The organism is Streptomyces sp. NPDC050988 (assembly GCF_044456225.1).
Taxonomy (GTDB): Bacteria; Actinomycetota; Actinomycetes; order Streptomycetales; family Streptomycetaceae; genus Streptomyces.
Genome location: NZ_JBITFQ010000003.1, coordinates 113,593 through 170,001 on the forward strand (window position 1 = coordinate 113,593; position 56,409 = coordinate 170,001).

Consider the following 56,409-nt stretch of genomic DNA (forward strand, 5'->3'; position numbering starts at 1 on the left):
GGGTCCCCGTAGCGGTTCTGCCGCTGCGCGCTCTCCACCCGCCAGTGCCGGGACGTCGCCGGGTTCGTCCGGCGGGCGGCCTGCGACTCCGACAACAGCGGCGTACGCACCATGCGGACCGCGTTGCCGTACGGGTCGTGGCGCGGGTCGTCCTCCGCCTGGGCGTTCTCCTCCACCAGGCGGTTGAACGGGCCGTCGACCGCGGCGTCCAGGCGCAGGCCGAAGTAGTGCTGGTGCGTGGGCGTCTGGACGTTGCGCGAGACCACCCGGCCGTGCCGCACCTCCTCCCCCTCCTCGATACCGGAGGCGGACAGCATGCCGGTGAGCTTGATCTCCAGCTCGATCCTGCCGTCCTGGTAGAGCGACCAGTAGAAGCCGTAGTCGTAGTTGGCAACCGTCTGGAAGCTGGAGATGATCAGCCGCCGGGAGCGGCGCACCTCGCTCACCCCGCGGCGCAGGTCGTTGTGCTTCCAGAGGATGCCGTCGTCCTCCTCGTGCATACAGATCGCCTGGTCGATCTCCTGGGCGGCGCCGTCGCCCGCGAGGTAGGCCGCGTCGAAGTAATGGATGACGCCCAGGCAGTCGCAGCCGAGCGCGAGCGAGTTGGTCAGCGGTCCTGCGCCGTACTCGCCCCAGTCGAAGAAGTTCTTGCGGAACTGTGTGGAGCTCGGGTCGAGGTAGGGGACGTACATCTCGTTGCAGGCGGCCCGCTTGAGCACCGAACGCCCCAGGAAGCCGAGGTCGTACAGGACCAGGCCCTCGCGGTGGGTGAAGCCGACCCGGAACTCCCAGCCCTGCCAGCTGACTTGACGCCCGTCGACGGTGAAGCTGGGCCCCTCGGGCTGCACCACCTCCAGCGGCTTGAGCCCTTCACGGTCCGGGCCGAACCCGCCGGCCGACAGCGGTCCCGGCTCCTCGGAGACCGGGACGACGCCGTGGTCCTCGACCTCCAGCACCTCCATCGTCGCCATGTCGATGAGGGGGATGACGCCCTGTACGGGGCGCACATAGGCGTTGTCGTCCTCCTGCACCCGGTGCCAGACCGAACCCCAGGTGATCCTGCGGTCCTTGTACTTCTCCGGCACGAAGCCGCCGATGGACTCGGCGTCGATGACCGTCAGCGACACGTCGTGGATGCCTCGCCGGGCCAGTGCCTCGCGGAACAGCGGGCTCGCCCGGCAGGCCTGAGCCGCCGCGCGTGCCTCCGTCGAGGTGATGCCCGGCCGCCGTATGTCCACCGGCCGCCACTCCAGGCAGCGCGGCTCCGCGCCGAGTTGCACGTCGATCTCCCAGGCGCCGGGCAGGTCGTGGTCCATCGCCACCAGGCCCACCCGCACCTCTCCCGCCGCCTGCCGGCCGGCCACCACCTCACGGGCGAAGCGTTCGTCCAGTACCGCGCCCCAGAACCTGGTCCGCTCCCCCAGCCGGCCGTCGGCCCGCGCCACGGCGACGGCCGCGTCGATCTCCGCGGGAGACAGCGGGTCGAGAGGATGGGTGCGCTCACGCCGGGCATGGACACGGGTACTGACGCTTCCGGGCGGGTTGTGCATGATGTGCGCTCCGCTCATGTGCACGGGCCACAGGCCTTGGATCCTGCAACCGTTAGAATGGATACATAAAGCTGTTCGGGGTCTGTCAGGACTTCGGTCCCGGCCCTCCCCCGCCCCGGCCACCGCCGGCCATCGCCTCTGCTTTTGCCTCTGCCCTTGCCTTCGCCTTTGCCGACCAGACGGAGACCTCATGGACACCGCCCCGCTCCCCGACGCGGACTCGCCCGCAGGAAAGGGCAAGGCGCTCGTCGACGACACGGCGGCCGCGATCCGCGCGCGGATCCTCTCCGGCGAGATCCCCATCGGGGCACAGCTGCGCCAGGTCGAGCTCGCGGAGCTGCTCGGCGTGAGCCGCACCCCCGTCCGGGAGGCGCTGCGGCAGCTCCAGGCGGGCGGCCTCATCGAGGTACTGCCCAACCGCGGCGCCGTGGTCCGCGTCCCCGCCCCCTGGGAGGTCCGCGAGGCCTATGAGATCCGCGCCGAGCTCGAAGGGCTCGCCTGCGTCCGGGCGGTCCACGCGGTCACCCCCGACGTACTGCGGGAACTGCGCGAGGCCAACGAGACGGTACGCGCGGTCAGCAGCGGGGTACGCGACGCCGGCGGCGGTCCGGCGCCCGGCGCGGGTTCCTCGCCCGCCACCTCCCCGAACGCCTCTCCCTCCACCTCCGCCAACGACTGCTTCCACACCCTGATCCACACCGTCGCCGGCAACAGGCGGCTCGCCCGCGCCATCAAGGACGTCAACGAGGCGTTCCCGCGCAACGTCTCCGCCCTCGTCCTCCAGGACAACCCCCGCCATCGCGAGGACAACATCCGCGAACACGAGCGGATCGTCGAGGCTCTCGCCGCGGAGGACGCGGAGTGGGCACGCAGTGAGATGAAGGCCCATGTGATCAGTGCGGGCGAGCAGTTGGCCCGCTGGTACGAACAGCGGTCGGCCACCGTCTTCCGCGGCTGACCGGCTGTCGGTGCGGGTGCAGGCGCGGGTGCCGGGGGTCATGCTCCGGCTCCCGGTCCGGGCCGGCCGGTGATGCCCAGCGCGGCCGGAGACAGGAAGTCCAGGTCCGGTCTCTCCTTGCCCTCCGCCAGGTCCGCGAGCGCGGCGCCCAGCGCGGGCCCGAACTTGAAGCCGTGGCCCGAACAGGCCGCGGCCATCAACACCCGGTCCTCGCCCGGGAGTCGGCCGACGGCGAACCGGTTCTTCGGCGCCATCGTGTAGCGGCAGGTGATCGCCTCCTCCACCGGCCCGTCGGCCGCCGGAAGGAACCGCGAGGCCAGACCGAGGAGCCGGTCCCGCTCGGCCTCGGTGACCGGCCCGGCGGGCACCGACGGGTCCTCCGGCGGCCCGTGGTCCAGGCCGATCTTGACGCCGGCTCCGCCGAAGGCCGGGATGCCGTACAGCAGGCCGACATCCGGTACGTCGACGGAGAACGCGCCCAGCAGCGGGGGCTCCAGCAGGTGCCGCCGAGAGGAGCCGAGGTGCAGGTTCACGATCCGCACCACGCTCAGCGGCCGGGCGAAGGCGGGCAGCAGTTCGCCGGTCCAGGGGCCCGCGCACACGACCAACCGGCCCGCGTGCAGGACGCCTTGGGCCGTGTCGACGCGTACGCCCTCGCCGTCGCGGCGCCAGCGGAGCACCGCACAGCCGTCCCGCCGGTCCACGCCGTGCGCGCGGCCGAGCGCCGCGAGCGCGGTGAGCGAGGCCTGGGCGTCGATGACGCCGGCGGCCGGATCGTGGACCGCGGAGAAGCCCTCGCACAGGCGCAGCCCGGGAAAGAGTTCCGCGGCCCGGGCGTGGTCCACGTTCTCGCAGCCGGGGCCGCGCAGTGTGGCGGGGGCTCCGGTCGCCCTGGCGTACAGGCCTCCGGTGGTCGTCACCAGCCGCTGCCCGGAGGCGAGTTCGAGTTCCTGCCAGGCGTTGTAGGCGGTGTCGACGAGGCCGTCCCAGAGCTCGGCGGGATAGGCCCGCCGGATCATCCGCGTTCTGCCGTGCGAGGAGCCCTCGGTGTGGCCCGAGGGGAACCGGTCGAGGTGGATCACGCTCGCTCCGCGAGCCGCCAACTGCCAGGCGGCGGACGAGCCGTGGATGCCGGCCCCGACGACGATCACGTCGGCCTGGTCGCCGGCGGATCCGGTCGGCCGGGAGGAGGGGGCGGGCCGCGGGCCGACGGAAGCGGGCTCGGGAACGGTGGTTGTACTCGTCGCGGATCCGGGATCGGGCTCGGGGCCGGTGGACCTTGGCGTCGGGGACGCGGGCTCGGGACCGGCGGACCTTGGCGTCGGGGACGCGGGCTCGGGAACAGTGGCTGTACCCGTCGCGGACTCGGGTTCGGGGCCGCTGGACGTTGGTGCCGGGGATCCGGGCTCGGGAACGGTCAACGTCGGCGTCGGCGTCGGCGTCGGGGATCCGGGCTCGGGACCGGCGGACCTTGGCGTCGGGGACGCGGGCTCGGGAGCAGTGGACGTTGACGTCGGGGATCCCGGAGTCACCCCCGACGGCAACCCGGAAGCCGTACGCGACACGGTCTCGACGTTCGCGACCCGCGCTCCCCGGCGGCGCCGTTCGCGTGCGGTCAGCGCGGCGACGAGCGCGTCCACGTCGTCCGCACTGTTGTAGACGTGCAGCGAGGCCCGGGCGACCCGTTCCAGACCGCGCCGGCCCAGGTCCCACTGGCCGTGCGAGGCGGGCACGGTCGTCAGTCTGAATCCCGTCGCGCGCAGGTCCCGTACGGTCTGGCGCGGGTCCTCGTCCTCGCGCAGGAAGGTCACGATTCCCGAGGCCGCCGCCGTCGGATCGGTCCGACGGATCCCCGGTACGCCCGAGAGTCCGGCCCGCAGCCGTTCGGCCAGCTCCGTCACATGGTCGCGGATCAGCGCGACACCGAGGTCGAGTGCCTCGTCCAGGGCCGTGCCCAGGCCCAGTCGCAGGGCGTGGGAGGACTCCCATGTCTCGTAGCGCCGGGCCCCCGGGACCACCTCGTAGCGGTAGGCCGACGACCATTCGGCACCGCGTACGTCCGGGGCTGCGGGCCTGGTTCTGGCCCGCAGCCCCGGGTCGACGTACAGCAGGCCCGTGCCGCGCGGCCCGCGCAGGAACTTGCGGCCGGTGGCGACGACGATGGCGCAGCGCATCTCCTCGACGTCGACCGGGAGTTGGCCGAGCGACTGCGTCGCGTCCAGCAGCAGCGGGACCCCCGCGCGGGCGGCCAGCGCGCCCACGGCGGCCACCGGCTCCACCAGCCCGGAGGACGTGGGGACATGAGCGAGGGTCACGAGCGCCGCCGGCTCGCGCAGGGCCGTCTCCAGTGCGCCGAGGTCGACCTGCCCGCTCGCGTCGGTCGGCAGTACCTCCAGCACGATGCCGTGCGAGTCCTGCATCTCCAGCAGGTGCAGGGCCGAGCTGACGTAGGTCGAGGAGGATGCCAGGACCCGGTCGCCCGCCTTGAGCCGCAGGGCTCCCAGCGCCCGCTGCCAGGCGGTGGAGGCGCTGTCCACCAGGGCGATGTCCTGCGGCGCGGCACCGATCAGCCGGGCGGCCGACTGATACACCCGCTCCGTGCGGTCGGCCAGCGCCTCGGCCGCCTCGTAACCGCCGAGCAGCGACTCCAGGTGCAGGTGGTCGGTGACGGCGGCCAGCGTCGCCGCGCTGGGCAGCGCCGCCCCGGCGGCGTTCATGTGGCGGGCGTGGCGCATGCCGGGCGTGTCGGCGCGCAGTGCCGCGACGTCGAGCGTCGGACTTCGAGGCGTCGGCGGCGGGCCCGGAACCGCAGTATCGGTACTCATAGGGCGACGACCACCGCCTTGCGCTCGCAGTAGGAGTACAGGGCGTCGTCGCCCAGGTCCCGGCCCAGGCCCGAGTCGCCGAGTCCGCCGAAGGGCAGCGCCGGGTCGAAGATGTTGTAGGTGTTGATCCACACCGTTCCGGCGCGCAGCCGCGCGGCCATGCGGTGGGCGCGGGAGAGGTCCCTGGTCCAGACTCCGGCGGCGAGCCCGTAGGCGGTGTCGTTGCCGATGGCGACGGCTTCGTCGTCGTCCTCGAAGGGGATCACTCCCAGCACGGGGCCGAAGATCTCCTCGCGGGCGATCCGCATGGTGTTGGTGACGTCCGTGAACAGCGCCGGTTCGACGAAGTAGCCCGGCCGGTCCGGCACTTGGCCGCCGGTGACCAGTTTCGCGCCCTCGGCGACACCGGCCTCGACGTACGACAGGACCTGGGTGCGCTGTTCCTCCGAGACCAGGGGGCCGACGGTGATCCCGCCGTCCAGGCCGTTGCCGACGGGGACCTTGCGCACCGCGGCGGCCAGGCGCTCCTCCATCTCCGCCAGGACGGAGCGCTGGACCAGCAGCCTGCTGCCGGCCGTGCACATCTGCCCGGAGTGGCCGAAGGAGGCCCGCATGGCGGTGACGACGGCGGCGTCCAGGTCGGCGTCGGCGAAGACGATGTTGGGGCTCTTGCCGCCGAGTTCCAGGGTGAGGCGCTTGACGGTGGGGGCGGCGGCGCCCATCACCAGCCTGCCGACCTCGGTGGAGCCGGTGAAGGACACCTTGGCCACACCCGGGTGCGCGGTGAGCGCGGCACCCACCTCGCCGTCGCCGGTGAGTACGTTGAGCACTCCTGCCGGCAGGCCCGCCTCTTCGCACAGGGCGGCGACGCGGAGCATGGTCAGCGGGGTCTGTTCGGCGGGCTTGACCACGACGGTGCAACCCGCGGCGAGTGCGGGGGCCAGCTTGAAGCAGCCGGTCATGATGGGGAAGTTCCACGGCAGGATCAGCGCGGCCACCCCGACGGGCTCGGGCGCCGTGTACACGTGGTGTCCCGGGTCCAGGGGTACGACCGTGCCGGTCAGCCGGGCGGGGGCGCCCGCGAAGTGACGGAAGGTCCTGGCGCTCATCGCGGTGTCGGCCCGCGAGCGTTCGACGGGTTTGCCGTTGTCGCGGGTCTCCAGCACCGCCAGTTCCTCGGCGTGCTCCTCGATCAGCTCGGCGATCCGGTTCAGCACCCGGCTCCGCTCAGCGACCGGCAGACCGCGCCAACGGCCGTCCTCGTGCGCCCGGGCGGCCGCGGCGACGGCGTCGTCGACATCCTGGGGCGTGGCCTGTGCGACCCGGCTCAGGACGGTTTCCGAGGCGGGATCGACGACGGGGAACGTCCGGCGGTCGCCGGGGGCGATCCACCGGCCGTCGACGAGGAAGGGTTCCAGCGGCGCGGGTTGGGCCTTGAACGTGGTCATGGCGTCTTCCGTGAGGTGTGGGCCGGCCGTGGGGGCCGGGGTGCGGTCAGACGAGGTCGAAGTACTCGCGTTGCTCCCAGTCCGAGACATGCGCCAGATAGCGCGCGAACTCCGCGCGTTTGATCGTGGTGAACCAGGAGACGACGTCCTGCCCGAGCGCCTTGGCGAAGACCGGGTCCACGTCGAGCGCGTTCAGCGCCTGGCCGAGCGAGCCGGGCAGACCGCGGGCTCCGGCGTCGTACGGGTCGGTGGTCGGCGGGCCGGGGTCGAGCCGCCGAGCCATCCCGTCCATCCCGCTGACCACCTGCGAGGCGATGTAGAGATACGGGTTCGCCGCCGGCTCGCCGGATCGGTTCTCCAGCCGGGCGCCTCCCTCACCCCGGGTACCGACGACCCGCACCATGGCGCCCTTGTTGTCGATGCCCCACACCACGCGGTCGGGGGCCAGGGACATCGGCAGGTACCGCTTGTAGCCGTTGACGGTGGGCGTGGTGAAGACCGTGGCGGCGGGCGCGTGTTCCAGCAGCCCGGCGAGGTAGTGCCGGCCGACCGGGGACAGCGGCTCCCCCGGCGCGGAGCCGGATACCGAGCCGGGCTCCGAGCCGCGCGCCGGATCGAGCGCCGGATCGAGCGCCGGGTCGGGCACCGGGTCGGGCACCGGGTCGAAGGCGGCCTCACCGGTCGCCCGGTGGCGCAGTGACTGGTGCAGGTGCCAGCCGCTCGACGCGGTCTCGGCCATGGCGGGACGGGACATGAACGTCGCGTGGTAGCCGTTCCTGCGGCAGATCTGCCGCACCGCCGCACGAGCCAGCAGCGCGTCGTCCGCGGCCTGCGCCGCGTCCCGCGCGTCCAGGGTCAGCTCCAGCTGGCTGGGCCCGAACTCCAACTCCAGGGAACGCAACGGCAGATCGAGTCCGGTGAGCCCGCGGTACAGCAGATCCACCAGGTCGTCGAGCCGGTCCAATCCCTCCTCGTGCAGCAACTGCGAGCCGCTGCTCAGCTGTGCCACCTCCGGTGCCGGGCCGGGTGCGCCCGGCCGTCCCGGCGCCACCGGTACGGACCCTTCCGAGGCGGGACGGTATACGTGGAACTCCAGCTCCACACCCACCGTGAGGTCATACCCCGCGTTCGCCAGCGCGGCCAGCCTGCCGCGCAGCAGACCACGCGAGCAGAACGCCGCGGGGGTGCCGTCGGGGTGGTAGAGGTCGCACAGGATCCAGCCGGTCCGCTCGGCCCACGGCAGTACCCGGAACGTCGTCATGTCCGGTACCAGCACGATGTCGCCGACCCCGGCGAAGCGACCGTCGGCCAAGCCGCCGCCCGAGAAGACGGGGAAGACGGTCCGGCCGGAGGTGTCCTTCAGCAGCAGGGAGGACGGCGCGGTGACTCCCGAGCGCAGTGCGCCGGGCACCGCCTCCCTGGTCAGGGTCTTGCCTCGCAGCACGCCGTGCTGGTCGGCGAAGGAGAACCGCACCTTGTCCAGGCCGAGTTCGTCGATCACCCGGCGGACCTGTCCGGCGGCCACGTGCTGCCGCTCGTCCCACAGTCCGTGCCGCTCGACGAAGCCGCCGGTTCCGGCGGAGGCCAGCGGGCGGGCGCCGGGTCCGTCGCCGCCGTGCGCCCGCGGCCGCTCGTCAGCGCTGCGCACTGTGCACCTCCCGTCCGGCCCACGGCGACCGCGCGCGCCGCTCCGACTCCCGTTGCCGCCAGGCCTCTTCCCAGCCATCCGTGGGCGTGATGGTGTCGATGGCCAGGGGCCCGGTCAGCTCCTCGGCCGCCTCGTCGTCGAGCGGCAGCCCAGGAACAGGATTGCCGCTCTCGAAGGAGGCGATCGCCTTCAGCAGCAGCCTGCGGTTGGCGGTCACGGCACGGTCGGAGACACCGAGCCGCTCGACGGTCCGGTCCTGGACGGGGCCCATGCTCTCCACCGCCCACTGGTCATGGACGTTGATGTCCAACCCCATGCCGGTGTACGTGAGTTCCCGCTGCTCCTTGGGATCGAAGCCCCAGTCGTTCGAGCGGTTGCGCAGCGGCCGGTAGTCGGGGAGCGAGACCTCCGCGAGGCGCTGCGCCAGCAGTGTCTCCTTGTCGGTGACCTCCTCGAAGTCGTAGAGGATCATGAACCAGTAGTGGTTCTCGTCATCGATCGGGACGTGCCACTGGCAGAAGACCTTGCCGTTGCCGAAGGGCACCACAAAGGCATTGGGGAACACCAGGTTGGTGATCCGTACGTGCCTGACGTCCTCGGTGAGTTCGCGCGACGCGAAGACCCGCAGGCCGTGCTCGGCGAGCTCCACCTCGATGTCCGGCCGGAAGTTGTCGCCGACCAGTTCGGAGAGCTTCTTCCCGGTGCCCTCCACCTCCTCGCTGAACTGCTGCCCGTACACCTCGCGCCGGTCCTCGCCGACGAAGCGGTGCAGGAAGGAGACATGGCTCGGGTCGATCCCGCCCTCCACGCCCTGCAGCCAGTTGCACTCCCACCAGCCCTTGAAGGCGAAGGTGTACTCCTCGGGAGCACGGAAGCAGTCGTACGCCGGGAAGGGCGGCGGGTCTCCGGTGCCGAGGTAGGCGAAGACGATGCCGTTGCGCTCCACGCAGGGGTAGCTCGGTATACGCACCTTGGCGGCGAAGCTGCTGTGCTCGGGTTCCGCGGGCTGCTCCAGACAGCGGCCGTCCGGGCCGTACAGCCACCCGTGGTAGAGGCATCGCAGTCCGCCGTTCTCCCGGCGTCCATAGGAGAGGTCGACGCCCCGGTGGGCGCAGTACCGGCCGACCAGACCCCACGGTCCGGGGCCGGCCCCGGCTGAGTTCTGAGGGCGTCCCGTCTCGTCACCGTCCGGTACAGGGAGGTCCGATGCTGGGCCGTCGGACGCGGGGGCGTCGGATGCGGGGCCGTCGTCCCGCCGGAAGAGGACCAGGTCCTCGCTCATGATCCGGATCGCCTTGACCGGTCGTTCGCCGGACATTTCCGAGACGAGGGCGACGGGCTGCCAGTAGGCACGCATGAGCTGCCCGAGGGGGGTGCCCGGGCCGGTGCGCGTAACGCGCTCGTTGTCCTCGCGTCTCAGCATCGCTACCTCATGCATCCGATTCAGTATTACTTGGATCCAATTTGTGGATCCAATCCTTGCACATCGAGATCCAGAGCAACAGGGCCGAATTCCCCAGGGCCGCGGTGCGACCTCCCCCAACCGCGGCCCTCCTCCCCCAACTCCACGCCGGTGAAGGGGACTTCATGCGGGCGCACTCCCCCGCGCCGCCATGGCCGTCAGGGCAGGCCGAGCATGACGGCCATGGCGGTGACCATGAGCCCGCCGCCCACCTCTCCCAGCAGGAACGCGCTCCTGCCCGGAGGATGTGCGGCGGTCCGGGGTGGCCACGCCTGCCGGACGAGTGCCACACCCGCCCGGGCCACGCTCCAGCACGCGACGCGGAACGACACCTGCCACAGCGCGAGTTCGGCCGACGTGAGGCCGATGGAACCGTCCCCGCCGTCACACGTGCAGGACGACGCCCTCGCAGACACGGACAAACCTGAGCGATACATGTTTCGCGCCCAACCGACTCCCGTTTCCCACCAGTAACGGCTCTCGTCGGCAACGGGACGGATCGTCAGGAGCCGGCACGGTGCGGCTGCGGCGTCCTCATGGTGGTCGCACGCATCTCCCCACCCAGAACTATGGTGTCCCACCACATGTGCCGTGGACATGCGCCTTTCTAGGTTGTGCCGACACGTACACGTCCCCGCAACTGTCCGGAAGTGGTGCACATGGCCTCCGCAGCAACCGCTCCCCCATCTCCCGCCAGCCTCAAGCGCATCGTCGCCGCGAGCCTCATCGGCACCACCATCGAGTGGTACGACTTCTTCCTGTACGGATCCGCCGCCGCGCTCGTCTTCAACAAGCTGTTCTTCCCGGGCTCCGACCCGCTCGTCGGCACGCTGCTGTCGTTCCTGACGTACGCGGTGGGATTCGCCGCGCGGCCGCTCGGGGCGCTCGTGTTCGGGCACTACGGCGACCGGCTCGGGCGTAAGAAGCTGCTGGTCCTGAGCCTGCTGCTGATGGGCGGGGCGACCTTCGCGATCGGGCTGCTGCCCACCCACGCGACCGTCGGTACGGCGGCGCCGGTGCTGCTGACCGTGCTGCGCCTGGTGCAGGGCTTCGCGCTCGGTGGGGAGTGGGGCGGCGCGGTGCTGCTCGTGTCGGAGCACGGGGACGCGCGGCGGCGCGGGTTCTGGGCCTCGTGGCCGCAGACCGGGGCCCCCGCCGGGCAGCTGCTGGCGACGGGCGTCCTGTCGCTGCTGACGGCCGTGCTGTCGGACGCCGCCTTCACTTCATGGGGCTGGCGCATCCCCTTCCTACTGTCGGGCGTGCTGGTGATCGTCGGTTTGTGGATTCGTCTGTCTGTCGACGAATCACCTGTCTTCAAGGCGGCCCTCGCACAGGCCGAGGCGCGCAAGGCGACCCAGGATGGTGCCGCCGAGAAGCTGCCGCTGGTCTCCGTGCTGCGCCACCACTGGCGGGACGTCCTGATCGCCATGGGCGCACGCATGGCGGAGAACATCAGCTACTACGTGATCACCGCCTTCATCCTCGTGTACGCCACCACCTCGGCCGGTCTGTCCAAGCAGACCGCGCTGAACGCGGTGCTCATAGCCTCCGCCGTCCACTTCGCGGTCATCCCGCTGTGGGGCGCGCTGTCCGACCGCGTGGGCCGTCGGCCGGTGTACCTGCTCGGCGCGGCCGGTATCGGTCTGTGGATGTTCCCGTTCTTCTCGCTCATCGACACCGGGACCTTCGGGAACCTGATCCTCGCCGTGACCGTGGGCCTGGTCCTGCACGGGGCGATGTACGCACCGCAGGCCGCCTTCTTCTCGGAGATGTTCGCGACGCGCATGCGCTACTCCGGCGCTTCGATCGGCGCCCAGTTCGCGTCGGTCGCCGCGGGCGCGCCCGCACCGCTCATCGCGACGGCGCTCCTCGCGGACTACGACAGCTCCACGCCGATCTCCCTGTACGTGATCGGGGCGGTCGTACTGACGCTGATCGCGGTGGGTGTGGCGAAGGAGACCCGGCACCGCGACCTCGCGGACGTGGCGGGCGAGGCCGGCCCCGGCACGGAGGCCGCGAAGGCGTCCGCCCGCACCGCTGACGCCCGTGCGGTCTGACTCGTCCGGTCTGAGTCGGTGGCCCCGGACCGACCCCCGTGCGCCCGCGCGTACGGGGGTCACCCGCTCGTACGGGGGTCAGTGCTGGCCGGTGAACGTCAACCGGTGCAGCCGCAGGGCGAGTTGGATCTCCAGCGTACGGGCGGGGCTCTGCCAGTCGGATCCGAGCAGGCGGCCCACCCGCTCCAGGCGCTGCGCGACCGTGTTGACGTGGACGTGCAGCTCGTCCTTGGTACGCGCGGGGCTCATGCCGCAGGCGAAGTACGCGTCGAGGGTGTGCAGGAGATCGGTGCCGCGCTTCTCGTCGTACGTGACGACCTGGCCGATGGTGCGCTCGACGAAGCCGGAGATGTCCCTGCTCCCGGCGAGCAGCAGCCCCAGGAAGCCGAAGTCCTCCGCGGCGGCGCCGTCGCCGGTGCGGCCGAGCAGCCGCAGCGCTTCGAGGCATCGCTGACCTTCGGTGTAGGCCTCGGCCACCGTGTCGGGGCGGGCAGCGAGGTCCTGGACCGGTGCCGAGGCGCCGACGGTGACCGCTTCGTGCACGGCGGTGCCCAGCTCCTTGGCCGTGCGGCGGGCCAGCTCCGTCGCGGTGTCACCGGGGCGCAGGGGCAGCAGCAGGACGGTGCCACCGTCGCGTGCGGCGGCCAGTCCGTGCCGGGTGGCGGCGAGGTGGGAGGCGGCGGACCACAGTCTGCGGCGGGCCGCGGCCTCGTGGTCCGCGTCGGCGGCCGTGGCGTCCAGGCGGGAGGCCAGGACCACGTGGGTGGCGTCCAGGTCGGCGTCCAGCCTGGCGGCGCGCTCGCGCAGCAGCCGGGGATCGCGGTCCCGCGCGTCGAGCAGATCGTCCAGCAGCTCACCGCGGACGCGCTGTTCGGCCTCGGAGGCCGAGCGCCGGGCGAGCAGCAGGAGCGAGGTGACCATGGCCGCCCGCTCCAGAGTGCGCTGGTCGACGGGGTCGAGCCCCGGATGGCCGCGCAGCACCAGCGCGCCGAGCAGCTCGCCGCCGGCGGTCACGGCCGCCACCCAGTCGTGCCCGTGCCGGACCGCGTGCCCCTCGGCCCGTGACACCTCCAGGGCGTCACCGGGTGCGGTGCCCGCGTCGGCGAACTGCACACTGCCGTCGAGGATCTCGGAGACCGCGGCGGACACGTCGTGGACCCCGCCGCCCCGCAGCACCAGCTCGGCCAGCCGGTCGTGGACGTCGGAGGCCCGCTCGATCACCCCGCTGCGGTCACGGATGATCTCGTTGGCCCGCTCCAGGTCCGCCAGTGCCTCCCGGGTCTCCGTGAGCAGGTTCGCCGTGTCGATTGCGGCGGCGGCGAGAGCGGCGAACGAGCCGAGCAGCGCGATCTGTTCCCTCTCGAAGACCCGCGCCCGGCGGTCGGCCGCGAACAGGACACCGATGACGTGCGGCCCGAGCATCAGCGGCACGCCGAGGATCGCCACCAGGCCCTCGTCCCGCACGCCCGCGTCGATGGTCGAGGTGTGCTGGAAGCGGTCGTCCCGGAAGTAGTCGTCGGTGACATAGGGGCGGGCCGTCTGGGCGACGAGCCCGCCGAGGCCCTCCCCCATGCCGAGCCGCAGCTGCTGGAAGCGCGCCGCGACCGACCCTTCGGTGACCCGCATGTACGTGTCGCCCTCGGCCGGGTCGTTCAGGCTCAGGTACGCGATGTCCGTGCCCAGCAGGGAGCGGGCGCGCTGCACGATCGCCTGGAGCACGGCGTCGAGGTCGCGCAGCCCCGCCAGGTCGTGGGCCGTCTCGAAGAGGGCGGACAGCTCGGCCTCGCGTCTGCGGCGCCCCTCCATCTCCGAGCGCACGCGCAGGGCGAGGAGCTTGGCGCGCTCCAGGGCGGAGATCCGGTCGGGCGGCAGCCCGTCCGCGCGGGCGAGCAGCACCGGCTGCTCGTACGCGTCGGCGGACGCGCCCCGGGCCAGCAGCTCCAGGAACGGCGTCTCGGCGCTCGCCTCGGAGCGCTCGGCGGACTGCAATTGATCGCGAGACATGTCCACCAGGATTACCCGTCGCACCGACAGCCTGACCAGCCCTGTGGACAACTCGTGCTCAGTGCGCGGTCCAGCCGCCGTCGAGGACCAGTGAGGTCCCGGTGATGAAGGACGCGGCCGGTCCGCAGAGGTACGCCACGGCCTCGGCGACCTCGTCCGGTTCGATGAGGCGCTTGACCGCGCTGTCCTGCAGCAGGATCTCGCCGAGCACGCGCTCCTCCGGGATTCCGTGGGCGGCGGCCTGGTCGGCGAGCTGCTTCTCGACCAGTGGGGTGCGCACATAGGCGGGGTTCACACAGTTCGAGGTGACTCCGTGGGGGGCGCCCTCCAGGGCCGCGGTCTTGGAGAGTCCCTCCAGACCGTGTTTCGCCGCCACATACGCCGACTTGAAGGGGGAGGCGCGGAGACCATGGACGGACGACACATTGACGATGCGGCCCCAGCCCTGCCCGTACATGTGCGGGAGTGCCCCGCGGATCAGCCGGAACGGGGCCTCCAGCATCACGGTCAGCACGGTGTGGAAGGTGTCGGGCGGGAACTCCTCGATGGGGCGCACCAGTTGGAGCCCGGCGTTGTTGACGAGGATGTCGGTGCCGGCCGCGGCGGACTCCGCGGCGTCCAGGTCGGTGAGGTCGAGGACGTGCGGTTCGACCGTGCCCGCGAGGCTGCGGGCCTGTTCGGTGAGGGTGTCCAGTCCCCCGGCGTCCCGGTCGACCGCCCGTACCTTGGCCCCGGCCGCGGCGAGCCGCAGTGCGCAGGCGCGGCCGATGCCGCCCGCGGCGCCGGTGACGAGGGCGGTACGGCCGCCGAGGTCGAGGGACGGGGCGTGAGGGCCTGCGAGGGCGCTGGGCGCGGTCATGCCCCGACCCTAGGCAGCGGCCACGCCCCGACCGATGTGGCCGCAACCCACACTTCGCGCTCAGGGCATGGGTTCGAACCACGTGGGCTCGTCGGACAGCGCCTGCTTGATCCGGAACAGCCCGTGCTCGGTCAGCTCCGGCAGCGCGTCCACGTCGAACCAGCCCACCTCCAGCGATTCGTCGTCGTTGACACGGGCCTCCCCGCCGACGGCCCGGCACCGGATGGTGATGTCCATGAACTGGCAGATGTCGCCGTTCGGGTACGTGGTCGGCGTCAGGGCCTGTACGAGCACGACGCGCTCGGCGACGCACCGGACGCCCGTCTCCTCGTACACCTCCCGCACGGCGCAGACCGCGGGCTGCTCCCCCGGGTCCGACATTCCGGCGATGACAGCCCACTTGCCGGTGTCGGCACGACGCCCCAGCAGCACTCTGCCGTCGTCGTCGAAGACGACGGCGGTGACTCCGGGGAGCCAGAGCAGTTGTTGGCCGGCGGTGGCCCGGATCGTACGAATGAAGTCAGGAGTAGCCATGGGCCGACCCTAGCCGCCCGGTTTCGCCGGTTCGGCGCGTTCCGGACGTGTAGCAGGAGCGCACTACGGGCGTACGGCTACGCGTCACCGGCGCGTCGTGCGCGCACCCCGGCCGTCACGGCCCAGCCGAGGCCGCCCGCCGCGATCAGCACCAAGAGCATCTCCGGCGCGATTCCGACCCGCGTGGCGGGCGTCTCGGAGGAGCGCAGCGGCACCTTCTGGACGAGGGAGTCCGCCACGAACATGCCGGTCCGCTGGGTGATCTTCCCGTCCGGCATGATCACGGCGCTGACGCCACTGGTCACCGGGACGGTGACGGTGCGGCTGTGCTCGACGGCGCGGATCCGGGACATCGCGAGCTGCTGGTAGGTCATCTCGCTGCGGTCGAACGTGGCGTTGTTGCTCGGCACGGAGATCATCTGTGCGCCGTGCGTGACGGTGTCGCGCACGGCCCAGTCGAAGGCGGCCTCGTAGCAGGTCGCGAGGCCGACCTGGGTGCCCGCCATGGTGAACACGCCCGGCTCGGTGCCTCGGCTGAAGTCCTGGCGGACCATGGAGGTCCAGTTGTCGTTGATGGCTCCGATGAGCGACCGCAGGGGGAGGTACTCGCCGAACGGCTGGACCTGCCGCTTGTCGTAGGTGGCACCGGGCCCCTTCTGCGGGTCCCAGAGGATCTGCTCGTTGTAGAGCTTGCCGTTCTTCTCGACGACGCCGCCGACCGAGATGGGCGCGCCGATCGCCTTGGCCGCCTTGTCGATCACGGCGTAGGCGTCGGGATTGCGGAACGGGTCGATGTCGGAGGAGTTCTCCGGCCACAGCACGAAGTCGGGCTGGGCGACCTTGCCCGCCTTGATCTGCGCGGCGAGGCGTTCGGTCTCCCGGGCGTGGTAGTCGAGGACGGCGCGCCGCTGGGAGTTGAAGTCGAGGCCCGCGCGCGGCACGTTGCCCTGGATGACGGCGACGGTCGCCGTGCCGTTCTCGGCCTTGTCGCTGACCAGGGGCTTCGCGGCGAAGGCTCCGAGCACGGGGAGGAGGAAGCTGAGCAGCGCCACCGCGGCGGCCCCGCGCCGTACGGCACCGGTGCGCCGCGTCTCGACGGCCAGGCGGACGATCTCGTACAGGCCGAAGCCGCACAGGACGACCGCGAAGCCGAGCACCGGGGTGCCGCCCAGCGCGGCGAGCGGCAGGAAGACGCCGTCCGCCTGGCCGAAGGCGATCTTTCCCCAGGGGAAGCCGCCGAACGGGGCACGCGCGCGTGCCGCCTCGCCGGCGATCCACAGGGCGGCGGCCCACAGGGGCCAGCCGGGCAGCTTCGACACGGCCGCGATACCGGCGCCGACGAGCGCCACGTACACCGCCTCGATAACGACCAGCGCGATCCACGGCCCGGGCCCGACCTCCACGCCGGTCCACACGAGCAGGGGCAGCAGAAAACCGAGGCCGAAGAGGTAGCCGAGGCCGAGGCCCGCCTTCCAGGTGCGGCCGCGCAGCAACCAGCCGAAGACCGCGAAGGCCGGCAGGGCCAGCCACCACAGCGTGCGTGGCGGGAAGCTGACGTAGAGCAGCACTCCGGAGAGTGCCGCGGTGGCGGCCGGAGCGAGCCGCCGCATCAGCCGGACCACACGCGAAACGGGCCGGGCCTGCGGTTCGAGCTGTTCCGGCTCGTCTACGGAGGTTGCTGTGACGGTCACCCCCGGAGTGTACGGCGGGTGGTCACGGCGCCGACAGCGCGGCCCTGATCACCTGCCCGGACACTCCCCCTCCCACCTGCTGCATCGTTTCTGCGCAACTCGTCCACAAACCGGCGCATCACCCGTTACGGTGTGCCGGAGCCTCTGACGTACGGGCCGTGGCAGGCCGGCCGGGCGGTCGGGGCCCTTCACAGGCCGGGGGCGACGGGGTGGGGTCCACAGGAATGGCGTCGGCGGCCGGTCCGGCGTCGGCGCACGAGAGACGCAGCGCGTCGGACGCGACGGGCGTGGTCGTGCTGGGGGCATGCGCGGCCTGGTCCCTGATCACGGCCGCCGCGCATGGCGGGCGCCCCGAAGGCGTGCTCCTCGCGGTGCTCGCCGTCGCCGCCGGTTATGCCTCGGGACGGATCTGCGGAGAACTGCTGCCGGTCGCCGCGCCCTGCGCGGGCGCGCTCGCCGGACTCGGTCTGGCGGTGGCCTCCCCGCACACCACCCAGGGGCCGCAGGTGATCTCGCCTCTGGGGCAGACCGGCGCCACCGCCGCGCTGCTGGCCATCTCCGCGGGGTCCGCGTGCTGCGCGGCCTGGGCGGCCCGCCCGCCGGGACTGCAGCTCGTGTTCCGTCTGCTGGCCGCCGGTATCGCGGCGACCGCGGCCGTCCTGGGGTCGACGTCGGGCTTCGCGGCCTGTCTGGCGGTGCTGCTGTGCTCCCTGGCCGCCGACCGTATGCACCACCGTGGGCTGGGGCTCGGCGGTCTCGCCGTGGCCGCAGTCCTGGTGACCGGGGCGACCTGGGCGGTCGCCGAGAACGTGCTGCCGGACGGTCTCACCACGTCTCTCGAAGGGCAGCTCACCCAGCACCGCGTACTGCTGTGGCAGGACGCGCTCGACATGGCAGGCCGTGAGCCGGGGCTGGGCGTGGGGCCCGGCCGGTTCTCCGAACTGAGCCCGACCGTCACACAGTCGCTGCTGCCCGACGGCAAACCCCACTCGGCGCCGTTCCAGCAGGCGGCCGAACAGGGCGTGGTCGGCGTGGCACTGCTTGCCGCGGTGTTCTGCTGGGTCCTGTACGCCCTGTGGCGGTCGCCACGCCCGACGCCGGTCGTGCTCACGGCGGGTGCGGCCCTGACGGCCCTGGCCGCGATCGCCGCGGTCGGCAACGCGCTGAGTTTCACCTCGGTGACGGCGGGCGCGGGCCTGCTCGCGGGCCTCGCCACGGCACGTCCCATGATCGAAGAGGCGCCGCGGAACGCGATGGAGCCCGGTGGACGTGCCCGAAGGGACCCACTGTCCCCTTGAGACCCGCTGGACGCCGAACCGAGGGCTGCGGGACGCCGAGAACCGCTTTCCGCAGTCGGCCGGACGGGATCTGTTCCTCGGTCAGCGGGTCGTGCCCGAGGCGGCCGCCTTCAGCCGGCGGCGGATGTCCCGTACGGCCGCTTCCGCGTTGTCCACCGTGATCGTGAACGTATGACCGTCGCCGAGCCGGAGCACCAGGCCCTCGCCACGCCGGACGACCACGGCGGTTCCCTGATCGGGCCGCCAGCGGTAGCCCCAGCCGCCCCACTGCCGGGGCGTCACCCGCGGAGCGAACTCGGCGCCGGTGATGTGCGACAGCGGGATGCGGCGGCGCGGGAGGCCCATGTGGCCGCAGCGCACCTCAAGGCAGTCCTGGTCGACCTTCACGGCGACATGGACGAACGCGAGGGTTCCGAAGAGCACCAGGAGTCCTGCGGCGATGCAGCCGACGACGGACATGACGAGGGGGGCTACGCCGGACGTCCAGGTCGAGTCGACGGCCAGCTCGATACCGAGCGCCAGACAGGCGGCGCCACCGCTCGCGAGCAGCCACTGCACACGATTGGAGGCGCGGCCGTGCCACACCTCGGGGTGCGGGGCGTCGGCAGCGCCCGGTTCGCCGTGGGAGTGGTCCCTCATGCCAGAGAGCGTACTCAGGTTCCGCGGTGCGGGCACCAGGTTGCGGGCTGTCACTGCTCCGGGTGGACGCGGAGTGTCCGCTTCGTGGCGGGAGGCTCAGCGGGCGGGGCTCATCGCCTGCAGCAGACGGCCCTCGTCGTACGTCAACGCTGTCTCGGGCAGCGTCCCCTCGCGTCCGCCGAGCAACACGATCAGGCTGCCGTGCGCGGGCGCCTCCGGGGCCGGGTGCTCGCCGATCCGGCGCAACGCCTGGGCGGCCACCGCGCCCGCGGAGCCGTGCAGGACGAGCGGGGCGGCACCGGGCCGCTGCACGGCCGTACGGATCCGCTCGGCGACCAGTTCGTAATGGGTGCAGCCCAGGACGACGGCCCTTACATCGTCGGGGGTACGTGCCGCGGCTGCGGCGATGGCGGCGTCGATGCCCGCCTGGTCCGCGTGCTCCACGGCGTCGGCAAGGCCGGGGCAGGGCACCTCGGTGACGGTCACTCCGTCGGCGAACTCCCGGATGAGGCCGCGCTGGTAGGGGCTGCCGGTGGTGGCCGGCGTCGCCCAGATCGCGAAGGGTCCGCCGCCCGCGGCGGCCGGCTTGATCGCCGGGACCGTGCCGATGACCGGCACCCCCGGCTCAAGGCGGTCACGCAACGCGGGCAGGGCGCGCACGGAGGCGGTGTTGCAGGCGACGATCAGGGCGTCGGGCCGGTGCGCGGCGGCCGCCTCGGCGACGGCGAGGGCGCGGGCGGTCACGTCCTCGGGCGTGCGGGGTCCCCACGGCATGCTGCCGGGGTCCGAGGAGAGAACGAGCTCCGCGTCGGGCCGCAGACGGCGTACCGCGGTGGCCGCCGCGAGCAGTCCGATTCCGGAGTCCATGAGCGCGATCTTCACCCGGTCACCATAGACGATCCGCCTCGACGGGCCGCCGGGGTGGGGCAGACTGCGACGGGTGAGCGCCCTTGTGTGGACCGCCGTCGGATCCCTCACCGCCTGGCTGTGGCTGCTCCTTGGCCAGGGCTTCTTCTGGCGTACGGACATGCGGTTGCCGCCGCGGAGGGAGCCGGACGACTGGCCGTCCGTGTGTGTCGTCGTACCCGCGCGGGACGAGGCGGCCGTGCTGCCGGACAGCCTGCCCTCGCTCCTCGCGCAGGACTATCCGGGGCGGGCCGAGATCTTCCTGGTGGATGACGGCAGTTCGGACGGCACCGGGGAGCTGGCCCGTGAACTGGCGGTGCGGCACGGCGGGCTGCCGCTCACCGTCGGCTCGCCCGGGGAGCCGCCCGCGGGCTGGACCGGCAAGCTCTGGGCCGTACGCCACGGCATCGGTCTGGCACGCGCGCGTGCACCCGAGTATCTGCTGCTGACGGACGCCGACATCGCGCACGCGCCGGACAGCCTGCGGGAGTTGGTGGCCTCGGCCCGTGCCGGGGGCTTCGATCTCGTGTCCCAGATGGCCCGGCTGCGGGTGGAGAGCGTCTGGGAGCGGCTCGTGGTGCCCGCGTTCGTGTACTTCTTCGCCCAGCTGTATCCGTTCCGGTGGATCGCCGTGAAGGGGTCGCGGACCGCGGCCGCGGCGGGCGGCTGTGTCCTGCTGCGTACCGAGGCCGCCGAGCGGGCGCGGATTCCGGACGCCGTCCGGCACGCGGTGATCGACGACGTCGCGGTGGCGAGGGCGGTGAAGGGCTCCGGAGGGCACATCTGGCTGGGGCTCGCGGAACATGTCGACAGCGTGCGCCCCTACCCGCGGCTGCACGATCTGTGGCGGATGGTCTCGCGCAGCGCGTACGCCCAGTTGCGGCACAACCCGCTGGTGCTGGCCGGGACGGTGGCCGGTCTCGCCGTGGTGTATTTGGTGCCGCCCGTGGCACTGTTCGCGGGCCTCGCGGCCGGCAACGCCACTGCTGCGGTGGCGGGCGGGCTGGCGTGGCTGCTGATGACCGTGACGTATCTGCCGATGCTCCGGTACTACCGCCAGCCGCTCTGGATCGCCCCGTCGCTCCCCGTCACCGCGTTCCTCTATCTCCTCATGACGGTGGATTCCGCGGTGCAGCACTACAGGGGACGCGGTGCGGCCTGGAAGGGCCGCACCTACACCCGCCCCGATACCCACCCCGACGCGGCGCCCGAGCAGCCCTGAACTGTCACGCCCGGCCCGGACGGCTCCCGCCGGTCACTTCCTGCCGGGCGTCCAGTTCATGCCCCACCCGTACGCGTAGTCGACGGTGCGCTGCGGGCTCACTCCGCGATCGGGGACGAGGAAGCGGGCCTCGCGCTGGACGACGAGGTCGCTGCCGGTGTTGGTGATGAGGGCGAGCGCGCACACCGTCGAGGGGACCGTGCACTCGCCGAGCGAGAAGTCGACGGGCGCCCCGTGCAGCGGCTGCAGGGTCACCGTCGCGTCCAGGTCCGCGAAGGAACGCGCCCCTTCGTAGATGGTCACGAAGATCAGGACGCGACGGAAGTTCCGCGTGTGGTCGAGGTTGATGCTGAGGTTCTCGCCGCTCGTCGAGGCCCCGGTGCGGTCGTCGCCGTCGAGATGGATGAACGGCGGCTGATGCAGTGCTCCGAAGGCGTTGCCCAGGGCCTGGACGACACCCTTGCTCCCGTCGGAGAGCTCGTACAGGGCGCACAGGTCGAGGTCGAGGTCCGCGTGCATCGCGACGGCCCGGCCCAGCTTGGCCTGCCACCCAGAGAACTGCTTGCGCACCTGCCAGTTGAGGTTCACGCGCATCACACCGGAGGTGCCGCCCTGCTTGGTCAGCGAGACGGACGGGGCCTCCTTGGTGAGCGTGACCTTGGTCAGGCGTACCGGGGCCGTCGGAGGGGCGGGCGGTGCGGGCGGGGCCGGGGGCGGTGTCACCGGTGCGGCCGTGACCGGCGGGGCGGTGACCGGTGGGGCCACGGGGGCGGGCGGGGCCACGGGGGCCGGTTCCGCCTGCTGCGGTTCGTCCACCGAGATCCCGAAGTCCGTGGCCAGGCCTACGAGCCCGCTGCTGTAGCCCTGTCCCACGGCGCGGAACTTCCAGGCGCCCTGGCGGCGGTAGAACTCCCCGAGCACGAAGGCCGTCTCGACACTCGCGCCCTCGCTGTCGAAGCGCGCGATCTCCGTCCCCTGCTGTGCGTCGACGACCCGGATGTAGAGCCCGGGCACCTGCCCGAACGTGCCGCCGTCCGAGGACGCGGCGAGCACCACCGTCTCGATCCCGGGCTCCACGCGCGCGAGGTCGACGATCAGCGTGTCGTTGAACCGGCCGTCGACCTGCCGCTTGCCCTCGTGGCGCACCGCGCCGGAAGAGTGGGCCGGCTGGTTGTAGAAGACGAAGTCCCCGTCCGAGCGGACCTTCCCGGAAGCCAGCAACAGGGCCGAGGCATCGGCGTCGGGCACGCCCGGGCCCGCCTGCCATCCCAGCTCGACTCGCAGTCCGGTCGTCGGCACCGGAACGTTCGATCCCTTAGGCATTGACATGTCCGCCCCCATCGGGTGTCTCCGCGCACGACCGCGCCTCGTCACGTTCAGTTCATTCGGTTCGTTCAGCCGTTCTGCGCCAACCTAATCCCCCGAGCGGCGAACGCCCATCACCCGGTGCGGGAGATCAACGACCAACCCACGAGTAACCCGCCCGGAACTCGGCTTTTACATGAACTGAGTCCCGGCCGCTGCCCCTTTTCACCAAGTTCGCTCGCATTGACGATCCCACGTCACGGCCGACACGGAAAACAACCCTCTTATCGGTCTCCCCAACCAGCACATCGTGGGCTTAACTTATGTGCCATGACCTCCCCCCGCTCCACCTATGGCGGCGGTTACTACTCCGCCTCCTTCCCGGACACTCCGATCTACGACTCCCTCGTGGCCGAGCGGGGAACCCCGCAGATCGCCCCGATCCGGGTCCCCGCGGCCTATGACACGGGCAGTCACCTGCCCGCGCTGCCGTCAGCACTGCCCGCACTTCCTGCCGGACCCTCCCAGCAGGCTCCTTCGTACGCCTACCCGCAGGCTCAACAGCCCGCTCCGCTGCAGCAGGCCGCGCCGTACATCCCTCAGCAGGCCGGTGCACCGCGCGGCTACCCGGGCCAGCAGGCTCCCCAGCCGCAGCGTCCGATGGCGGGCGGTACGGGCTACGAGGCGATGCGTCCCGCCGCCCCGCGTCCCGCCCCGGCGCCGTACCAGGAGCCCTACAACAACCAGCAGTACCGCGGTTACTGAGGAATATCGGCCGAGGTCGTCCGTGTCCGCTGGCACGATGACCTCATGTCGAAGCCGGTGCTGCACTCGATCCACGTCTATCCGCTGAAGGCGGCCGGGGGGCATGCCCTGCGCGAGGCCGTCGTGGAGCCGTGGGGTCTGGCGGGTGACCGGCGCTGGGTGCTGATCGACGAGAACGACAAGGTCGTCACCCAACGTCCACAGCCGCGCATGGCGTTGTCCGCCGTCGAGCAAGAGCCCGACGGCGGTATTTTGCTGTCCGCGCCCGGCCGTGAGCCGCTCGCCGTCCGCGTGCCCGAGCCGACCGGCACGACGACGGTGGAGATCTGGAACGACAAGGTGGAGGGGGTCGCCGCCGACGCCTCGGCGCACGCCTGGTTCAGCGACTATCTCGGCATCGGCGTGCGTCTCGTACACCTCGACGACCCCGCCGTCCGCAGGCCCATCGACCCGGAGTTCGCCCGGCCCGGGGAGACTGTCAGCTTCGCCGACGGCTATCCCCTGCTGCTCACCACGCTCGGCTCGCTCGACGCCCTGAACGCGCTGATCGCGCAGGGCGACCGGCCCGGCGAGGGCCCGCTGCCCATGAACCGCTTCCGGCCGAACGTCGTGGTCGAGGGGACCGCCCCCTGGGCCGAGGACGACTGGTCCCGGATCGCGATCGGCGAGGTCACCTTCCGGGTCGCGAGGATGTGCGGGCGCTGCGTCGTGACCACCACCGACCAGAGCACCGCCGAGCGCGGCAGGGAGCCGCTGCGCACCCTCGCCCGCCACCGCCGATTCGGCGACAAGCTCGTCTTCGGGCAGAATCTCGTGCCGGAGTCCCCCGGCTCGGTCCGCGTGGGCGATCCGGTCAGGCTCCTCGATTAGGCCCTCGCCGTGGGAACACCGACGCCCGGCATGCCCGTTGAGCCTGTGTGAGAAGTTCATGAGAGGCCGGGCGTGAGGGGTGACTTCGCTCTCTCTTCGCCGGCACCGCGCGTGAACGACTCCGGTGGGGGTTATCACGGACGCGGAAGGGGGTCGGGACGTTGCGGGCCATCAGGGGACTCTGGCGCTGGCGGCACAACCCGCTGCGGCGTACGACGGATCTCGCCGAGGCGTGGCTGGCGCTGGGGGCCCTGCTGCTGATCCTCGTCGCGGCACCCCTGGTCGGTGTCCTGATCGGCGGGCTCGCCCAGGACGCCCTGCAGAAGTCAGTGCGCGAGCAGCGGCTGGACCGTCATCCGGTGACGGCGATCGTCGTCAAGAAGGCGGACCGCACCCCGCTCGACCCCGATCCCGAGACCGCCTCGGGGCGTGACTCGCACACCCGCGTCATCGCCGACTGGAAGGCCCCCGACGGCACCGTGCGGCGCGACACGGTCATGGCGGACCTGAACTCCCCGCAGCGCGGCGATCACTTCACGGTCTGGACGGACCTGCACGGCCGAATAGTCGGCCGGCCGCTGGACACGGCGACGGCGACGACACATGCCGCCCTGGCCGGGTTCGGCACAGCCGTCGCGTGCGCGGGACTCGTCGAGGGTTCCCGGCGGCTGGTGGTGTGGCGCATGGTGCGGCGCAGGTACGACCGCCTCGACCAGGCGTGGTCGCAGGCGGGCCCGGACTGGGGCAGGACGGGCACGGGCAGCTGACGGCCTCGCCGCTCCGGTCAACCGGCCGGCTCCGCGCACGCTACGGTGGACTGGCCGAGATGTTCGGCACCGTCGTGAGAGGCTGTTCTCGTTCCCCGTGCGCGGAGTTGACGCGGCCGGGTGCCGGGAAGAGCCTCTCAGGACCCGCGTACGACGAGGTGGGGGCACAGCAACGCCATGGCACAGGGCACGGTCCAGGTGACGCACACCGGTACGTCGAGGTGGCGGCGCCGCACGGGTGAGTACGCATCGCTCGCCGCCGCCCTGGAGGCCGCGGCCGACGGTGACGTCCTCACCGTCGCCGCCGGAACCTACCGGGAGAACCTCGTCGTCCAGCGGGCGGTGACGCTGCGCGGACCCGAGGGCTCACCCGGTTCCGTGCGCATCGCTCCCGTCGACGGGGTACCGCTCACCGTGCGCGCCTCCGCCGTGGTCCAGGACCTGCTCGTGGAGGGCCAGGACTCGGCCGCGCCCGCCCTGCTCGTCGAGGAGGGCACACCGGAGCTGATGGACATCCGGATCGTCACCCGCTCCGCGGCCGGCATCGAGGTGCGCGGCGGCGCGCGTCCGACGGTGCGCCGCTGCACCGTCGACAACCCCGCGGGGGTCGGTATCGCCGTACTGGACGGCGGGGGCGGGGTGTTCGAGGAGTGCGAGGTCGTGGCGGCCGGCCAGTCGGGCGTGTCCGTGCGCGGCGGCGCCCATCCGCGTCTGGAGCGCTGCCGGATCCACCACACCTCGGGCGCGGGCCTGTCGGCGACGGGCGAGCAGTCCGCACTCGAAGCCATCGGCTGCGAGGTGTACGAGGTCAGGGGCAGCGGAGTACAGGTCACCGCCCGGGCCACGGCACATCTCACCGACTGCGATGTGCACCGCACGACCGCGGACGGCGTCACGCTCGACACGGACGCCGTCCTGACGCTCGCCGACTGCCGCATCCACGACATCCCGGAGAACGCGGTCGACCTGCGGTCCCGCTCGGTCCTCACCATGACCCGTTCCACCGTGCGGCAGTTCGGGCGCAACGGCCTGTCGGTCTGGGACCCGGGCACGCGCGTGGACGCCAACCAGTGCGAGATCCACGACAGTACGGGCGACTACCCCGCGGTGTGGGTCAGCGACGGCGCGACGGTCGTACTCGACTCCTGCCGGGTGCACGACGTGCCGGACGCCCTGTTCGTCCTCGACCGCGGCTCGCGCGCGGACGTCGTCGACAGCGACATCTCGCAGGTCCGCAACACGGCCGTGTCGGTGAGCGACGGCGCGACCGCGCAGCTCGACGACTGCCGGATCCGGGACACCGCGACGGGTGCCTGGTTCCGCGACCACGGCAGCGGCGGAACGCTGAACGGCTGCACCGTGGACGGCACTCAGACGGGCGTGATCGTCACCAAGGGCGCCGACCCCACCATCGAGCGGTGCACGGTCACCTCGCCCGCGGAGGCCGGCTTCTATGTGTCGGCAGGCGGTCGAGGCAGCTTCCACGGCTGCCGGGTCACGGACAGCGGCGGCTACGGCTTCCACGTACTCGACGGCTGTCGTACGACACTGAAGAAGTGCCGCACGGAACGGTGTGCGCGCGGTGGTTACGAGTTCGCGGACGCCGGCGGCGACCAGGCGTCCGGCACGGGTCCCGTGGTCGAGGACTGCACGAGCGACGAGAGCGCGAGTGTGCGGGCTCCGGCGCAGGAGACCGCCGTACAGACCACGAGCCAGTCACCCGGTCTACTGGGGGCCATCCCCGGGCAGCGCATCACCGAGCAGGAGCCGCTCGTCGCTCCACAGGGGCCCGAGCAGCCCGCGCGCTCGTCGACGGCCGTCCTCGGTGAACTGGACGCGCTGGTGGGCCTGGAGAGCGTCAAGCGCGAGGTGCGGGCCCTCACCGACATGATCGAGGTGGGCCGCCGCCGCCAGCAGGCGGGCCTGAAGGCGGCCTCGGCGCGACGCCACCTGGTCTTCACGGGCTCCCCCGGCACCGGCAAGACGACGGTCGGCCGGCTGTACGGCGAGATCCTCGCCTCGCTCGGAGTCCTGGAGAAGGGACATCTCGTCGAGGTGTCCCGCGTGGACCTGGTCGGCGAGCACATCGGCTCCACGGCCATCCGTACGCAGGAGGCCTTCGACCGGGCGCGCGGCGGTGTGCTGTTCATCGACGAGGCGTACGCGCTCTCGCCGGAGGACTCGGGGCGGGACTTCGGCCGCGAGGCCATCGACACGCTCGTGAAGCTGATGGAGGACCACCGGGAGGCGGTGGTGGTGATCGTCGCGGGCTACACGGCCGAGATGGAGCGCTTCCTGACCGTCAACCCCGGTGTGGCGTCCCGGTTCTCACGGACCATCACCTTCGGCGACTACGACTCCGAGGAGCTGCTGCGGATCGTGGAGCAGCAGGCCGAGGAGCACGAGTACCGGATCGCGCCGGGTGCGGGCGAGGCGCTGGTCAAGTACTTCACGGCGATCCCGAAGGGGCCCGCGTTCGGCAACGGCCGCACGGCGCGGCAGACCTTCGAGGCGATGGTGGAGCGGCACGCGGGGCGGGTCGCCCAGCTCCCCGAGCCGAGCAAGGACGACCTCACCCTCCTGTACGCGGAGGACCTGCCGGAGCTGCCCTGAGGCTCTGCCGCATCGCCCGGCTCACATGGACGGGCGATGCGTGCCTCGGCGTCGACCTCACATGGGCGTCGGTTCCAGCCGGGACTCCTGGGGTTCCTCGGGTCCGCTGTCCTCCCGTGGCCCCGGCACCTCCGGCCTGAGCCGTGCGAGCAGCTTCTCCCGCTCCTCGGCGAAGGCGGGGTCCGCCTGGTAGTCCGAGTGGCCGAGGATCGGCGCGGGGAGCGGGTGGTCCTCGGTGCGGCCGTACGCGAGAGGGTCCTTCAGGGCCTCCCGGTCGACCTGGGGGCCGCAGTCGCCGGGCAGGCGCATGGGGCCGCCGATGGGGTCGGTGGCCCGGTGCAGATTGCGCCAGCAGTCGACCTCTCGGTGCAGCCCACCGAGCGCGTCGGGCCCGAAGTGGGCCGGGAACCAACGCCCGTAGAGCCGCTCCAGGGGCGAGCCGTACGTCAGCAGCGCGACCCGCTTGCGCACCGACGGCTTGAGCTGCCAGGCCGCGGCGGCCGCGAGGACGCTGCCCTGGGAGTGGCCGGAGAGGACGAGCCGCCGGCCTTCTGCGGCGCTGGTCCAGGTCGCCATGCGCCAGGTCAGGTCGGGCACGGCGCGCTCGGCGTAGCAAGGGGGCGCGAAGGGGTGTGCCGCGCGCGGCCAGAACGTACCGACGTCCCACAGGATGCCGATGGTGCGCCGGGCCGAGGGGTCCTTGTAGGCGCGGCGTCCCCAGGTGACGAACAGTATGAAGCCGACGCCGATCAGCCAGGAACCGAGCGCCTGCGCGGCCTCCGCCGCTCCCTGCACGACGGCGTACGTGCCGTGCGCGGCCTCGCCCGGCGTCTCGTCGGTGGTCATGGCGCCCACCAGGGCCAGCGCGCCCAGGAGCAGCGTCACGATGGAGGTGACGCCGATGATCCGGGGCGCCCGGTCGGTGAGAGCGGCCATGGCGCGCATGCGGGCGATGCGGTTGGTGCGCTCGGCGTCGGCGGGCTCTTCCTCGTAGTCGAGTTCCACCGCGGCCGTCTCGATGCGGCGCAGTTGTACGGTGCGCCTGGCCAGCCAGCCGACGAGGGCGAGCAGGACGATCAGCAGCGGCGGGATGACGGAGGCCTGCCAGGTCAGCAGGACGGGCGGGCCCTCGATCGTTCCTCCGGTGCCGTCCAGCCAGTCGGCGACGCGCTGGGCCACCCCACCGGACATCACGCCGCCCAGGGCGCAGGCCAGCATCGCGACGGCGGGCCCGGCCAGGCCGCGCATGGCGGTACGGGGGTCCGGGTGGGCGCGGTACAGGAGGTGCGCCACCACGCCGAGCACGATCACGAGCAGGCACTCGACGAGTGCGATGCCGCCGAAGATCGCGTCGCCACCGGGCAGTTGGCCGTCCGACCGCCACTGGGGGCGCGACCAGCCGGCGTACAGGAGGGTGAGGGCGAGCAGGACGAGTGAGCCGATGGGCAGCCAGCGCACCAGGGTGGCGTCGAGGTGCCTGTCGAGCCGGTGCTCGCTGCGGCCGCGGCGGCAGACCACCCACACCACGACGACCCCGCCCACCACGAGCGAGGCCTCCACGATCCGGCCGAGCGCCTCCAGGACGGGCGGCCCGCCGGGCTCGCGGTCGTAGCGGGCGGCAGAGGTGCCGACCGCCGCGACGATCGTCAGCAGGCCGGCGGCGGTGTGCGCCGCGCGGAGCCGGGCGACCAGCCGGCGCCCGTACCAGAAGCCCGGGCGCCCGAGTCCGGCCCGGCCGGTCTCGTCGTCGGACTCGGACCCGTACTCGATCGGCGGCTGGGACTCGTACGCGCTCCAGGTGCGGTGCGAGAGGTACCACAGGAGGACGGTGAGGGCCGCGGGCACCAGGGCGGCGAGGGCGAGCCGGCGGCCCGGGAGGCTCCACCAGCCGGCGTCCGGGCGGGCCGGGGAGAGGAAGCCCAGCCAGGAGTGCTCCTGGGCGCACCCGCCGGTGCCCGCGCACTGCCAGGCGGCCAGGTCGAGGGCGACCTCGCAGGCGGCGGCGACCAGCAGCACCGTGAGGGTCAGGCCGGCCAGGCGGACGAGTAGTCCGTAGAGCCGTACCGTGCGCTTCCTGTTGTCGCTGACCGTGGGGCGCATCCAGTGGGCGAGGTTGACCACCATGAACGGCAGGAGCAATAGCCACAGGGCGCGGGAGCCGTTGCCGGAGGTGAGATTGCACCAGACGTACGCCTCCGGGACCGGTTTGCCCGGGTCCTGGTCGAGCCGCTCCGTTGCTTCCTTCTCCGCTTCGACGTCGTCGGCGCGGCGGAAGACCGCGGCCGTGTCGTCGCCGGTGATCCGGACGGTGCGCGGATCGTTCAGCATCTCCTGGGGCGTCGTACCGCCGACGCCGTGGACCAGGAGTTCGAGTGCGGTGTCGGCCGTCGTGGGCCGCCGCTCGGATTCGTGCACTTCGTGCGCCTCATGCGGCGAGGCATGCCTCTGTCGACGCTCCACTGCTCTTCCCCCGTGATGCCCGTACGGCACGTGTCATGTTCAGGTACAAGGATCCCGCCTCGCGGGGCGTTGCGCACCACTCGTCACGGAATCTCCCCGATCCGTGTGACAGTGACGCACGGAAGATGGCAGCGTGACGTGTGCGCGTCGCCACAGGCAGTGGCGCGACCTGCGGTGACCCGTGCGAGGATGGGGCATCCCATGGACCGGAGGTGAGGGTGAATGTCCTTGTCGGAGGGGGTTCGGGGGGTTGCCGGACGTGTCGAGGCGAAGGGAACCGGAGCGGACGTGAGTGAGAATCAGAACCTCCTCGCGGAGCAGCGGCGCGCTCTGATCCTCGACGAGGTCCGGCGGCGCGGCGGTGTCCGCGTCAACGAACTCACCAGGAAACTCGGCGTGTCGGACATGACGGTCCGCCGCGATCTCGACGCGCTCGCCCGCCAGGGCGTGGTGGAGAAGGTGCACGGCGGAGCGGTCCCGGTGGTCGAGGCGAGCACGCACGAGCCCGGCTTCGAGGCCAAGTCGGGTCTGGAGCTGTCCGCCAAGGAGGACATCGCGCGGGCCGCCGCGGCGATGGTCGCACCGGGCACGGCGATCGCCCTGTCGGGCGGCACGACGACGTACGCGCTCGCCCATCAGCTGCTCGACGTGCCGGATCTGACGGTCGTGACCAACTCGGTGCGGGTGGCCGACGTCTTCCACGCGGCGCAGCGCACCTCGGGACAGCGGCAGGGTGCGGCGACGGTCGTACTGACCGGTGGCGTGCGCACGCCCTCGGACTCGCTGGTGGGGCCCGTCGCGGACCAGGCGATCGCGGCGCTCCACTTCGACGTGCTGTTCCTGGGTGTGCACGGCATATCGGTGGAGGCCGGCCTGTCCACTCCGAACCTGGCGGAGGCCGAGACCAACCGGCGGCTCGTCCAGTCGGCACGGCGTGTCGTCGTGGTAGCGGACCACACCAAGTGGGGCACGGTGGGCCTGAGTTCGTTCGCCGCGCTGGAACAGATCGACACGCTGGTCACGGACGACGGGCTGCCCGCCGGGGCGCGCGCGGAGATCTCCGAGCATCTGCGGCGCCTGGTGGTGGCGGGCGAGCCCGAGGACGAGAGCGAGACGACGGAGGCCTGACGGCGGCGGGACATCTGTGGGCGGTACAGACATCCGATGGGCCGCCAGCTATGGTGACGATGCCTCGTCAACCGCCGCGTTGCGGGGCTGCGTTCGGATTCGTTCCCCGTTTGTTCCCGCGAGTTCTTCCCGCGAGGGGGTCCGTACATGGCACACCGACTGCGTCCGGTGGGACTCGACTTCGTCGAGACCGCTCCCCTGCGCCTGGTGTTCGCGAGAGGCATCACCGCTTCTCCCGAGACCGTCTACCATGCGCTGGCCGAGGACGTGACCGGCTGGTCCGAGTGGTTCTCGGCGGTGAGAGCGGCCCGACCGACCGAGGACGGGACCGGGCGGCAGGTCCGGCTGAAGGGCGGGACACGCTTCGAGGAGACGATCCTCGCGGCCGAGCCCTCCGAGGTCTACACCTACCGCGTCGACGTGACGAACGCTCCCGGCACCCGCGCCCTCGTCGAGGAGTGGCGCCTCACCCGGGACGGCACGGGTACGAGAGTCCAGTGGACCTGGGCTGCCGACGGAACCGCCCCGTTCCGCTTCGCGATAAAACTGGGCCGAGCGGGCCTGGGCAGGGCGTTCCGCGACGCGGTGACGAAGCTGGACCGACGGCTGAGTTCCACGCACGCGCCCTGAAGGGGCGCGGGGAACTGCGCGAGCAACCCCCACTGCCCTGCAGACGGCGACGAAACGCCACAGCCCCTCAATCCGGCCAAACCCCCGTCGCCAACAGCGACGAGATCGCCGCAGCGTACGGCTCGATGTCCAGCCCCTGACCGGCCACCCACTCGTCCGAGTAGTACTTGTCCAGATACCGATCCCCCGGGTCGCACAACAACGTGACCACGCTCCCGGTCCGCCCCGCGGCCACCATCTCCGCCACGATCTTCAGCGCGCTCCACAACCCCGTACCGGTCGAACCCCCCGCCTTGCGCCCGATGGCCGCTTCCAGTGCCCGCACGGCGGCCACACTCGCCGCGTCCGGCACCTTCATCATCCGGTCGATCGCCCCGGGCACGAAGCTCGGTTCCATTCGCGGCCGGCCGATGCCCTCGATACGCGAGCCGCAGTCTGTGGTGACGTCCGCGTCACCCGTGGTCCAGCCCTCGAAGAAACAGGAGTTCTCCGGATCGGCCACACAGATACGGGTGTTGTGCTGCATGTAGTGCACGTACCGGGCGATGGTCGCCGACGTACCGCCCGTGCCGGCCGTGGCGACGATCCAGGCCGGTTCGGGGTAGCGCTCCAACTCCAGCTGGCGGTAGATCGATTCGGCGATGTTGTTGTTGCCGCGCCAGTCGGTTGCCCGCTCCGCGTAGGTGAACTGGTCCATGTAGTGCCCGCCGGTGTCGGCCGCGAGGGCCGCCGACTCCTCGTACATCGTCCGCGGGTCGTCCACGAAGTGGCACTGTCCGCCGTGGAATTCGATCAGGCGGCATTTCTCGGGGCTGGTCGTGCGGGGCATGACGGCGATGAAGGGCACCCCGATCAGCTTCGCGAAGTACGCCTCGGAGACGGCGGTGGAGCCGCTGGACGCCTCGATGACGGGGCGGTCGCGGCGGATCCAGCCGTTGCACAGGCCGTACAGGAACAGCGAGCGGGCCAGTCGGTGCTTGAGGCTGCCGGTGGGGTGGGTGGACTCGTCCTTGAGGTAGAGGTCGATGCCCCATCCCTCGGGCAGCGGGAAGCGCAGGAGGTGGGTGTCGGCCGATCTGTTCGCGTCGGCCTGGACCTTCCGTACGGCTTCTTTGAGCCAGTGCCGGTACTCCGCGTCGCTGTGATCGACATCGAGTGTGGCCATCGGCTCATGGGTGCGGGCCTGCTGTGGGGTGGTCACGGCGGGGCTCCTTCGGTTGCGCCGACGCCGGTTCGCGCGGTCGGACACCTCGATCATATGCACCTTCCGCACGCTCCTCACCTGCATAAACACACCTTTGAGCACCTCAAAGGAACCCCTGGCGCAGCCAGCGTCGGGCGATGGGGGGCGCATTCGCGCGAGTGCGCCGGAGAGCACCCGTGACGTCGTCATGCGCACTGGTGCTCGACACCGAAGGCGGGCAGACTGCACCGCATGGGACGCCGGTCCGGGCGGGGACGCACACTGGAGCGGGATCCACCCGGGTCACGGCGTGGCCGGACCGAAGCAGGCCTGGCAGGACCGAAGCACACGGGCCGAAGCGCACAAGGGGGCGGGGCACATGGCGGAGCCGGAGTTCACGGCCACGGGCGTGCGGATCGGGAAGAGGCTGCGTTCGCTCACCCGGGCCGGACAGGTCCGGATCAGCGACGGCAGGCTGGAGTTGCTCACCAGTTACGGCAGCGAGATCGACAGCGCGCCGGTGCAGGCGGTCCGGGCGTCGAAGCCCTGGTTCGCCCATGACGACCGGGCTCTGGCGGACGTCAACGGCACGCGCTATCTCCTGACGCTGGGGGACCACGATCCGGCTCCGGGGGAACCGGGCCCACCGGCTGCCAGCCGGTTCATCGAGGCCGTGCGCAAGGCGGCGGGGCGCGGGCGCTGAGGGCCTGCACGTTGTCGGTCCGGTTACCAGGGACACCGCCGGGGACACCGCGAGTTGCGAGACCGCACCTCCTGCGTCACGCTGTTCTCACGTCACTCTGGGTTTACCGGCGATAACGCTGCGAACCAGCCCGCCGGGCACCAACCGCGGGCGGTCGTTTGCACTCAGGCCGCCCGCTGGATCCGTACTCCGTCTTCTTCCGGACCTCAATTCGGGGAGTCGCAGCCGTGATCAGCCAGCCAAGCAGGCATTGCACGGTGGAGCTCCAAGCCCTGCCGTCGCGGATCGGCCAGGTCCGCAGAATCGTATCTGCGCAGTTGCGCTACTGGCATCTTGATCCGTTGATAGACCGGGCCGCGCTCGGTGTGACGGAGCTGTTGACCAACGTCCACCGGCACGCCGTGCCCGACAAGCTGTGCACCGTGGAGATCGAGCTGCTGCTCGACCGGCTCACGGTCTCGGTGCACGACAACGACCCGCGCCTTCCCGAGGTGCGGGAGGCCGACTCCTCCGCGACCTGCGGACGCGGTCTCGCGATGGTCGCCGCGTTCAGCGAGAGCTGGGGTGTGCGGCCGGACGGCGAGTCGGGCAAGGTCGTGTGGTTCACCCTTCCGGCCGCCTCCGCCACGGCGGGTCTGCCGGCCTGTCCTCCGTACGGCGCGGCCGCCGAGTCGCCCGCCCGCAGTTTCGCGGAGGTGGAGCACGCCGCCGGCACGCTCAGGACCGGACACGCTCCCGCCCGGTCGGCCGTTGCCGGCTGACCGGGCGGTGACCGGGGCCTCCTGCGCCGATCAGTGGCGAAGGTCCGCCGCTCGGTGCCGAAGGTCCGCTGTTCGGTCCACTCGGTGGCGAGGGCGCGTCCGTCCGTCCATTCGACGGGGCGGGCACGCCCACCCGTCTACTCGGTGGCGATGGCGCGCAGTACGTCGAGGCGTGCCGCCCGCCGGGCCGGGCGCAGGCCCGCGAGGGCTCCGGCCGCGACCCCCACCAGGGCCACCACGGTGAGCTGGAACGGCGGCATCGCGAAGGCGAAGGCGCTGTCGGACGCCCCGTCGGATGCCTTGACGAGCACCCAGCCGAGGAACCCGCCGAGTGCGAGTCCGCCCACCGTGCCGAAGGCGGCGACCAGCACCGACTCCCAGCGGACCATGGCCCGCAGTTGCGCCCTGGTCTGCCCGACGGCCCTCAACAGGCCGAGTTCGCGGGTCCGTTCGTGGACCGCGAGGGTCAGCGTGTTGGCGATGCCGAGCAGTGCGATGAGCACCGCGAGCGCGAGGAGCGCGTAGACCAGGGTGAGCATCATGTCGATGCCGCCGGCCGAGGACTGCGCGTACTCGTCGCGGGTCTGCACCTCCGGATTGCCGTACGCCGTCGCGACCTTCTCGACCGCCGCCTTGCCGTCGGCCGCGCTCACACCGTCCTTGAAGGTGACGGCCACGAGCGTGTCGGAGTCCTGGGTGCGGTGCGGGGCCCAGGCGTCACGGGTGATGACGTACTCGCCCGCGAGCTCGGACTGGCCGTAGACCGCGCGGACCGTGAAGGTCTGCTTCTTGCCGTCGGTGAAGGCCAGTTGGGCGGTGTCACCGGTCTTGAGGCCCTGCTCGTCGGCCTCGTTCTCGGTGATGGCGATGCCGTCGTCGCCGAGGTCGCGCATCGAGCCCTTTACGTCGCCGAGGTCGAAGGTGCGCTCCAGCGCGACCGGGTCGGTGACGGTCAACGCCCGTCCCTGGCCGTCGACTTCGGCGACACCTCGGCCGAGTCCGACGGCCGTGTCGACCTCGGGCCGCTCGGCGATCGCTGGGGCGAGCCGCGGGCTGAGTCCGCTGCCGCCCGCGCCGAACGACGGGGTGCTCACCGCGACGTCGCCCGCGAAGGACCGGGACACCGTCTGGTCCATGGTCGCCTTCAGCGAGGCGCCGAAGACGGTGAACAGCGAGACGACGGCGACGCCGATCATCAGCGCGCTGGCGGTGGCGGCGGTCCGCTTGGGGCTACGCAGGGCGTTGCGCCTGGCCAGGCCGCCGGTGACTCCGCGCAGCTTGTCGAGCGGGCTGCCGAGGACGCGTACGGCGGTGGTCGAGGCGACCGGGCCGAGGACCACGAAGGCGGCGAGCGCCAGGATCGCGCCGCTCCCCGCGAGCCACAGGGACGGGCTGACGATGACGCCGGTCAGCGTGACGGCGATCGACAGCGCGGCGAGACCGGTGCCCACGACGGCACGGGTGCGGGACGCCCCGGACTGGTCGACGGCCGTCTCGCGCAGGGCCGCCAGTGGTGCGGTGCGCCCGGCGCGTACGGCGGGCAGCAGCGCGGAGCCGAGGCAGACCACGATGCCGACCGCGAGCGGCAGGGCCATGGACAGCCCGCTGATCACCAAGTCGCCCTCGGGGAACGGGAATCCGATGGCCGGGAACAGTGCCTGGAGTCCGGCCGCGATGCCGATCCCGCCCGCGAGACCGGCGGCGGACGCGACCACGGCCACGACGCTCGCCTCGACCAGGGTCGACGCGGTGACCTGCCGGCGTGAGGCACCGAGAGCACGCAACAGGGCGTTCTCGCGGGTGCGTTGGGCGACGACGATCGCGAAGGTGTTGTGGATGGAGAAGGTCGCGACCAGCAGCGCCACGCCGGAGAACACCAGCAGGAAGGTGGTGAAGAGCGACAGGAACTGCCCGGAGATCATGTCGGTGTTCTCCGCGGCCAGCTCCTGACCGGTGATCGCCTCAACTCCCTTGGGCAGTACGGGAGTCAGGGCGTCGACGAGTTCCTGCTGACCGGTGCCGGGCCCGGCCCGCACCAGGATGCTCGCGGCCTCGCCGGGCTTCGCGGTCAGATACTTCTCGGCGTCCGATCGGGTCATGCCGGTGTAGGTCACCTGGGCCATGCCGTCTTCGCCGCCGAAGGTCGCGAGGCCGACGATGGTCACCTTGACCGGGTCGGGGGTCCGCAGGGTCGTCGTGTCGCCGATCCTCAGGTCGCCCTTCTCGGCGGCGCCCCGGTTGACGACGACCTCGCCGGACTTCGACGGGGCGCGCCCTTCGGCCAGTTGGTAGGAGTTGAGCTTGGGGTCGTCGATCCAGTTGCCCGCGAGGGTGGGCGGGCCCTGACCGCCGATGGGCTTGCCGTTGGCGCCGACGAGCTGTCCCACGCCCTGGATGTCGGGCTCGGCGGCCGCGACACCAGGGGCCTTCTCGACGGCCGACACCAGGCCGGTGTCGACGGGCTGTCGTACGCCCTGGCTCTCGCCCGGCGTGGTGATGGTGCCGGCACTGCGGACGACGGCGTCCGTGCCGCTCGTGGCGTTGCCGAACATCGTGTCGAAGCTGGCGCGCAGGGTGTCGCCCATGACGAGCGTGCCGGCCAGGAAGGCTACGCCGAGGAGCACCGCCAGGAACGTACCGGCGAAGCGGCGCTTGTGGGCGCGCAGGGACGAGACGCTGATGCGCACGGAGGCGTTCACGACGACTGCGCTCCCTCGCTGTTGCTGTCGAAGGCGTTCATGACGGCGGCGCTCCCTTACTGTCGAAGGCCTTCATGCGGTCCAGGACCTTGTCGGCCGTGGGGGCTTCCATCCGGTCGACGAGGCGGCCGTCGGCGAGGAAGACGACCTCGTCGGCGTGTGCGGCGGCGACCGGGTCGTGGGTGACCATGACGACCGTGCGGTCCATCTGGCGTACGGCCCGGCCGAGGAGGTTCAGGACCTCCTCGCCGGAGCGCGAGTCGAGGTTGCCGGTGGGCTCGTCGGCGAAGACGACGTCCGGCTGCCCGGCGAACGCCCTTGCCACGGCGACGCGTTGCTGCTGACCGCCGGAGAGTTCCGAGGGCCGGTGGTGCAGCCGGTCTCGCAGGCCGACCACGTCGACGAGCGCATCGATCCACTCCTGCGCCGAGGCGTCACCCCGGCCGCCCGCGAGGTCCATGGGCAGCGTGATGTTCTCCGCGACGGTCAGCGTCGGGACCAGGTTGAACGCCTGGAAGACGAAGCCGATGCGGTCGCGCCGCAGCAGCGTGAGACGGCGGTCGTCGAGGCTGCTCAGCTCGGTGTCGCCGATGAACGCGGCGCCCGACGTGAGGGTGTCCAGGCCGGCCGCGCAGTGCATCAGGGTGGACTTGCCGGAGCCCGAGGGCCCCATGATCGCGGTGAAGCGTCCGGCCCAAAAGGTGACGCTCACCCCGTCCAGGGCCCGGACGGCGGTGTCGCCGCTGCCGTACACCTTCACGGCGTCGGCGACACGTGCCGCGGTCCGCGTGGCCCTCGTGGCGGTCGCGGTGCTCATGCCGCACCGCCCTTGCCCGTACGACCGAGGTCGGTGCGGCCGAAGTCGGTGCGACCGAACTGCTCGTCCAGGACGGAGAGCCGACGCCAGTACTCGTCCTCGTCGATCTCGCCAGCGGCGAAGCGCCGGCCGAGCATCGCGATCGGCGAGTCGCCGGTCGGGCGGACGTCCGTCGCGGTGCGGTCCATGCCGCGCCACGGGCCACGACGGCCGCGCCACACGGTACGGCGCAGGACGGTCACGACGCCGATCACGACGGCCGCCCAGATCAGCGGGAAGAGAAGGATCCACGGGCCGGGCCCGCCGTCCCAGTGCGCCAGGGTCTGCATCTGAAGTCATCTCCTCGGTGGGTGTTCCGGTGATGCTTCGAGACTCGCCCCGGGAGGGGGTCCGGGTCGTCGTACGGCCAGCGGCAGTACGCGTACCTCCGCGGGAGTAGGAAAGGGGTGCTCCACTGCTCCCCCGGCTACTCCCTCGCTCCCTCGATCCACTCTCTCGATTCTGTACCTACTAGTATGTACAGTGATTTCATGAGCACTCCGGAGCGGTTGATCGAGGCCACGCGCGAGCTGTTGTGGGAGCGGGGGTACGTGGGGACGAGCCCGAAGGCGATCCAGCGGCAGGCCGGGGCGGGTCAGGGCAGCATGTACCACCACTTCGCGGGCAAGCCCGATCTCGCGCTCGCCGCTATCCGGCGCACGGCGGAGGAGATGCGCGCTACCGCCGAGGGAGTACTCGGCGGCCCTGGTTCTCCGTACGAGCGTGTCGAGGCGTATCTGCGTCGCGAGCGAGATGGGCTGCGCGGCTGCCCGATCGGGCGGCTGACCATGGACCCGGACGTCGTCGCGAGCGAGGAGTTGCGCGCGCCCGTCGACGAGACGCTGGACTGGCTGCGCGAGCGGCTCGCGGGGCTTGTCGAGGAGGGGCAGGAGCGGGGCGAGTTCGCGCCCTCGCTGGACGGTGAGGAGATCGCCGCGACGATCGTCGCCACGGTCCAGGGCGGGTACGTCCTGGCCCGGGCGTCCGGCTCGACGGCCGCCTTCGACGCGGGAGTTCGCGGACTGCTGTCGCTGCTGGCCCTCAACTCCCCTGCCCGTACGGAAGCTGGAGCCTAGAGCCGGTTACAGCCGCCGAACCGTAAGGCCGTCAGCCGTGGGCCGTCAGCCATGGGAGGCATCGATGCACGCCATGCAGTACGAGATAACCCTGCCCGCCGACTACGACATGGACATCATCCGCGCCCAGGTGGCCCGCGTCGGACACCTCCTCGACGCCTGGCACGGACTCGGCCTCAAGGCCTACCTGCTGCGCGAACGCGGAGTGCACGGCTCACAGGTCAACCAGTACGCGCCGTTCTATCTTTGGCACACGCCCGAGGGCATGGACTCCTTCCTCTGGCCGCTGCGAGTGTGTTTGCGCGAGCGCGTACCGCGAGTGCGGACCGACTGTGGCTGATCGCGCAGTTCCCCGCGCCCCAAGGGGGCGGTCTCAGACCTGGGCCAGTGCCGCGATCGGGTCGTCGAGGACCGGCTGCCAGGCCAACTCGGCCGCTCCCACCAGGCTGTTGTGGTCCAGCGTGCAGGCGAGGATCGGGACGCCGCCGCTCTGGCCCCACAGGCTTCGGTCGGCCACCACGGCGCGCAGCCGCTCGGGGTCCGCGTCGAGGAGGGTGCGGTGCAGGCCGCCGAGGATGATGCGGTCCGGGTTGAGGATGTTGACCAGGCCTGCGAGGCCCAGGCCAAGCCGGTCGATCAGGGCCTCGACGGCCGTGCGTACGGTCGGGTCGGCGTACTGGTCGCGGATCAGGTCGTTGGACTGCTGGAGCAGCGACACCTCGGGGCCGGGGTCGCGGCCCGCCGCCGTCAGGAACGCCAGCGGGTCCGCCTCGACGTCCAGGCAGCCGCGGCTGCCGCAGTGGCAGGGCCGCCCCTCCGGATTGACGGTGAGGTGTCCGACCTCCAGCGCGAGCCCCGAACTGCCCATGTGCAGACGCCCGTCGAGGACGAGCGCGCCGCCGACTCCCCGGTGGCCGGTCGCCACGCACAGCAGGTCGCGGGAGCCGCGGCCCGCGCCGTGCCGGTGCTCGGCGAGTGCCGCGAGGTTGACGTCGTTGGCCGCGAACGCCGGTCCGGTGATCCCGGCGGCGCGGACGCGCTCCGCGAAGATCTCCCGTACGGGTGCGCCCGCCGGCCAGGCCAGGTGGAGAGGGTTGAGGGCGGTGCCCTCGGGTTCGGCGACGGCCGACGGTACGGCGAGGCCCGCGCCCACGCAGCGGCGTCCGGTCTCCCGGAGCAGTTCGGCGCCCGCCTCGACGACCGAGCCGAGCACCTTGGCCGGGTCGGCGTCGACGGTCACGCAGCCGGGGGCGGTCGCGACGAGACGGCCCCCGAGGCCGACCAGGGCGGCGCGGAAGCCGTCGGCGTGCACCTGGGCGGCGAGCGCCACGGGGCCGTCCTCGGCGAGTTCGAGACGGTGCGAGGGGCGGCCCTGCGAGCCGGCGGCCGCGCCGGGGCGCGCGTCGACGTGGATCAGTCCGAGCGCTTCGAGTTCCGCGGCGACCGCGCCTGCCGTCGCCCGTGTGACGCCCAGCTCGGCGGTGAGTACGGCCCGCGTGGGCGCGCGTCCGGTGTGCACGAGTTCCAGGGCGGGCCCGAGCGCACCCCGCCCCCGGTCCAGGCGTGTCCTGGTGCTTCCTTCTCCCGCCGCTCTGGGGGCCGCATTGCCGCTCATGAGGGCGAGTCTCCCATGATCCGGTCGTCCCGTGGCCAGGGCAACGACCCGAACGAACCTGACGAGCCGGTTGAACCCACCGGCCTAGAGACCACTCACCCGCAGCGTGACGTTCAGGCGGCCGGTCAGGCCCAACTCGGGCGGCGCCGTGCCCGCGTGCACGCGCGGCACCCCGTGGTACGCGAGCCTGGCGTCGCCGCCGAACACGAACAGGTCGCCGCTGCGCAGTTCCACGTCCGTGTAGGGGCGGGTCCGCGACTCGGTGTTGCCGAAGCGGAAGACGCAGGTGTCGCCGAGACTCAGCGACACCACCGGGGCGTCGGACTTCTCGTCGCTGTCGCGGTGCATGCCCATGCGGGCGTCGGCGTCGTAGAAGTTGATCAGTGCGATGTCGTACGCCGCCGCTGTGGCCGCCTCCGGGCCGAGGGCGTCGACGACCGCTCGGCGGCCCAGCTCCCCCAGCCACCCGGGGAACTCCTTCACCGGCGCCCCGTCCCCGTCGACGACCGTGCGCGCGTACCCGTACGGGTACCAGTGCCAGCCGAGGCAGACCTGCCGGGACGTCATCGTGCCGCCGCCCGGTGTGCGGACCGTGCGCAGCCCCGCGGGCGGGCGGGCCCAGGCGCGGCAGGCGTCGAGAAGCTCGCTCTGGCGCTCGGCGGTCAGCCAGTCCGGCAGGTGCACGGCGCCCGGCGCGATCTCCGTACGGGCGCGGGGAAACAGCTCGGCGTCCATGGCTCCCATCCTCGCGCACGGCCCCTGATGGACGCCGGAAACCCCCTGAGCTGCGCCTCGGATAGCCTGGACCCAATGACCGACCGTATGACGACCCCCTCGGCCGAGCTGACGCTGGCCCGCTTCCCCGAGGACTCCCGTGACCAGCTCCGTGCGTGGGACGCCTCCGACGAGTATCTGCTGAAGCATCTCGCGGAAAGCGACCAGGCACTCGACGGCACGGTGGTCGTGGTCGGCGACCGGTGGGGCGCCCTCACCACGGCCCTCCGGGCCCATCGGCCGGTGCAGATCACCGAGTCGTTCCTCACCCGGGAGGCGACCCGCGCGAATCTGGCGCGCAACGGCGCGGACCAGGACTCCGTACGCCTGCTCACCACCCAGGATCCGCCGGTCGACCGTGTCGACGTGCTGCTGGTGCGGGTGTCGAAGAGCCTCGCGCTCCTGGAGGACCAGCTGCTGCGCCTGGCGCCCGCCGTGCACGAGGGGACGGTCGTCATCGGCACCGGCATGGTGAAGGAGATCCACACCTCGACGCTGAAGCTGTTCGAGCGGATCCTCGGCCCCACCCGGACCTCGCTGGCCGAGAAGAAGGCCCGGCTGATCTTCTGCACGCCGAATCCGGGGATCACCAGACAGGCCAACCCGTGGCCGCACAGCTACACGCTGCCCGAGGGAATCGGTCCCGCCTCCGGCCGTAGGGTCGTCAACCACGCGGGCGTCTTCTGCGCCGAGCGCCTCGACATCGGCACCAGGTTCTTCCTCCAGCACCTGCCGTACGAGGGCGGGGCCGAGCGCGTGGTGGACCTGGGCTGTGGCAACGGAGTCGTCGGAACGGCGATGGCGCTGGCGCAGCCCCGGGCCGAGACCCTGTTCCTGGACGAGTCGTACCAGGCGGTGACCTCGGCGGAGGCTACGTACTGGGCGAACACCGACGACACGGTGGAGTACGGCAAGGCGGAGTTCCGCGTCGGCGACGGGCTGGAGGGCGTTCCGGACGCGAGCGTCGACCTCGTGCTCAACAATCCGCCCTTCCACTCGCACCAGGCGACGTCCGACGCCACCGCCTGGCGGATGTTCACCGGGGCGCGCCGGGCGCTGCGTCCGGGCGGCGAGCTGTGGGTGGTCGGCAACCGTCATCTCGGCTACCACGTGAAGCTTCGGCGCCTCTTCGGCAACAGCCAACTGGTCGCGAGCGACGCGAAGTTCGTGGTTCTGAAGGCCGTCAAGGAGTCCGCGGAGTCCTGAGAGCCGTGCCCAGGCCCGCGAGGCGGTTCAGGCGGCGCTCGTCTCGCCGCGCAGGGCTCGCGGGGACGCTCCCAGTTCGCGTCGGCACGCCTTGTTGAAGGCCTGAAGGTCGGGGATGCCGACCGACGCGGCGACCGCCGGGATCGACAGGGTCGAGGCCCGCAGCAGGTGGTGGGCGCGGTCGAGCCTGCGGCGCCGGATGTACGCGAGGACTGTGCCGCCCGTGGTGGAGCGGAAGAGCCGGGTCAGGTGGTTGTGCGAGACGCCCGCGGCATGGGCCACGGCGGGCACGGTGAGCGGGGCGGCGAGGTTCGCCTCGATGTGGGCGATCGCGGCGGTGACGGCGGGGTGCGGTCCGGGCCGCTCGGCCGCCGGGGCGAGATGGGCGATACGCCACAGTGCGGTCCAGACCTCGGCCCGGGTGCGCTCCGGCTCGCCCGGCACGGAGGCGACCGCCTGGAGCAACAGCCCGGTCAGCATGGGGAGTTCGGGTCCGGCGTCCTGCATCACGGGCACGGTGCGCGGCGACCCCGCGGGGGCGATGCGCAGATGCGCGTACAGGTGTTCCGAGCGGCCCCGGTAGCGGTAGCGGACCGTCGCGCCGGGCGGTACGAGGCTGACTCGGCCGGGGCGGATGACGTGCGCCGTTCCGTCGACGGTCAGCTCGGCCTCGTACTGGTACAGATGCAGTTGCCACAGCTCCGGCAGCCGGAAGACGTCCGTACGGCTCGCGACGCCGTGCACGCCGACGCCCGCGTTGGCGACGACGGGCGGCTCCCCGAGGTGGATCTCCGTCTCCCGCATGGTGAAAAACTACCAGCGGTGGTGAAACGGGCCAACGCGCCGGACGGGCCCCGCTCCGTACGTTCGGAGCATGACGAATCCCGAGCATCCCCCGCCGCCTAGCCCTCCCGCTGCCTCTCCCCCTGTCCCTCCGCTGTTGAGTTCGGTGCGGATGGCGCACTTCGTGGCCCACGGCTCGTTGCGCCTCGACGCGGTGGTGCCTGCGGAGATGAACGCCGAGGCGATCGGGTTCCTGGGCGGGGGCGTCCCGGGTGTGCCCTACGGCAGCGCGGTGGCGGTCGCCTACCCGGAGGGCTCCTTCGCCCGGCGGCTCCTCGACATCCCGGCCGTGGCCGGGGCCCTGCGCAGCCTCGTCGGCCCGGACCCGCGCGTCGACCACCACGCGGTGCACGTCCGCGAGCCCCGCGAGGGGTCCGCGCAGCCGCTGCACGGTGACGCGATCATCGACGTCCGCACCGATGCCTTCGACGTCCAGCTGATGTACTACCCGCAGGACGTGACCCTCGACATGGGCGGCACCCTCAGCGTGCCGGGCAGCCATCTGCGGCGTACGAACGAAACGGACACCGGCCGCTACCAGAACCTGCTCGGCCAGTCCCGGCTCGTCTGCCCGGCCGGCACCGTGGTGTTTCTGCACCACGGCCTGTGGCACGGCGGGCGGCGCAACGACAGTGACGCGGTGCGGTACATGTTCAAGATCCGCTTCAATCCGGCCGTACGGCAGCGACGGCTGTGGGACACCTCGGACCTCGGTGATCCCCGGGTTGCCGAGGAGCTGGCGACGACGTTCCCCTGGTACGAGCCCGCCACCGGCCGGCTGGAGATCTACAACCGCGTGCTGCTGTGGCGGTCCCTGACCGGCGACGAGTCCTTCGACCTGGAGCACTGGGTGACCCGCGTCTCCAACCGCCCTCAGGAGGAAGCCGTATGACGATCCGTCAGCAGGTTCTGGTGCTCTATCTGGGTACGTCGGCGCTGGACTCGCCGGTGGTCGGCTGGTCGGTGTACGACGGCACCGGGCGTACGTCTCCCACCACCGGGGACAGTGACGAACCCCCGTACAGGTCCGGGGTGGACGCCCTGCGGGACGGCTGGCGGCTGTTCCAGGCGGCGCAGCTGATCCCGCCGTACCCGGGGAGCGAGTACGACGTGTCGTTCCTCAAGCACGAGTTCTTCTTCGAGAAGCTCGTGGACGCGGGCTGAGGTGTCAGCCGGTGGCGCACAGGACCCGGATGATCCGGGTCACGGTCTCCGCCATCGCCGCCCGTCCCACGGTCAGGTACTTGCGCGAGTCGACCGCCTCGGGATGGGCGGTGAGATAGTCCCTGATCGCTCCGGTCATCGCGATGTTCAGGGCGGTGCCGACGTTCACCTTCGTGATGCCGCCCGCGACGGCCGCCCTCAGCTCGGCGTCCGGCACACCGGACGAGCCGTGCAGTACGAGCGGCACGTCGAGGGCCGCGGCTAGACGCTTGAGGAGGTCGTGGTCGAGGGCGGCCGTGCGGGTGGTCATGGCGTGCGTACTGCCGACAGCCACGGCCAGGGCGTCCACGCCGGAGTCGGTGACGAAGGCGCGCGCCTCGGCCGGATCGGTACGGGCGCCCGCCGCGTGGGCGTCCAGCGGCGGCTGCCCCGTCTTGCCGCCGACCTCGCCCAACTCGGCCTCGATCCACAGCCCTTGGGCATGCGCCCAGTCGGTGGCGGCCCGGGTGGCCGCGAGGTTCTCGGCGTACGGGAGACGGGCCGCGTCGTACATGACGGAGCTGAATCCGGCGTCGGCCGCCTGCCGCAGCAGCTCGTCGCTCTGGACGTGGTCGAGGTGCAACGCGACGGGTACGGAGGCGTGTTCGGCGGCGGCGCTCGCGGCGTGGGCCAGCGGGAGCAGTCGTCCGCCGCGGAACTTCACCGCGTTCTCGCTGACTTGGAGGATGACGGGCGCGTCCGCGACCTCGGCTCCGGCGACGACGGCCTCGACGTGTTCCAGCGTGATGACGTTGAACGCCGCGACGGCGGTGCGGGACGCGGCCGCCCGGGCGACCAGCTCTCCGGCTGCTGCGAGAGGCACGGACTCTCCCTTCAGGACGTGACGGTTTCGGGACGTGGCGATCTCAGGACGTGACGGTTTCAGGGCGTGGCGATCTCAGGGCGTGGTGAGGACGACCGAGCGGGTGAGGTGGCGGGGCTGGTCGGGATCGAGGCCCCGGGCCGCGGCGACGGCCACGGCGAGGCGCTGGGCGCGGACGAGTTCGGCGAGCGGGTCGAGCTTGCCCCCGACCCACAACGCGCCCGTGTCACGCACCTGTTGGGCCAGACCTTCGGGCGCCTCGCCCATCATCCAGGTCGCGGTCCCCGCGGTGGTCACGCTGATCGGCCCGTGGCGGTACTCCATCGCCGGATAGGCCTCGGTCCACGCGAGCGAGGCTTCACGCATCTTGAGCCCGGCCTCGTTCGCGAGCCCCACGCTCCAGCCGCGCCCCAGGAACGTGAACTGCGTGCAGGCGACGAGCCCTTCGGGCAGTGGCTCCGCCAGCGCGGTACGGGCGTCGGCGACAACGGCGTCGCCGTGCAGCCCGAGGTGGGCCCGCAACAGGGTGAGCGCGGTGGTCGCGAACCGCGTCTGCACCACGGACTTCTCATCGGCGTAGTCGAGCACGACGAGGTCGTCCGCCGCCTCCATCACGGGAGTTCGCGGATCCGCGGTGATCGCGACCGTCCGTGTACGCCCCTTCAGCCGGCCGAGCAGTTCGAGCACCTCGGTGGTGGTGCCGGAGCGGGTCAGGGCGACCACCCGGTCGTACGCGCGGCCGTGCGGGAACTCGGAGGCGGCGAAGGCGTCCGTCTCGCCCTGCCCCACCTGCTCGCGCAGCACCGCGAAGGCCTGCGCCATGAACCACGACGTGCCGCAGCCGACGACGGCTACCCGCTCCCCGGCGGCGGGTAGCACGTCCCCGTGGACCGCGGCTTCCCCCGCGGCCCGCGCCCAGCACTCGGGCTGGCTCTTCAGCTCGTTCTCGACGTGGCTCACGCCGCGACCTCCCTGCCATGATGATTGTTGTTGCAAGATATAGCCAGCTTTCGAGCACAATCAAGCATTCCCAGGTGAACGGTGTGCGTTAGGGTCGCCGAAAGATCAGCAAACGGTCGCTGCACGGACCGACGAGGACGGAGAGTGCGGATGTCGCGCGACGCCCGCTGGCAGGCGCTGCTGGAGCTGCTCGTGGAGCGGGGCCGACTGGATGTCGAGGAGGCGGCGGCCGAGCTGGCGGTGTCGGCGGCCACGATCCGGCGCGACTTCGACCAGCTCGCCGAGCAGCAGATGCTCGTACGTACCCGGGGCGGCGCGGTCGTGCACGGCGTCTCGTACGAGCTGCCGCTGCGCTACAAGACGGCCCGCCACGCCTCCGAGAAGCAGCGCATCGCGAAGGCGGTGGCCGACCTCGTCGCGCCCGGCGAGGCGGTCGGCCTGACCGGCGGCACGACCACCACGGAGGTGGCCCGCGCGCTGGCCGTACGCGGTGATCTCGCGTCCGGCTCACCTGCCCTGACGATCGTCACGAACGCCCTCAACATCGCCAACGAGCTGGCGGTGCGGCCCCAGTTCAAGATCGTGCTGACCGGTGGTGTCGCCCGCGCCCAGTCGTACGAACTCGTCGGCCCCCTCGCCGACGGCGTGCTCGGCCAGGTCACCCTCGACGTGGCCGTCCTCGGCGTGGTCGCCCTCGACGTGACCCACGGCGCGGCGGCGACCGACGAGGCGGAGGCGGCGATCAACCGCCTGCTCTGCGAGCGGGCCGAACGCGTGATCGTCGCCGCCGACTCCAGCAAGCTGGGGCAGCGGGCCTTCGCCCGGATCTGCGCGGCCGAGTCGGTGGACACGCTGGTCACGGACGTGGCGGTGGGCGAGGACATGGTGCGGCGGTTCGAGGAGGCGGGCGTCACGGTCGTCGCCGTCTGAGGCACCACACCGGAACCGGCTACCCCTGGAACCGGTACCGCCGCTCAGGCCGCCCCGCCGCCCCGTAGCGCAACGTCACGTCCGCGCTGCCGATGGTGTGGAAGTGCTCCAGGTAGCGGCGGGCGCTGACGCGGGAGATGCCGGCCAGGGTGGCGCATTCGGCGGCGGAGAGGGTGCCCTCGGCGGTGCGGAGGGTGCGTTCGATCAGTTCGGCGGTCTCGACGCTCATGCCCTTGGGGAGGGTGCCGGCGGCCGAGGCCGGGACGGACGCTCCGGCCAGGACCCGGTCCACGTCGGCCTGGCCGTGCACGACGGTGGCGAGCAGGCGGCCCCGCTGGACGGCGTAGCGCTCCAGGCGGGCGCGCAGGTCCTCGAACTCGAACGGTTTGAGGAGGTAGTCGACGACGCCGTGGCGGACGGCGCCGCGGACCGTGTCGGCCTCCCGGGCGGCGCTGATGACCATGACGTCGCAGTCGTGGCCGGAGGTGCGCAGGCGGGGGATGACGTCGAGGCCGAAGACGTCCGGCAGGTAGAGGTCGAGCAGGACGAGGTCCGGGTGCAGTTCGTCGACGGCGTGCGCGGCCTGCTCGCCGGTGTTGGCGACACCGACGACCCGGAACGGCTCGACGCGTTCGACGAAGGTGCGGTGGACGCGGGCCACCATGAAGTCGTCGTCGACCACGAGCACGTCGATCGTGTCGGTCGCGACGGACGTGCCCGGCCCACGGGGTGTCTCTGGCGTGTCGGACGTGCCTTTCATCCCCTTCATCGGGCCGCTCCTTCCGCCACCGCGTCGGTGAGGTGGCTGACGGTCATGCGTGCGGTGAACATGGCCCCCTCGGGGGTGTTGGTCACCGAGATCTCACCACCGTGACGCTCGCAGACCAGCCGGGTGAGCGCCAGGCCGATGCCCCGCTCGCCCTCCTGGGCCGCCTTGGTGGTGAAGCCGTGCAGGAAGACCTCGCGGGCGAGTTCCGGGGCGACGCCGGGGCCGGAGTCGCGGACCACGATCTCCACGCTGGAGGCGTCCTGCCGCAGTTCGACCTCGACCCAGGCCTCGTGGCCGTCCGCCTCACCCGCGACCCCCGCGACCCCGGCGACGGACGCGACGGACGCGGCGTCCACGGCGTTGTCGACGAGGTTGCCGACCACGGTCGCCACATCGGCGGCGTCCTCCGGAACGAGCCGGTCGAGCGCGGTGCTGTCGGAGATCCGCAGCCGCACCTTCCGTTCGGCGGCCAGGGATGCCTTCGCCATGAGCAGGGCGGCGACGGCGGTGTCGCGGACACGGCGGCTGAGGGTGACGTCCAGTGACTGGCGGCGCTGGTTCAAGGCGCGGATGTAGCGCACGACCTCGTCCTCCTCACCGATCTCGATCAGCCCGGAGATGGTGTGCAGCTGGTTGGCGAACTCGTGGGCCTGGGCGCGCAGCAGTTCGGAGGAGCTGCGGAAGGAGCCGATCTCCCGCTCCAGGCGGGCCAGTTCGGTGCGGTCGCGCAGGGTGGTGACCGAGCCGAGCAGGCGGCCGTCCTTGGTGACGGTCATCCGGTTCATCACCAGCACCCGGCCGTGCCGGATCACGACCTCGTCGCGCTCGTGGGGCGCGCCCTTCCGGTCGCCCACCAGGACGTCCCGCAGTCGTCCCTCGATGCCGAGTTCGGCCAGGCTCTGGCCCACGCAGTCCTCGGGAAGGTCGAGCAGGCGGCGGCCCATGTCGTTGGCCAGGGTGAGCCGGTGCTGCGGGTCCAGGGCGATCACGCCCTCGGCGATCCCGTACAGCATCGCCTCGCGGTGTTCGGCAAGGCCGGCGATCTCGCGGGGTTCGAGGCCCAGGGTCTGCCGTTTGACGCGTCTGGCCAGCAGCCAGGAGCCCACCAGGCCGAGTCCGCTGGCGATGCCCAGATAGGCGAGCAGGTACGAGGAGGCGCCGTTGAGCCGCTGCCACACGGTCGGGTCGGCCTCGCCGATCATCACCGTGCCCAGGTACTGACCGAGGTTCTGCTGTGTCGCGCCGAGTACCGGCACCTGGGCCACGAGCTGGCGGCTGCCGTCCAGGGTCAGCGAGCCGGACCAGCCGCGGCCCTCGGCAGCACCCTCGCCGAGCGCGAGCCGGTCGCCGAGCGCCGTGGGGTTCGTGGAGCTGACGATCCGGCCGTCGGCGTCGGTCACTGTCACGGAGGTGACCCCGGACTGGGTCTGTGTGGAGTTCACCAGCGGGGCGAGGGCCTCCAGCGGCGCGGGCCGTACGAGCTGGCTGCGGACCAGGGGGTTGGCGGCGAGCTGCTCGGCCAGCGCGGCGACCCGGCGGCCCTCCACGCGGTTGAAGGTCGCCTCCGACTGCGCGAGGGAGACCGCGGCGACGGCCAGCAGCACCACCACGACGATGGCGAGCTGGAGCACCAGCATCTCGCCCGCGAGGGTCTGACGGCGGAAGGTGGCGACCACGACGTACTCAATCTCTCGGGCCGACACGGCGTTGGGCGGCTCGTCTGGGGGATCGCCCCATCATGGACCTCTCCCGTGGCCGGGAAAAGGGGTGAGCAGGGAGCCGGGACGGGAGAGGCGCCGTACGATCCGTGCACGCGACCGGCGCCGGTGGCCACAAAGACCACAACCTCCGTTGGTTCCGGAAGAGAGACAGGCGGCGGGCGTAGGTGCAACATGTGGCCCACGTCACCCTCCCCACAGGGCTTCCCCCGACCTCATCGACGTACCGACAGGTGGTGGCATTCGTGCGCCTGCGCACCCTCCTCGCCCTGTTCGGGGCCGCCGTGCTCGTGCTCGTGGGCCCTCCGTTGCTCACGGCGGGCAGCGATTCCGCGACGGGCACACAGATCCCGGGCCTGCGCTTCATGGTCCCCAACACGCCCGGCGGCGGCTATGACATCACGGCCCGTACGGCCGCGAAGAACGCCGAGGACGCCGAACTCACGCACAACATCGAGGTGTTCAACCTGCCCGGCGCCGGCGGCACCGTCGGGCTGAGCCGGCTGGTGAGCGAGCACGGCAACGGCAAGCTCGCCATGTCGATGGGCCTCGGTGTGGTGGGCGCGGTCCGCTCCAACGACGCGCCCAAGACGCTCGCCGACACCACCCCGATCGCCCGGCTCACCGAGGAGCAGGACGTCGTGGTGGTCGGCAAGGACTCCCCGTACAAGACCATCGACCAGCTCATCGAGGCATGGAAGAAGAACCCGGGCAAGCTTCCGGTGGGCGGCGGTTCCTCGCCCGGCGGGCCCGACCACCTCGCGCCGATGCTGATGGCCAAAGCCGCCGGTATCGCCCCGAAGGACGTCAACTACATACCCTTCGACGGCGGTGGCGAGCTGCTCGCCTCGATCCTCGGCAACAAGGTCGCGTTCGGGGTGTCGGGTGTCGGCGAGTACCTCGACCAGATCAAGGCGGGCGAGCTGCGGATTCTCGCGGTCACCGGTCCGGAGCGGGTCGACGAACTGTCCGAGGCTCCCACGCTGAAGGAGTCCGGCTACGACGTGGACTTCACCAACTGGCGGGGCATCGTGGCCCCGCCCGGCCTGTCCGACGCCGAGCGCGACAAGCTCGTACGCCTCGTCGAGGAGCTGCACGACTCCGCCGAGTGGCAGAAGTCGATGCAGCAGAACGGCTGGGACGACGCCTTCCTCACCGGCGAGAAGTTCGGTGACTTCCTCGACGCCCAGGACAAGCGCGTGGTTTCGGTACTGAAGGAGCTGGGACTGTGACGACGCCGACCACCGAAGCCTCCCCGACGCCGCCCACGGACGAACGGCGTTCGTGGCTGCGCGACCACTCCGAACTGGGCGTCTGCGTCCTGCTGTTGGCCCTCGGCGCGCTCGTCCTGGGCGACGCGCTCACCATGGACGTGGAGATCACCCAGCGCGGTCCCGTCGGGCCGAAGACCGTGCCGATCGTGGTCGGCATCGGGCTGCTCGTCATCGCCGCCCTGCTCGCCGTGGACGTACTGCGCGGCGGACGTGGCGAGGCCGAGGGCGGTGAGGACATCGATCTGTCCGAACCGGCCGACTGGCGCACGGTGTTGCTGCTGGCCGGGGTGTTCCTGGGCGCGGCCGTCCTCATCGAGCCCGTCGGTTTCCCCGTCGCGGGTGCTCTCCTCTTCTGGGGAGCGGCCTTCGCGCTCGGCAGCCGCCGCTTCGACCGGGACCCGCTCATCGCGGCCGTGCTCTCCCTCGCCACGTACGTGATCTTCAACAACCTGCTCGGGGTACCGCTTCCCGGCGGCCCGCTGATGGGAGTGCTGTGACATGGACGCCCTCAACTCCCTGATGGACGGGTTCGGTACGGCGCTCACCCCGATCAACCTGCTGTGGGCCGCCATCGGCGTGCTGCTCGGCACGGCGATCGGTGTGCTGCCCGGTATCGGCCCCGCGATGGCGGTCGCCCTGCTGCTGCCGGTGACGTACGGCCTGAACCCGATCGGCGCGTTCATCATGTTCGCCGGGATCTACTACGGCGCGATGTTCGGTGGCTCGACCACCTCGATCCTGCTGAACACGCCGGGCGAGAGCGCCGCCGTGGTCGCGGCCATGGAGGGCAACCCGATGGCCAAGTCGGGGCGCGGCGCACAGGCGCTCGCGGCCGCCGCCATCGGCCACTTCGCGGGCGGCCTGATCGGCACGATCCTGCTGGTGATGCTCGCGCCGACGGTCGCCGAACTGGCGGTGGACATCGGTGCGCCGGACTACTTCGCCATCATGGTGCTCGCGTTCATCGCCGTGACGTCCGTGCTGGGCTCGTCCCGTATCCGGGGGCTCGCGTCCCTGCTGATCGGACTGACGATCGGGCTGGTCGGCCTCGACCAGATGACCGGGCAGCAGCGGCTGACCTTCGGCTCGCTCCAACTCGCCGACGGCATCGACGTGGTGATCGTCGCGGTCGGTCTCTTCGCCATCGGCGAGGCCCTGTGGGTGGCGGCGCATCTGCGGCGCAGTCCGGGCGAGCCGATACCGGTGGGCAGGCCGTGGCTGGGCAAGGCCGATGTGCGGCGGACCTGGAAGTCGTGGCTGCGCGGACCGGTCATCGGTTTCCCGTTCGGCGCGATCCCGGCGGGCGGCGCCGAGATCCCCACCTTCCTGTCGTACGTGACGGAGAAGCGTCTGTCGAAGCACAAGGACGACTGGGGCAAGGGCGCGATCGAGGGTGTGGCGGGGCCGGAGTCGGCGGCGTCGGCCTCGGCGGCGGGCACGCTGGTGTCCATGCTGACCCTGGGGCTGCCGACCACGGCGGTCGCGGCGGTCATGCTGGCCGCCTTCCAGCAGTACGGCATCCAGCCGGGCCCGCTCCTCTTCGAGCGCGAACCCGACCTGGTGTGGGGCCTGATCGCCTCCCTCTTCGTCGGCATGGTGCTGCTGCTCGCGCTCAACCTGCCGCTGGCCCCGGTGTGGGCGAAGCTGCTGCGCATCCCGCGGCCGTACCTCTACTCGGGGATCATGTTCTTCGCGGCGGTCGGCGCGTACGCCGTCGGCGGCGAGGTCATCGACCTGGTGATCCTCCTGATCATCGGCCTGATCGGCTTCGGTATGCGGCGCTACGGGCTTCCGGTGCTGCCGGCCGTCATCGGCGTCATCCTCGGCCCGAACGCCGAACAACAGCTCCGGCGTGCCCTGCAGATCAGCGACGGCAGCGTCACGGGCCTGGTCAACACGCCCTTCTCGGTGACCGTGTACGCGGTGATCGTGCTGCTGCTGACCTGGCCGCTCCTGAAGAAGCTCGTGGTCCGCAAGCGAGCCGAGGCCTGACCGGTTCCCGGTGTCCCGACGGGCGCCGGGAACCTCGTTCCCTCACTCCGGGTGGTGCCGCGTCGCCGGGGGCGCGGTCCGCCGGACACTCCAGTCGAAGGTCCCCCGGCACACCGAAGTCCCCTCGGCGTCGGTGACTTCGGCACTGGTGGCGAACCGCGCCCGGTCTGCCTTTCCGTCGAGGAGCGGACGCAGTACGCGTTGAGCCTCGTCGGTGAGACGGCAGGTGGCCACGAGCCGCCCGCGAGCCGGGGCGAGGAACGCCAGGGAGGCGGCCGCTCCCAGGGGCACGACCCCCTGAAAGTCCTCGGGGCGCGCCGCGGCGGCGATGATCGCTCCGAGACCGGCCGCGTCGACGAGGGTGATGAGGCCGCTGGAGTGCAGCGAGCCGATGACGTTCGTCAGTGCCTCGGGGGTGTCCGACGCGACCTCGGCCGCGCCGTCGGCAGCCCGGAGCACCTCGACGCCCGCGGTCCGATGCGCCGGTATCGGTTCCAGCAGGGAGCGCGCCAGCGGGGTCATGTCCATCGGCGCAGCGTGGCACGCCCCGTTTACGGCCGGGTGTCCCGAGGGTGCCCAGTGCGTGCGGCGCGCACGATCCGCCGGCACCCACCGGGCACCGCCGGGAACCGCCGGGAACTCCAGGGCACCCCCGTCCGACCACTGCAACAACAAGCCCCGCACTGACGAGGCCGTTGCACTGTGGTGTGGTGTGCAGCTCTCGTCCGGCCCTGGATCGAGGTTGCAGCTGTATGCACTGGTACGAGGACGACGGATTCTGGTCGGACTTCTCCGAGACCATGTTCTCCGGGCGCAGGCGTGCGGAGACGGAGGGCATCGTCGCCAAGTCGCCACTGCTGGAGTTCCCGCCCGGGAGCCGGGTGCTGGACCTGTGTTGCGGACCCGGTGTGTATCTGGTGCCCCTGGCCCGTCGTGGATACGCGGTGACAGGGGTGGATCTCAGCCCCGTCATGCTGGAGCGTGCCGGTGCGGTGTGCGAGGAGGCCGGGGCCGAAGTCCGGCTGGTGCGGGCGGACATGCTGACGCACGTCGAGCCCCGCTCGTACGACGTGGTGCTCAACGTCTTCACCTCGTTCGGCTACTTCGACGCTCCGGAGGACAACGAGCGGGTGCTGCACAACGCGTACGACTCGCTCGTGCCGGGCGGCCAGTTGCTCATCGACGTGATGGGCAAGGAGGTCCTCGCGAGCTGGATCGGCCGACCCCAGGTCGTGGAGCTCGACGGCGGCGCGTACGTGGTGCAGCGCGACACCGTGCTGGACAGCTGGACGCGGCTGCGCACCGACTGGACGCTCGTGCGCGACGGGATCGCGCGGGAGGCGTCGATCACCTCGTTCCTCTACAGCGCGGCCGAGTTGCGCACGATGTTCGAGGCGGCCGGCTTCACCGACGTGTGCTGTTACGGCGACTTCGACGGCGGCCCGTACGACAACCACGCGAAGCGGCTGATCGTGCGAGGGACCCGTCCTGAACTCTCCGCCGATGTGCGGGAACTCTGAGGCGGTCGCGGCCGACTACTGGTGAGCGGGCGGCGTTTGAGGCTGCCCGCGCCCGAACTGCCGTACGGACAAAGGGACTTCATGGCCGAAGCCGTATCCGGGACACCCTCCGCCGCGCCCGGAACCGCCGCACCCTCGCGCGATGAGGCGCGTCCCGAGGAGCCGCTTCGCGAGCCGCGTCAGGAGGCGGACGGTGGCGGTGCGGGGCGCGGCAGGCTGCTGACCGCGCTGGTGGTGCTCTCCGTGACGCTGGTGGTCTCCGTCCTGGCGGGGATCGCGCTGGGGCCGACCGTCGTGCCGCCGGCCGATGTCGTGCACTTCCTGTGGGCGGCCCTCACCGGCGGCGGGATCGGGGCCGACGAGGTGACCGGGTACTCCATCGTCTGGCATGTGCGCACCCCGCGGGTGCTGCTCGCAGCGGTCGTCGGAGCCGGGCTGGCCGTCGTCGGCGTCGCCATCCAGGCGCTGGTGCGCAACGCCCTCGCGGACCCGTTCGTGCTGGGCATCTCGTCCGGCGCGTCCGTCGGGGCGACCGCCGTGGTGGTGTTCGGGGTCTTCGCGGGCCTCGGGGTCTACGCGCTGTCGGCCGCCGCGTTCCTCGGCGCGCTCGGCGCCACGCTGCTGGTCTATCTGGCCGCGCGCGGCCCGCTGGGGCTGACACCGCTGCGGCTGGTGCTGACCGGAGTGGCGCTGGCGTACGGCTTCCAGGCGCTGATGAGTGTCCTGGTCTTCCTCTCCCCGAACGGCCAGGCCGCACGGACGGTGCTGTTCTGGCTGCTGGGCAGCCTCGGGGCGGCGTCCTGGGAGTCGTTGCCGCTGGTGACGGCGGCGGTCCTGGTGGCGATCGTCGTGCTGCTGCGGCAGAGCCGGTCGCTGGACGTGCTGGCGCTGGGCGACGAGACCGCGGCCAGCCTGGGCGTGGACGCGGACGCGCTGCGGCGCGGGCTGTTCCTGCTCACGGCTGCCGTCACCGGGCTGATCGTCGCGGTCAGCGGCGCGATCGCCTTCGTCGGTCTCGTCCTGCCCCATGTGGTGCGGATCCTCGTCGGCTCCACGCACCGCCGAGTGCTCGCGGTCACTCCGCTCGCCGGGGCCTGCTTCATGGTGTGGGTCGACCTGGTGGCCCGTACCGCCTTCGCGCCCGAGGAACTGCCGCTCGGGGTGATCACCGCGCTGATCGGGGTGCCGGTGTTCATCACGCTGATGCGCCGCCGCGGCTATCTGTTCGGAGGCCGGTAGATGGTTCTGTCCCTGCGTGACCTGTCGGTCGAGGCGGCCGGGCGTGCTCTCGTGGACCGACTGAACATCGACGTGGCAACCGGCCGGATCGTCGGGCTCGTCGGTCCGAACGGCAGCGGCAAGTCGACCGCGTTGCGCTGTGTCTACCGGGCGCTCCGGCCGACGTCCGGCGCCGTCCTGCTCGACGGCACCGACCTGACGTCACTGAAACTGCGCGACAGCGCCCGGTCGATCGCCGCCCTGACGCAGGAGAGCCAGACCGAACTCGACTTCACCGTCGAGGAGGTGGTGGCCCTCGGCCGGACTCCGCACGCCCGGGGCAATCACCCTCTCACGGCCCGCGAGCGCGAGCTGTGCCGGCAGTCGATGGAACGGCTGGACGTAGCCCACCTCGCGGACCGCAGTGTGCTCACACTCTCCGGCGGGGAGCGCCAACGCGTCCTCGTCGCACGCGCCCTGGTCCAGGAACCCCGTGTCCTGGTCCTCGACGAACCCACCAACCACCTCGATGTACGGCACCAGGTGGAGCTGCTGTCCTTCCTGCGCGGCTCCGGACTGACCGTGCTCACGGCCCTGCACGACCTCAACCTGGCGGCCGCCGCCTGCGACCGGATCGCCGTACTGAA

49 protein-coding genes and 1 pseudogene (2 of these 50 cut by a window edge) are annotated in these 56,409 nt (G+C 71.7%); 24 read left to right on the forward strand and 26 right to left on the reverse strand.

Annotated elements, in window-relative coordinates:
* On the reverse strand, positions 1-1,568 hold the 5' portion of the coding sequence (locus tag ACIBEI_RS08715) for a primary-amine oxidase (RefSeq protein WP_398886547.1). 394 nt of this gene lie to the left of the window's left edge; only the first 1,568 of its 1,962 coding nucleotides appear in the window; it begins with the start codon at positions 1,566-1,568; the stop codon falls past the left edge of the window.
* Between the two features lie 172 nt (positions 1,569-1,740).
* On the opposite strand from ACIBEI_RS08715, the gene ACIBEI_RS08720 reads away from it, so the two are divergent.
* On the forward strand, positions 1,741-2,508 hold the full coding sequence (locus ACIBEI_RS08720) for a GntR family transcriptional regulator (RefSeq protein ID WP_398886549.1): 768 nt from the start codon (positions 1,741-1,743) through the stop codon (positions 2,506-2,508).
* Between the two features lie 38 nt (positions 2,509-2,546).
* Here ACIBEI_RS08720 and ACIBEI_RS08725 read toward each other — a convergent pair whose 3' ends face one another.
* The 5 genes from ACIBEI_RS08725 to ACIBEI_RS08745 form a co-directional block, all read right to left on the reverse strand.
* A complete protein-coding gene (locus ACIBEI_RS08725; RefSeq protein ID WP_398886551.1) occupies positions 2,547-5,333 on the reverse strand; it encodes an FAD-dependent oxidoreductase in 2,787 nt (928 codons plus the stop codon).
* Complete coding sequence (locus tag ACIBEI_RS08730; protein WP_398886553.1) at positions 5,330-6,781, reverse strand: aldehyde dehydrogenase family protein; 1,452 nt, start codon at positions 6,779-6,781, stop codon at positions 5,330-5,332. Before ACIBEI_RS08730 ends, ACIBEI_RS08725 begins: the two co-directional genes overlap by 4 nt.
* Before the next feature lie 46 nt (positions 6,782-6,827).
* A complete protein-coding gene (locus ACIBEI_RS08735) occupies positions 6,828-8,429 on the reverse strand; it encodes a glutamine synthetase family protein (protein ID WP_398886555.1) in 1,602 nt (533 codons plus the stop codon).
* Positions 8,416-9,867: a Rieske 2Fe-2S domain-containing protein gene (locus tag ACIBEI_RS08740; protein ID WP_398886557.1), complete on the reverse strand. Its 1,452-nt coding sequence runs from the start codon at positions 9,865-9,867 to the stop codon at positions 8,416-8,418. The genes ACIBEI_RS08735 and ACIBEI_RS08740 overlap by 14 nt, the downstream gene beginning before the upstream one ends.
* A 182-nt stretch (positions 9,868-10,049) precedes the next feature.
* Positions 10,050-10,307, reverse strand: coding sequence for a hypothetical protein (locus ACIBEI_RS08745; RefSeq protein ID WP_398886559.1), 258 nt, complete (start codon positions 10,305-10,307; stop codon positions 10,050-10,052).
* Positions 10,308-10,550: 243 nt separating this feature from the next.
* On the opposite strand from ACIBEI_RS08745, the gene ACIBEI_RS08750 reads away from it, so the two are divergent.
* On the forward strand, positions 10,551-11,948 hold the full coding sequence (locus ACIBEI_RS08750; RefSeq protein WP_398886561.1) for an MFS transporter: 1,398 nt from the start codon (positions 10,551-10,553) through the stop codon (positions 11,946-11,948).
* Positions 11,949-12,026: 78 nt separating this feature from the next.
* Here ACIBEI_RS08750 and ACIBEI_RS08755 read toward each other — a convergent pair whose 3' ends face one another.
* The 4 genes from ACIBEI_RS08755 to lnt form a co-directional block, all read right to left on the reverse strand.
* Positions 12,027-13,952 (reverse strand): helix-turn-helix domain-containing protein, encoded by a 1,926-nt coding sequence (locus ACIBEI_RS08755; protein WP_398886563.1) that lies wholly within the window; start codon positions 13,950-13,952, stop codon positions 12,027-12,029.
* A gap of 58 nt (positions 13,953-14,010) precedes the next feature.
* On the reverse strand, positions 14,011-14,811 hold the full coding sequence (locus tag ACIBEI_RS08760) for a 3-hydroxybutyrate dehydrogenase (RefSeq protein WP_398886565.1): 801 nt from the start codon (positions 14,809-14,811) through the stop codon (positions 14,011-14,013).
* 60 nt (positions 14,812-14,871) lie between these two features.
* The gene (locus ACIBEI_RS08765; protein ID WP_398886567.1) at positions 14,872-15,345 is read right to left on the reverse strand and encodes an NUDIX hydrolase; all 474 of its coding nucleotides are present in this window, start codon (positions 15,343-15,345) and stop codon (positions 14,872-14,874) included.
* Between the two features lie 77 nt (positions 15,346-15,422).
* Positions 15,423-17,036, reverse strand: coding sequence for an apolipoprotein N-acyltransferase (gene lnt, locus ACIBEI_RS08770; protein WP_398886569.1), 1,614 nt, complete (start codon positions 17,034-17,036; stop codon positions 15,423-15,425).
* A gap of 224 nt (positions 17,037-17,260) precedes the next feature.
* Here lnt and ACIBEI_RS08775 point away from each other — a divergent pair, with 224 nt between their 5' ends.
* The gene (locus ACIBEI_RS08775; protein WP_398887353.1) at positions 17,261-18,334 is read left to right on the forward strand and encodes an O-antigen ligase family protein; all 1,074 of its coding nucleotides are present in this window, start codon (positions 17,261-17,263) and stop codon (positions 18,332-18,334) included.
* Between the two features lie 81 nt (positions 18,335-18,415).
* Here ACIBEI_RS08775 and ACIBEI_RS08780 read toward each other — a convergent pair whose 3' ends face one another.
* Together ACIBEI_RS08780 and ACIBEI_RS08785 are read right to left on the reverse strand one after the other, a co-directional pair.
* Positions 18,416-18,973: a hypothetical protein gene (locus ACIBEI_RS08780; RefSeq protein ID WP_398886571.1), complete on the reverse strand. Its 558-nt coding sequence runs from the start codon at positions 18,971-18,973 to the stop codon at positions 18,416-18,418.
* A gap of 96 nt (positions 18,974-19,069) precedes the next feature.
* Positions 19,070-19,855, reverse strand: a complete 786-nt coding sequence (locus ACIBEI_RS08785) for a glutamate racemase (RefSeq protein WP_398886573.1) — start codon at positions 19,853-19,855, stop codon at positions 19,070-19,072.
* Between the two features lie 58 nt (positions 19,856-19,913).
* On the opposite strand from ACIBEI_RS08785, the gene ACIBEI_RS08790 reads away from it, so the two are divergent.
* Entirely contained in the window at positions 19,914-21,101 is a 1,188-nt protein-coding gene (locus ACIBEI_RS08790; protein WP_398886575.1) for a glycosyltransferase, read from the forward strand.
* 33 nt (positions 21,102-21,134) lie between these two features.
* Here ACIBEI_RS08790 and ACIBEI_RS08795 read toward each other — a convergent pair whose 3' ends face one another.
* The gene (locus tag ACIBEI_RS08795) at positions 21,135-22,430 is read right to left on the reverse strand and encodes a TerD family protein (protein WP_398886577.1); all 1,296 of its coding nucleotides are present in this window, start codon (positions 22,428-22,430) and stop codon (positions 21,135-21,137) included.
* A gap of 306 nt (positions 22,431-22,736) precedes the next feature.
* Between ACIBEI_RS08795 and ACIBEI_RS08800 the strand changes: the two genes are divergently transcribed.
* From ACIBEI_RS08800 to ACIBEI_RS08815, 4 genes are all read left to right on the forward strand, one after another.
* Entirely contained in the window at positions 22,737-23,171 is a 435-nt protein-coding gene (locus ACIBEI_RS08800) for a DUF6643 family protein (protein ID WP_189838684.1), read from the forward strand.
* 45 nt (positions 23,172-23,216) lie between these two features.
* Complete coding sequence (locus tag ACIBEI_RS08805; RefSeq protein ID WP_398886579.1) at positions 23,217-24,041, forward strand: MOSC domain-containing protein; 825 nt, start codon at positions 23,217-23,219, stop codon at positions 24,039-24,041.
* A gap of 161 nt (positions 24,042-24,202) precedes the next feature.
* Positions 24,203-24,808: a hypothetical protein gene (locus tag ACIBEI_RS08810; RefSeq protein WP_398886581.1), complete on the forward strand. Its 606-nt coding sequence runs from the start codon at positions 24,203-24,205 to the stop codon at positions 24,806-24,808.
* A 177-nt stretch (positions 24,809-24,985) separates the two neighbouring features.
* Positions 24,986-27,421 (forward strand): right-handed parallel beta-helix repeat-containing protein, encoded by a 2,436-nt coding sequence (locus tag ACIBEI_RS08815; protein WP_398886583.1) that lies wholly within the window; start codon positions 24,986-24,988, stop codon positions 27,419-27,421.
* A 57-nt stretch (positions 27,422-27,478) separates the two neighbouring features.
* On the opposite strand, the gene ACIBEI_RS08820 is transcribed toward ACIBEI_RS08815, so the two are convergent.
* Entirely contained in the window at positions 27,479-29,881 is a 2,403-nt protein-coding gene (locus tag ACIBEI_RS08820) for a hypothetical protein (protein ID WP_398886585.1), read from the reverse strand.
* 288 nt (positions 29,882-30,169) lie between these two features.
* On the opposite strand from ACIBEI_RS08820, the gene ACIBEI_RS08825 reads away from it, so the two are divergent.
* Positions 30,170-31,009, forward strand: a complete 840-nt coding sequence (locus ACIBEI_RS08825; RefSeq protein WP_398886587.1) for a DeoR/GlpR family DNA-binding transcription regulator — start codon at positions 30,170-30,172, stop codon at positions 31,007-31,009.
* A gap of 147 nt (positions 31,010-31,156) precedes the next feature.
* On the forward strand, positions 31,157-31,639 hold the full coding sequence (locus tag ACIBEI_RS08830; RefSeq protein WP_398886589.1) for an SRPBCC family protein: 483 nt from the start codon (positions 31,157-31,159) through the stop codon (positions 31,637-31,639).
* A gap of 67 nt (positions 31,640-31,706) precedes the next feature.
* Here ACIBEI_RS08830 and ACIBEI_RS08835 read toward each other — a convergent pair whose 3' ends face one another.
* A complete protein-coding gene (locus ACIBEI_RS08835; protein WP_398887355.1) occupies positions 31,707-32,804 on the reverse strand; it encodes a PLP-dependent cysteine synthase family protein in 1,098 nt (365 codons plus the stop codon).
* Positions 32,805-33,201: 397 nt separating this feature from the next.
* On the opposite strand from ACIBEI_RS08835, the gene ACIBEI_RS08840 reads away from it, so the two are divergent.
* Both ACIBEI_RS08840 and ACIBEI_RS08845 read left to right on the forward strand, forming a co-directional pair.
* Complete coding sequence (locus tag ACIBEI_RS08840) at positions 33,202-33,525, forward strand: hypothetical protein (RefSeq protein ID WP_055610419.1); 324 nt, start codon at positions 33,202-33,204, stop codon at positions 33,523-33,525.
* 227 nt (positions 33,526-33,752) lie between these two features.
* On the forward strand, positions 33,753-34,286 hold the full coding sequence (locus ACIBEI_RS08845) for an ATP-binding protein (protein WP_269651284.1): 534 nt from the start codon (positions 33,753-33,755) through the stop codon (positions 34,284-34,286).
* 137 nt (positions 34,287-34,423) lie between these two features.
* On the opposite strand, the gene ACIBEI_RS08850 is transcribed toward ACIBEI_RS08845, so the two are convergent.
* Genes ACIBEI_RS08850 through ACIBEI_RS08860 form a run of 3 tightly spaced genes read right to left on the reverse strand, consistent with a single transcriptional unit; the run spans position 34,424 to position 38,131 of the window.
* The gene (locus ACIBEI_RS08850; RefSeq protein WP_398886592.1) at positions 34,424-36,985 is read right to left on the reverse strand and encodes an ABC transporter permease; all 2,562 of its coding nucleotides are present in this window, start codon (positions 36,983-36,985) and stop codon (positions 34,424-34,426) included.
* A 37-nt stretch (positions 36,986-37,022) separates the two neighbouring features.
* Entirely contained in the window at positions 37,023-37,802 is a 780-nt protein-coding gene (locus tag ACIBEI_RS08855; protein ID WP_398886594.1) for an ABC transporter ATP-binding protein, read from the reverse strand.
* The gene (locus ACIBEI_RS08860; RefSeq protein ID WP_398886596.1) at positions 37,799-38,131 is read right to left on the reverse strand and encodes an SHOCT domain-containing protein; all 333 of its coding nucleotides are present in this window, start codon (positions 38,129-38,131) and stop codon (positions 37,799-37,801) included. Before ACIBEI_RS08860 ends, ACIBEI_RS08855 begins: the two co-directional genes overlap by 4 nt.
* A gap of 201 nt (positions 38,132-38,332) precedes the next feature.
* Here ACIBEI_RS08860 and ACIBEI_RS08865 point away from each other — a divergent pair, with 201 nt between their 5' ends.
* Together ACIBEI_RS08865 and ACIBEI_RS08870 are read left to right on the forward strand one after the other, a co-directional pair.
* The gene (locus ACIBEI_RS08865; RefSeq protein ID WP_398886598.1) at positions 38,333-38,917 is read left to right on the forward strand and encodes a TetR/AcrR family transcriptional regulator; all 585 of its coding nucleotides are present in this window, start codon (positions 38,333-38,335) and stop codon (positions 38,915-38,917) included.
* Positions 38,918-38,981: 64 nt separating this feature from the next.
* Positions 38,982-39,200, forward strand: a pseudogene (locus tag ACIBEI_RS08870) (DUF4865 family protein); the annotation flags it as partial.
* Positions 39,201-39,290: 90 nt separating this feature from the next.
* Here the strand turns inward: ACIBEI_RS08870 and ACIBEI_RS08875 are convergent.
* Positions 39,291-40,532 carry an ROK family protein gene (locus ACIBEI_RS08875; RefSeq protein ID WP_398886599.1) on the reverse strand — a complete coding sequence of 414 codons (1,242 nt, stop codon included), beginning with the start codon at positions 40,530-40,532 and terminating at the stop codon, positions 39,291-39,293.
* Positions 40,533-40,616: 84 nt separating this feature from the next.
* Complete coding sequence (locus ACIBEI_RS08880) at positions 40,617-41,267, reverse strand: alpha-ketoglutarate-dependent dioxygenase AlkB family protein (RefSeq protein ID WP_398886601.1); 651 nt, start codon at positions 41,265-41,267, stop codon at positions 40,617-40,619.
* 75 nt (positions 41,268-41,342) lie between these two features.
* Between ACIBEI_RS08880 and ACIBEI_RS08885 the strand changes: the two genes are divergently transcribed.
* Positions 41,343-42,512, forward strand: a complete 1,170-nt coding sequence (locus tag ACIBEI_RS08885) for a methyltransferase (protein WP_398886603.1) — start codon at positions 41,343-41,345, stop codon at positions 42,510-42,512.
* A 27-nt stretch (positions 42,513-42,539) separates the two neighbouring features.
* Here ACIBEI_RS08885 and ACIBEI_RS08890 read toward each other — a convergent pair whose 3' ends face one another.
* On the reverse strand, positions 42,540-43,316 hold the full coding sequence (locus ACIBEI_RS08890; RefSeq protein WP_398886604.1) for a helix-turn-helix domain-containing protein: 777 nt from the start codon (positions 43,314-43,316) through the stop codon (positions 42,540-42,542).
* Between the two features lie 151 nt (positions 43,317-43,467).
* Here ACIBEI_RS08890 and ACIBEI_RS08895 point away from each other — a divergent pair, with 151 nt between their 5' ends.
* Both ACIBEI_RS08895 and ACIBEI_RS08900 read left to right on the forward strand, forming a co-directional pair.
* Entirely contained in the window at positions 43,468-44,247 is a 780-nt protein-coding gene (locus ACIBEI_RS08895; protein ID WP_398886606.1) for a phytanoyl-CoA dioxygenase family protein, read from the forward strand.
* Entirely contained in the window at positions 44,244-44,519 is a 276-nt protein-coding gene (locus tag ACIBEI_RS08900; protein ID WP_398886608.1) for a hypothetical protein, read from the forward strand. The genes ACIBEI_RS08895 and ACIBEI_RS08900 overlap by 4 nt, the downstream gene beginning before the upstream one ends.
* Positions 44,520-44,523: 4 nt before the next feature.
* On the opposite strand, the gene ACIBEI_RS08905 is transcribed toward ACIBEI_RS08900, so the two are convergent.
* Together ACIBEI_RS08905 and ACIBEI_RS08910 are read right to left on the reverse strand one after the other, a co-directional pair.
* A complete protein-coding gene (locus ACIBEI_RS08905; protein WP_398886610.1) occupies positions 44,524-45,381 on the reverse strand; it encodes a ketose-bisphosphate aldolase in 858 nt (285 codons plus the stop codon).
* 75 nt (positions 45,382-45,456) lie between these two features.
* Positions 45,457-46,341 (reverse strand): SIS domain-containing protein, encoded by an 885-nt coding sequence (locus ACIBEI_RS08910; protein WP_398886611.1) that lies wholly within the window; start codon positions 46,339-46,341, stop codon positions 45,457-45,459.
* A gap of 150 nt (positions 46,342-46,491) precedes the next feature.
* On the opposite strand from ACIBEI_RS08910, the gene ACIBEI_RS08915 reads away from it, so the two are divergent.
* Positions 46,492-47,271: a DeoR/GlpR family DNA-binding transcription regulator gene (locus ACIBEI_RS08915; protein WP_398886613.1), complete on the forward strand. Its 780-nt coding sequence runs from the start codon at positions 46,492-46,494 to the stop codon at positions 47,269-47,271.
* A gap of 19 nt (positions 47,272-47,290) precedes the next feature.
* Here the strand turns inward: ACIBEI_RS08915 and ACIBEI_RS08920 are convergent, their stop codons facing one another.
* Complete coding sequence (locus tag ACIBEI_RS08920) at positions 47,291-48,040, reverse strand: response regulator (RefSeq protein ID WP_398886615.1); 750 nt, start codon at positions 48,038-48,040, stop codon at positions 47,291-47,293.
* Complete coding sequence (locus ACIBEI_RS08925) at positions 48,037-49,716, reverse strand: ATP-binding protein (RefSeq protein WP_398886617.1); 1,680 nt, start codon at positions 49,714-49,716, stop codon at positions 48,037-48,039. Before ACIBEI_RS08925 ends, ACIBEI_RS08920 begins: the two co-directional genes overlap by 4 nt.
* Before the next feature lie 287 nt (positions 49,717-50,003).
* Here ACIBEI_RS08925 and ACIBEI_RS08930 point away from each other — a divergent pair, with 287 nt between their 5' ends.
* The 3 genes from ACIBEI_RS08930 to ACIBEI_RS08940 are packed head-to-tail and all read left to right on the forward strand — an operon-like array spanning position 50,004 to position 53,024.
* Positions 50,004-50,990: a Bug family tripartite tricarboxylate transporter substrate binding protein gene (locus tag ACIBEI_RS08930; protein ID WP_398887357.1), complete on the forward strand. Its 987-nt coding sequence runs from the start codon at positions 50,004-50,006 to the stop codon at positions 50,988-50,990.
* Positions 50,987-51,529 (forward strand): tripartite tricarboxylate transporter TctB family protein, encoded by a 543-nt coding sequence (locus ACIBEI_RS08935; protein WP_269648220.1) that lies wholly within the window; start codon positions 50,987-50,989, stop codon positions 51,527-51,529. The genes ACIBEI_RS08930 and ACIBEI_RS08935 overlap by 4 nt, the downstream gene beginning before the upstream one ends.
* Position 51,530: 1 nt before the next feature.
* Complete coding sequence (locus ACIBEI_RS08940) at positions 51,531-53,024, forward strand: tripartite tricarboxylate transporter permease (protein WP_398886620.1); 1,494 nt, start codon at positions 51,531-51,533, stop codon at positions 53,022-53,024.
* Between the two features lie 42 nt (positions 53,025-53,066).
* Here the strand turns inward: ACIBEI_RS08940 and ACIBEI_RS08945 are convergent, their stop codons facing one another.
* A complete protein-coding gene (locus ACIBEI_RS08945) occupies positions 53,067-53,552 on the reverse strand; it encodes a PaaI family thioesterase (RefSeq protein WP_398886622.1) in 486 nt (161 codons plus the stop codon).
* Positions 53,553-53,776: 224 nt separating this feature from the next.
* Here ACIBEI_RS08945 and ACIBEI_RS08950 point away from each other — a divergent pair, with 224 nt between their 5' ends.
* The 3 genes from ACIBEI_RS08950 to ACIBEI_RS08960 all read left to right on the forward strand — a co-directional run.
* Positions 53,777-54,544, forward strand: a complete 768-nt coding sequence (locus ACIBEI_RS08950) for a class I SAM-dependent methyltransferase (protein WP_398886624.1) — start codon at positions 53,777-53,779, stop codon at positions 54,542-54,544.
* A gap of 81 nt (positions 54,545-54,625) precedes the next feature.
* The gene (locus ACIBEI_RS08955) at positions 54,626-55,783 is read left to right on the forward strand and encodes a FecCD family ABC transporter permease (protein ID WP_398886626.1); all 1,158 of its coding nucleotides are present in this window, start codon (positions 54,626-54,628) and stop codon (positions 55,781-55,783) included.
* On the forward strand, positions 55,784-56,409 hold the 5' portion of the coding sequence (locus tag ACIBEI_RS08960) for an ABC transporter ATP-binding protein (protein ID WP_398886628.1). Its footprint extends 157 nt past the window's final position; 626 of the gene's 783 nt are visible here — the first part of the coding sequence; its start codon is at positions 55,784-55,786; the stop codon falls past the right edge of the window.

Bases quoted from the DNA above. Each gene is read 5' to 3' on its own strand.
- ACIBEI_RS08720 (WP_398886549.1), top strand. From the start codon at position 1,741: ATGGACACCGCCCCGCTCCCCGACGCGGACTCGCCCGCAGGAAAGGGC.
- ACIBEI_RS08725 (WP_398886551.1), bottom strand. From the start codon at position 5,333: ATGAGTACCGATACTGCGGTTCCGGGCCCGCCGCCGACGCCTCGAAGT.
- ACIBEI_RS08730 (WP_398886553.1), bottom strand. From the start codon at position 6,781: ATGACCACGTTCAAGGCCCAACCCGCGCCGCTGGAACCCTTCCTCGTC.
- ACIBEI_RS08740 (WP_398886557.1), bottom strand. From the start codon at position 9,867: ATGCATGAGGTAGCGATGCTGAGACGCGAGGACAACGAGCGCGTTACG.
- ACIBEI_RS08750 (WP_398886561.1), top strand. From the start codon at position 10,551: ATGGCCTCCGCAGCAACCGCTCCCCCATCTCCCGCCAGCCTCAAGCGC.
- ACIBEI_RS08755 (WP_398886563.1), bottom strand. From the start codon at position 13,952: ATGTCTCGCGATCAATTGCAGTCCGCCGAGCGCTCCGAGGCGAGCGCC.
- ACIBEI_RS08760 (WP_398886565.1), bottom strand. From the start codon at position 14,811: ATGACCGCGCCCAGCGCCCTCGCAGGCCCTCACGCCCCGTCCCTCGAC.
- ACIBEI_RS08765 (WP_398886567.1), bottom strand. From the start codon at position 15,345: ATGGCTACTCCTGACTTCATTCGTACGATCCGGGCCACCGCCGGCCAA.
- ACIBEI_RS08775 (WP_398887353.1), top strand. From the start codon at position 17,261: ATGGCGTCGGCGGCCGGTCCGGCGTCGGCGCACGAGAGACGCAGCGCG.
- ACIBEI_RS08780 (WP_398886571.1), bottom strand. From the start codon at position 18,973: ATGAGGGACCACTCCCACGGCGAACCGGGCGCTGCCGACGCCCCGCAC.
- ACIBEI_RS08795 (WP_398886577.1), bottom strand. From the start codon at position 22,430: ATGTCAATGCCTAAGGGATCGAACGTTCCGGTGCCGACGACCGGACTG.
- ACIBEI_RS08800 (WP_189838684.1), top strand. From the start codon at position 22,737: ATGACCTCCCCCCGCTCCACCTATGGCGGCGGTTACTACTCCGCCTCC.
- ACIBEI_RS08805 (WP_398886579.1), top strand. From the start codon at position 23,217: ATGTCGAAGCCGGTGCTGCACTCGATCCACGTCTATCCGCTGAAGGCG.
- ACIBEI_RS08815 (WP_398886583.1), top strand. From the start codon at position 24,986: ATGGCACAGGGCACGGTCCAGGTGACGCACACCGGTACGTCGAGGTGG.
- ACIBEI_RS08830 (WP_398886589.1), top strand. From the start codon at position 31,157: ATGGCACACCGACTGCGTCCGGTGGGACTCGACTTCGTCGAGACCGCT.
- ACIBEI_RS08835 (WP_398887355.1), bottom strand. From the start codon at position 32,804: ATGGCCACACTCGATGTCGATCACAGCGACGCGGAGTACCGGCACTGG.
- ACIBEI_RS08840 (WP_055610419.1), top strand. From the start codon at position 33,202: ATGGCGGAGCCGGAGTTCACGGCCACGGGCGTGCGGATCGGGAAGAGG.
- ACIBEI_RS08855 (WP_398886594.1), bottom strand. From the start codon at position 37,802: ATGAGCACCGCGACCGCCACGAGGGCCACGCGGACCGCGGCACGTGTC.
- ACIBEI_RS08860 (WP_398886596.1), bottom strand. From the start codon at position 38,131: ATGCAGACCCTGGCGCACTGGGACGGCGGGCCCGGCCCGTGGATCCTT.
- ACIBEI_RS08865 (WP_398886598.1), top strand. From the start codon at position 38,333: ATGAGCACTCCGGAGCGGTTGATCGAGGCCACGCGCGAGCTGTTGTGG.
- ACIBEI_RS08875 (WP_398886599.1), bottom strand. From the start codon at position 40,532: ATGAGCGGCAATGCGGCCCCCAGAGCGGCGGGAGAAGGAAGCACCAGG.
- ACIBEI_RS08880 (WP_398886601.1), bottom strand. From the start codon at position 41,267: ATGGACGCCGAGCTGTTTCCCCGCGCCCGTACGGAGATCGCGCCGGGC.
- ACIBEI_RS08885 (WP_398886603.1), top strand. From the start codon at position 41,343: ATGACCGACCGTATGACGACCCCCTCGGCCGAGCTGACGCTGGCCCGC.
- ACIBEI_RS08890 (WP_398886604.1), bottom strand. From the start codon at position 43,316: ATGCGGGAGACGGAGATCCACCTCGGGGAGCCGCCCGTCGTCGCCAAC.
- ACIBEI_RS08895 (WP_398886606.1), top strand. From the start codon at position 43,468: ATGGCGCACTTCGTGGCCCACGGCTCGTTGCGCCTCGACGCGGTGGTG.
- ACIBEI_RS08900 (WP_398886608.1), top strand. From the start codon at position 44,244: ATGACGATCCGTCAGCAGGTTCTGGTGCTCTATCTGGGTACGTCGGCG.
- ACIBEI_RS08915 (WP_398886613.1), top strand. From the start codon at position 46,492: ATGTCGCGCGACGCCCGCTGGCAGGCGCTGCTGGAGCTGCTCGTGGAG.
- ACIBEI_RS08920 (WP_398886615.1), bottom strand. From the start codon at position 48,040: ATGAAGGGGATGAAAGGCACGTCCGACACGCCAGAGACACCCCGTGGG.
- ACIBEI_RS08940 (WP_398886620.1), top strand. From the start codon at position 51,531: ATGGACGCCCTCAACTCCCTGATGGACGGGTTCGGTACGGCGCTCACC.
- ACIBEI_RS08945 (WP_398886622.1), bottom strand. From the start codon at position 53,552: ATGGACATGACCCCGCTGGCGCGCTCCCTGCTGGAACCGATACCGGCG.
- ACIBEI_RS08950 (WP_398886624.1), top strand. From the start codon at position 53,777: ATGCACTGGTACGAGGACGACGGATTCTGGTCGGACTTCTCCGAGACC.
- ACIBEI_RS08955 (WP_398886626.1), top strand. From the start codon at position 54,626: ATGGCCGAAGCCGTATCCGGGACACCCTCCGCCGCGCCCGGAACCGCC.